Below are 47,990 nucleotides of genomic sequence, written 5' to 3' on the forward strand. Positions count from 1 at the left end.
GTTTTGTCTTTAAGAGCCTTTATTAAAGACATTTTTCTACTACTTACTAGGAAGTTTTGTCTTTAATAGGCCTTTTTAATGACATTTTCCTAAATCCCTTCACCCGTTTGTCCTTCATGGGCTTTATGAAGGACTTTTCTTCCTCATTCCTACGAAGATTTGGCCTTCATCAGCTTTATGAAGGACAGTCATCCTGCTTTCTTACTGAGTTTTGTCCCTAATCGTCTTTTAGAAAGTGAATTCACTCTTCTCCACCCTAAAAACTTCTCTTCGTAATGCTGAACAACGACAAAACCACATCCCCTTCGAAACTCATTTGATTCAATTCGCCGTCGCCTCTTCCAAATAATCCATTTTTAACCTTTTATTCATACTCCATTCACAATTGACTCATAAGATAAAGGCAAATGTTGATAAGGGGTTGAAAAAGATGTTTAATCCATTACAAAGGTTAGTGAAATTTTCGAGTAGTAAACGCGGAGCCAAAGTGGTCTTTCTTCTTTGGATTGCTGCTGTCATTCTATTAAGTGTTTTTGCACCTTCCTCAAAAGACTATTCAGTAAGCAGCAAAGAAGGAAGCGTGAAAAACGATACACCTTCCGCCATCGCTAATCAAGTAATAAAAGAGCAGTTTCCCTCTAAGGAGGGCTTGACAGGATTACTTGTTTTTCACCGTGATGGTAAATTAACTGATAAAGACCGTGAGAAGATTACCGAAGTCAGCCAGTGGCTTAGTTCTGAAGAAAAACCGAAATATGTAGAAAGTTCGCTTCCATTCCACCAGTTTCCTAAACCGGTGCAGGATCAAATGTATTCAAAAGACGGGACTACATTGCTTCTCAATTTTACTTTAAAAGAGGGCTCAGATTCTCATGATGCCAATGCAACGATAAAGATAATGAACGATAAACTAAAACAATTAAAATTAGGAACATTGCAGGCTGAAATTACAGGACCTGCAGGTATTTCATCTGATACCATTTCTATTTTTCAAAATGCTGACTTTGTATTAATGTTAGCTACGATTGTATTGATATTTGTTTTACTATTAGTCATTTACCGTTCTCCATTATTAGCTGTTATTCCATTAGTCATTGCGGCGATTGTGTACCAAGTCGTTGACCGAGTATTAGGACTAGGAGGTAAAAATGATTGGTTTGTCCTCGATAGTTCAGCAATATCGATTATGCTTGTTCTATTGTTTGCCGTGTTAACGGATTATAGTTTGTTTATTTTCTCCCGCTATCGTGAGGAGTTAAAAAACTTCTCGTCTAAATATAGTGCCATGGGAGAAGCAATCCACCATGTATCGGAGCCAATTTTGTTCAGTGGCGGCACAGTCCTTTTATCTGTGTTAACCCTATTTACAACCGTATTTATGCCATATAACCATTTTGCTCCTGTTTTTTCAGTAGCGGTTGTCTTTATTCTTATTGCCGGATTAACGTTAATACCAAGTATTTTTGCCTTAATGGGACGAAAAGCCTTTTGGCCATTTATTCCGCAGGCTGATGAAAAGCCGAAAGAGAAAGTTGGCTTTTGGACTAAGGTTAGCAAGCAGGTTATGAAACATCCTGCAGTTATAGCTGGGATTCTTTTAATTACCTTGCTTGCAGGTGCCTTCAACACGACTTCGATTCAATATTCCTTTAACATTATGAAGTCGTTCCCGGAGGATCTTTCTTCACGTCAGGGCTTTGAATTACTAGAAAAACACTATCCTGCAGGGCAATTAGCTCCAGTTACAGTTATTTTAACATCGGATGAGAAAATTGCTTTAGATGAGAAATTTTTAACAAACGTTAAATCACTTGAGGACCATTTGAAAAATATTGATGGGGTCGATTCAATTAGCCAAGGCCTTACAGAAGAAATGATTAAAGACCCGAAAAAGCTTCCACGCGGATTTATTGGAGAGGATAAAAAAACTGTTAAGATGCAATTAGTTTTAAAAGAAAATCCGTATGATTCTAGTGCGCTTAAAACTGTACAAAAGCTTCGCGAACAAGAAGGAAATATTCTTAGCAAAAGCGGCTTTTCATCAAGCAGCTATCATTTACAATATGCTGGTCAAACAGCCGAACAATTGGATATTCGCGCCATGAATCAACGAGATATGGTCATTTTATTTTCACTAGTTACAGTGTTAATTACGATCATGTTAGCGTTACAAACCCGCTCCATACTGATGCCGCTGATTATGATGGCCACGATCCTATTGTCATATGTGGCAACCCTAGGATTCGGCTGGATTATTTTCCACAATATCATGGGTTATGATTCCATCAGTTACCGATTGCCGGTCTACACATTTGTATTCATGGTGGCGCTCGGAGTGGATTACAACATCATGCTGGTGTCACGAATTAAAGAAGAAGCACAAAAGTTTTCATGGAAAGAAGCAGTCGGCAGCGGTGTAGCCTTAACCGGCGGCGTAATTTCATCAGCCGGAATCATTCTCGCCGCAACCTTTGCAGTGTTAATAACACAGCCATTACAAGAGCTCTTCTTATTCGGGATGATAATGGCTCTAGGTGTCTTAATGGATACATTTTTAGTACGCGGCATGCTGTTACCTTCCATTTTGATATTAGTTAAGAAAAAAGAAAAATCACAATCAGCTACACATACATTTAATTAATAAACAAAACCAAAACGAACAGCACAATGCCGCTGTTCGTTTTTTCCTCTTTTTCAAGATTCTATTTCTCTCTATCTTACCAATTTTAGTCATCAAGAACCTTTAAACTAGATTCATGGAAGCCCTTCAAGAAAACATTTCTGTGTCTTGATATGGTTGTTCTTATTATTAAAACCGTTATTACAAAAAATAAGATCAAAATTGCGCCACTAACAATAAAGACTAAATCTGGTCTATGTCCGTATTGATGAAAAAGAAAACAAGAAACCCCAAACAATACCATCAAAAACAACTCACACAAAAAAGCGGTAAAAACATATAGTAAATATGGTACAACAATTTTTGGGTGGGTGACATGTTTCAAGGTAAGCCCTTCCCAACAAAGCTTTGTGATTTTCCCCAACTTCATCACCTCAATGGACTAGCTTTATTACACAGTATGTCCATATTGGCAGATTCTTTAATGTAAATTATAAAAAAAAAGGCAGCTCCCGGCCGCCTTATTTTTATGGTTTATAATTAATACTCAATGAGGATACCACCATTAAAAGGGTAAAAATTAAAAGAAAGATGCAAAGGGAGAGTCCCCAAATGGCATATAGTCTAGATCTTCTCTGGGTAAATAGTCCAATCACCCCAAGGAAAAAGCCTAAAATCGGAAGCTGAACGATAAAGACTCCGGGAAACACCTTTTCTTTAATCAAAAGAGCAACATTTAAACCGGCTAATGAAATAAGCGCAATCAGAAAGGATAAAAATCCTGATATTGTTGGAAGGTGTCTGTTCCCTCCTTTTTTGTTTATTCCCAGTTCCATAGTTTCACTTCCCCCACCTTCATCGCACGAATTTCTTTTACATTTTGCAGTTTTCTCAATTCTTCCGTCGGGCCGGTGATAACGGCACCATAAACCTTTATACCGTGTTCCTTAATATAGGCAAGTCGGCTCTCTAAGGATAATGATTTGGCACGAGCAACTTTTTCAGCAACTGCTTCATTTTTCTCAAGCAATGATAAAATATCAAGAAACACTTCTTCATTGGATTCAGTATCGGTCTTGAACGGGGACCAGGTAGTTGAATCATACTGCGCTGGGTAGCCAAGAGGTGTAATCGGTACGCCTTCAGCGTCTTCTTGGGTGACCTCCATTCCCGTATCCACTGCCAGCCAGCGAAGCTCCATATTTTCAGGCAAGCTATTTTTCAAATCCTCTGGTTTCATTAACTCGTTTAGCGAGACGTATACCTCGGCAACGGTACCATCTGGAATCTTATTTAATATGTCCCATTGATCCGTTTCAATAAAAGGAATTCTTGCTTTAGGGTGTACCATGAACTCGCTTTCCTTGCTAGGGATCTCTGACAGCGGGCGGTCTAACAGCATATTCTTCTTTGGGAAACTAGGCTGATCCAACAAAAAATCGATATCATAGTTTCCTGCCCTATAATCTTCTTTCCCAATACGTTTAAAAACATCAAACTTGATATTCATTGAAAAAAAGCCAATATCATCTTCTACTTTCAACTTTTCTAAGCTCATATTGGGCTCGGTTACATAAATCGTTTTCGTCACGACATCGATTAGATGATCTGCCCGCCCCCCAATTGCATAGTACATATAAGTAGTCAGAGTCATGACAGGCACAATCAATAACAGAATGGCAAGACTGATCATGATATTCGTTTTTCGTGCCATATTTTTACCGATTGTGACAATCTCTGTTTGGCCTTCTTTTGAGTATGGATGAATTTCGTTCACTTCGTTTAGCGATTCTTTTAAATATTTTTGATAATCCTCCTCGAAATGGTTCTTTTCATCACTCATCTGCCTTCATCCTTTCCTTCACTCTATCCATAACCTTCCTCCGGCCCCTATGTAAGTGGCTTTTCAGTGTATTTAATTTCATATCCACAATTTCTGCAGCTTCATTATATGTCAGCTGATGCAAATCACATAGCAGCAAAACATGTCTTTCCTGTTCTTTCAACGAATGAATGTCATTTAATAATAACTGAAAGCTTTCTTTTTCTAACAGCCTTTTTTCCGGAGTTTCCTTGGAAGAGGAACTCCCCTCTTCAATTTGCTCTTGAATAATTAGGCGTTTATTTTTTCTTTGAAAATCAATAAAAGCATTATAGGCTACCTTAAATAACCATGCTCGAATATTGGAGATTTCATAATCCTCAAGATGCAAGTATGCCCGGTAAAAAGCCTCCTGAACCAAATCCTCAGCGATAAAATGATCCTTTGAAAGGGAAAAAAGATAGCGATATAAATCGTTTACATATTCTTGATAGGCTTTATCAAGCTCCACTGCTGTTCCCCCTTTCAACCTAACCACGTATAACGATAGCAAAAGGTTGCAGTTTTGGAAATTTTTTATTAAGAAAAGCGCAAGCGCCGATGGGCTCTCCTCGAAAAAGATAAAGCTTTTCCTTCGTGCGAGGTGCCGCTTCCGAAGCTTATTCTTTTGGAGCTAGACAATTCTCAAATTAGAAATTTACACTTTCTTATTTCAAAAAAAACACCGTTCAGAAAATTTGAACGGTGGTCGAATTATTTATGAACAACTAAATGAGCAAAATGGAAGTGGTCGAATGCGTGTAAACCATCTTCTTTGTCCGCAAAATACAACTCTTCAATATTTGCCGGCGAAAGATTTTCATAGAGTAACATATTGCAATCTTGCAGCTCTTGGTCAAGTTCGAAGGGATCGAAGCTGGTAACCATCGGTTCACCAGTATGGGCAGTAAGTTGCCGCATCTGTATAAGTTTCTTTGAAGCGAGCAGATCATTAAAAGCCATATCGTCGAGATAATCAAATACGAAAGAGCTTCCGTTTATAGACATATCCGAAATGTCAGTAAGAAGTTTGAAGAAATCCGGTTTCTCTAGGTACATTACTACACCTAACAAACTAAAATAAGCAAACAGTTTATTATTAAAGCCGTTTTTTTTCAGCTCATCAGGTAAGGAATCATGTTTAAAATCTACGGGAACGAATTTTACGTTTGCAGGAATTTCAAAACCCATTTCTTGAAGGCGGTTTAGTTTAAATGCTTGGGTTACGGGGTGGTCGACTTCATAGATGATAAAATCTTCTGGTAATTGTTCTTGTCTCAAAGCAAATGTATCGAAACCGGAGCCTAAAATGACATATTGCCTGACACCGCGTTCAATAGCAGACATGAGGCCATCCTCTGCGTATCTTGCCCGGCTGGCTAATTGAGGAATCGTCTGGTTGTTCATCACCCATTCTAATTTCTCTTCAAATGTCTTCAAAGATTCACTCTTTTCCGGGTCAAAAAAGGCAATGGCATTAGCCCAATTGGTGGAGATTAACTGTTTTTCCTCATCCCGTAAAAGTGAATGAGCAACCCGATCATTAAAAATGGGCTGACTGCTATTCAATGCATGATATCCCCTGGCAAAGCAGCTTACTAACGCCGTTAAACTTTCCTTTTTAGCTTCCAAAAATACTCCCCCTTTAAAAAAAGAAAAACCCCTAGCATAATTCTGCTAGGAGTTTATTGTATGATAGAATAGTTAAAGTGTCAATAAAATTTATATTATAACACATAATAAGCAATAAGTCAACAGAAATTTATTCTGTGATAGAATATTTGTGCCTGACACCCTGTGTTAATAGAATCGACAAAGTTGTCTTACAATTTCCGCTTACATAAGAGAGTCTCTAGCGTTAAAATAAAATTGAATTATTACTTCGTTTCGCTATAAACAAACTAATATATATCATTAAATTTGCTACTTTAGATGGGGTGTGAATATGAATTTAAATAAACTTGAAGCGTTCATCTTGGTTGTTGAGAAAAAAAGTTTCTCGGAAGCAGCTGCCGCCCTGAAAAGTTCACAACCGACCACAAGCCTTAAAATAAAGAGCTTAGAAGAAGAGGTTGGGATGGAACTTCTGGAACGATACACATCGGGTATTCAGCCAACTGCAGCAGGGAAACTTGTATATCATGCCGCTAAAGAAATAACACGAAGATGGAGACATCTGGAGGATGAACTTCATGGATTTCAAGACACATTAACCGGAACCTTGACAATAGGTGCCAGCACTATCCCTGGAACGTATCTTGTACCAGGCTGGGTTAAAACATTTCGAAGTCTTTACCCTAAAGTAGATGTAACCATTGAAATCGGTGATTCTAAAAAAATCCTCGATAAGCTATTGGATCATCAAATTGATGTAGGAATTATTGGTCTCGAGCAAGATTCAAACAAACTTAAATTCAGGCCAATTGCCTCTGATTCACTAGTATTGATTACACCAAACGGGCACCCTATGGTCCATGCAAACGAACCTGAATTTAGTCAGATAAAACAATATGATTTTGTAGTAAGGGAAAAGGGTTCAGGCACCAGAAAGGTAATGGAGGATTACCTTTCCATTCATGGATATTCACTTTCCGATTTACACTCTGTTATCTCAATCGGCAGTACTGAAGCCGTGATCGCTGCTGTAGAAGCAGGTCTTGGCATCAGTTTTATTTCGAAACTGGCAGCAATACCCGCAGCAAAAGCAAATCGGATTCAAATCATTGAAAAATTTGACCCATTTCTAAGAAACTTTTATTTCACTTCTCTGACGGATACAGAAAATCGGCCAATCATTAAAGAATTTACGGAGCTTTTATTGAAAGGGTAATGTAAAGAAGCAAGTCATAATCTCTGGGTCTCTATATTTCCATAAATATTCTGTAAAAACAATCGTTACTTAACAACTAAATGAAAAGGTCAGTCCCCCACTTAACGCAGCGGGAGACTGACCCGAAATTCTAATTATTGGATAACTCCAATGTCTTATTAATATATTCATCCTCCGATTTTTTAACCCCTTCAAGTGTTCTCTCCACCACAACATCCATCTGAATACCTAAAATATGGATAATTGTCATAGGTTTTATCACTTTTACCATACTGTATCCCCACTTTATTCTATTTCCTCAAAAGATAGATTTATTGGCTCTTCTAAAATATCCTTTGAAAAATTGATATTGGTGGTTTGTACAGCTTCATCAACTTCTTCAAAATTCAGTTGGTCAATCCATACCTGGCCGCTTCCGGACAGCAGGACACCGAATGAGATGACGGAACTATTTTCCGGCACATCAAGGACAATAAAATAATGATTCCACTCAGTGTCTCCGCTGACAGGACGATCCCCCATATTATCAAACTGCAATACATCGCCTAAACTGTTATCAACTCTCATCCATAAACCGCAAAATCCTTCTACACTCTTGGATTTTAAAAAGCCGGATAATTTAATCCTTTTTCCAAGATACTTTTCCGCCTTAAACTCCTGCATCATTGTAGCAAATTTACCGATGGACTCGGTTGAGACAGCCTTCAAATAGCCCGAAGCTTTCCCTTTATGAAAGTTCTTACGGTCAATACCTATTTCATAATGAAACGGATGACTGCCGCTTAAAAACCAACCTTTAATTGCCTGCTCTTTTTTCAATTCAGTATCCTCCCTTTGTAAAGTAACAGTAGACATAATCCTTCGATAATGGCCTGGGGGCAACTTATAAATCTTTTTAAAAGCACGAGTATACGATTCCTGTGTCTCGAAATGATACTGGAAAGCAATGTCGATAATTTTTTGATCGGTATATAGGAGCTGGCTTGCTGAAACAGCGATTCTTCGAGTTCGAACATACTCCATTACCGTCATGCCAATTTCCTTTTGAAATACCCGATGGAAATGATATTTTGAAAAACCAGCGAAGTTTGCAACCATCTCCAGTGACAGTTCGTCCTCTAGATGTGTTTCAATATAGTCAATCGTGTTTTTAATAATCGGATAACGACTCACACTTTCAACCTCCCTGTAAATAAAATAACAAACTTCCCAAGGATTTTTTTGATATTTCTTGCTTTTTTTATAAAGACAAAAAAAAGACCCATTCCCATACTCATGGAATGAATCTTTAGAATAGTTGTATTAATAACCGGAAATCAGCTTTTTAGTATCGGCATAGAAAAAGATTTCTCGAACTTACTCTTTTTCCTATTGGTTTAATTGATTAATAAATTCCTTCATGAAACCCGGTAGATCTGGCCAGGCATGACCAGAAACAAGATTTCCTTGCACATGAAGAGGATTCTCAATATAAGTGGCACCGGCTGCTTCAACATCTGGTTTACAGGCGATATAGGCAGTCAACTCTCTGCCCTCCATGTATTGGCGAACCGTTGTTAATACGAGACTTGCGTGGCAAATAGCGGCAACAGGTTTATTCGCTTCAAAGAAATGGGCAACAATCCTAGGGACATTTTCATTTAACCGAATGTACTCTGGAGCTCTTCCACCTGGTATAATTAACCCGTCAAACTCTTCAGGATTTACATCTTCGAAGGCCATCTGTGCCTCAATTAAGTATCCTTTACTTTCGGTATAAGTATCCCAGCCAATAAAATCATGCACGACCGTTTGCAGCTTTTTCTTTGATGGGGCGGCAATTTTCACCTCGTAGCCTTCTTCTAGACAACGAAAATACGGGTAATAAATCTCCAAGGCCTCAACGGCATCTCCGGCAATAATAAGTACTTTTTTGGACAAAATTGATTCCTCCTCTCAAAAATAAGGCTTTACCTTTATTTAATATTCAACCTTTCCCGTTATATTACCGCTTTCCTTCTATTAATCTTAAAAATTTTTTAATTAATAACGATGTTAATTCTTACTTGCTTTAGCCTCTTTTAGGTTACATAGAAACCCTTGTACGTGACCGCTTCTCCGCTCCAGTCTCTTTTTGGCCACTTAGAACCCTTTAGATTACTTTTTTTTATGTTCCAGACGTTTTCGTAACTTCATTCTAATTTTTCTCAACATAGGTATGTAAAATTACTTAATTAAAAAATGAAGACTTCAAGTTCTTAATCTAACGCAATTTCACACTATAGTATCTCATAGCGATCAAACTGCCTTCTACATCGAAGACTTCTTTTTCTATTAGCTTTCTTAGGCGATATTCCAAAAATTCATCGCCAACATATTGGTCTAAATGCCCTAGCACCTCACCAATTAATCTGGCAGATTTCATAAAGTCTTTTGTTTTCTGCTCTCTATGTAACTTTTTAGCCTTTTGAATGATAAATGGGTCAAAATAGTCTTCAGGAACACTCACAATCCTTCCGTTTCTCCAAATTCTTAAAGTTTCCCGATTATCTGATATAGAAAGCCATTCTTTCTCATAATCTTCTTTATCATGGTCAGTAAGGACTTTTCCCTGTCCTCGATCATATATTATTTGGAGTTTATCAGGAGAAATTTCGCCTGAATGCAATACAGTATATTGGACATTTCTTTTTTTTAAAAGTTCGCTAAAAGCCTTTGTCGTATTGATAAGAATAATATCATTATTTCTTTCTTTCAAAAGATGCAAACCAAATCGCAGTCCGATCTGTTCATGAGCGTTGTCTGCAGTCCAAATCGTGATTGGTAACCCCTCTGGAATGGATAAAATTTGATCAATTGTCTTTTGAAAACTTTGTTTATATTCCTGAAATTCTCCATATTCATCATTAATCACATTTTTCATCCAATCAAACCGTGCTTCTTTCCCTGCTTCTTCATCTAATCGCCAGACTGGACCAATCGAGAACCTATCCCAAAAGGAAATGATTTGTTCATTTTTATCTATTCCATTCTCCTTAAAGGCTGCTCTTAAACTGCCCGCAGGAGATGGGCCGAATAGAATATGTATCAATATCTCTTTTCTCCCTTCAAGCTTCAATTTATTGAAAAATTATCCTACCTACAATTCCTAATATATCCAAAATCCTACTATTAAAGAAGAAGAGTTTATTCTCCATGTAACTTTAACGCATTGTGGAATGACACAAGATTTCAATTATTAATATTAAATTACAACGTTAACACATAAACACGAATATATTTGAGTATTTTTGAAAAAGAGGAGGTGCCAACTTTTTGAAAAATGCCTGGCTTGTTTCATTTATCCGGTTTCCTATGTTAATCACGGTGCTGTTACTTCTCTTTTTATTGCTAAAAATATTTGGTTTATCATTTCAGTTTCCCTATCTGCCGGAATTCTCAAATGTTTACTTTACTGTCGTTAATGTACTTTGTTTTTTTCTATTACATCGCCTGTTAAAAAAAGAAGGTCGTTCCATAAAAGATTTAATCGATTTTCGCATAGATCGATTAATAAAAGATATTTTGTTCGGTCTGTTATGGCTATTGTTCTTGTATATTCCGTTCGCGCTAACAACAATGGGAATCATGTTTGTCATGTATGGACCGGATTTATTCGAACACTTCCAGACTGTTTTTGCCGGAAATGAAGAGATCTTTACATTTCCACGGCCCCATTGGCTATTATGGGCAACAGCCTGCATTTCTTTCGTTTTTCCGTTTTTAAATGCACCTATTGAAGAACTAATGTATCGGGGCTATGCGCAGCCATTATTTATCAACCATAATAAAAAAGTGTGGATTGGAATAATCATTCCTTCTATTGGCTTTGCTTTGCAACACATTATATTGGCAGTTAGCTTACAAGGAGCTATTGTCTATGCGGCAGCTTTTTTTGTGTGGGGAATTGGCAGCGGGATCATCTTTCACACGCAAAAAAGATTGTTTCCTCTCATCGTTTGTCATTTCTTTGTTAACATAGCATTCGCGATCTTACCGCTAATCTTTCTTATTTCAGGGCAACCTTAATAGAAGAAAAGGAGTCAGTCCCACGCCACTTAATTTTAGCGGGGACTGACTCCAAAATTCCAAGCCCTCAAAATTTTTTCTTTATCCCTATACGGTATACTCGTTCTAACAAACTTTATTTCTTTTTATCCAAAGGAACCACCAATTCTAATTCCTTTATTTCTTCGCTAAAACCTTCACTATTTTGTCGACTTGGCTTAAGTGTAAATGATTTTGGTATTGTATCCATTGGAGGTAAAGTCAGTACCATATGATGACCATAGTTCCCAAAAACCATGCCTGCTTGTAGTTTCAGTTTATCATATACCTGACCATTATCATCCACTACAGAGAAATCAAACCATGGCCAAGTATCGTTTTTATCCATTTCAGCAGGGTAATCAATCGTTAGGTCTATTCTGGTTGATAGAGGTGAAAAGGTTACTTTGTCCGCTGTTAACTTATAAACATCATCAACCGTTTTAGTTGTAACCTTTGGATAAAACTCAAACACATCGCCTTTTATTTTTTTAAGTGGGAAAGCCACCTTCAACTTGCCCTCATAGCCAAATAAGTTTTCTCCATGGACCTCAATCTCAATGTTATCGCCAAATTCATTATATTTAGAGAAGGTAAATTGATGATGTTCAATTATTGTTTTCGAGTTTATGTCGTCCTGACCTGTTGAACCAATTGCTGGTTTAATTTCTTGTTGTCCATTAATTGTTATATAGCTAAAGCCGGCCTTTTCTTCTTTCATCGAAAGTTCTTTTTGACCTGTGTAAACTACTGTTACGATTACCCGGTTGCCATCATATGCTGCTTCTTTTACAGTCATTGTTAAGCCGTTTTTACTATCTTGTTTATCAATTACTGTCGTAAGTTGATCGTGTTCAATTTTCTCTGAGGCAATGTCTCTAAAATCCTTATAAATTGGACCAATTAGGGGAATATTTGATAATGCTTCTGCCATGCCTGTTGAAACAAATCCAGAACCAAGCAACGATAGACATAACCCACATGCAACCAAGATTGACCGTTTTGTGGTTCTTCCGGCTTTTCTTTTTTTCTTGGCTTGAAAGATAGCCGCCTTCTCCCTTGCCATTACCTTTTCAATTGGTACATTTATGTTGTCGATAGATCGATTGAATTTGTCTTTATTCATAAAGATAGCCCTCCTTTAAAATCGGCCTCAACTCTTTTTGCACTCGATGTAAGTGTGATTTTACTGTTCCTTCCGGGTAATTCATAATGGCCGCAATTTCCTTAATGGAAAAATCGTGATAATACCTCAATAAAATAATTGTCTTGTATTTGGGATCCAAAAATTTAAAGGCTTCGGATAAATCCATTGAATGGGCTATGTAATCAACGCTTTCTTTAGAAATTAGTTCAGCAAATATCTCCTCATTATCTGTTGAAAAATGTCTCGATTCTTTTCGAATAAAATCAATACACTTTGAAACAAGAATCCTTGTAATCCAGCTTTGAAAACTCTCAGGTTTTTTTAATTTTTTTAGAGAAATGTAGGCTTTGTAAATAGTTTCTTGATAAATATCAAGAGCATCTTGTTCATTTCTAACATATGAATAGGCAATCCGGTACAATTTAGCGCGAACAGAACTAATCAGTTGTTCAAACGCTTCATCATTACCCTTCTTCGCCATGTCTACTAATTTTGCTATATCCATTTTCACCTTCCCCCTCTTTTTCATCATTAAGTCGAACGAGAAAGTGGAAACGTTGCACAATAATGAAAATAATTATATTTTTGGGGATTCACTGCCTGTAAAAGCTCTTTATCCCGGCAAGTAATAAAGTAGTCCTATCTGTTCAATTAAAAAAAATAGTCCAGTAACAATAGGCAGCATACGTAAGCGTTGAAAATAATTTGCAGGCAAAATGATAAATAACAAAACGGCTAAAATTATATCAAATCCTCTTGGGATTGATAAAGTATAGAAAAAACTATAACCTTCTACCAAGAGCAAACTAATGGGAAAGGCCGCACAAAGTGCAGCAATCCAGCCATTTCCTTTTGCGTACCAAACCGCATAACCACCGATCGGTGAAATCAGCGCAATGCTGCCCCAAGCGATAAAATAATATTTTGGAAAAAATCCAAACAACAGCATTGAATAGATATAATAAACAAGCAACATAGCGATTAGAAAAACAAATGCGTGTAATGCCGCTGCTTTAGGCGAACGACTTCGAACGGCAATTATTGTTGTTACCGTTATCCAAAATCCTAGGTAAGTACCTATTAATCCTACAACTAAACCATCTGTGTATTTTGCCAAGAAGCCTAATAAAGCTCCTAGCATAAATACAAACAATACTCTTACCAATCTCTGTTGTAACGGAGGCACTTTTTCTGACTTAGCTCTTATGTAAACCAGCTTTTCTTTCATACTTTTTCAGTTAAAAAAACTGCGTATAAAATGGATCCTGATGTAAGTGTTTTATAAAATAGATTATTTCCTTCAACTAACTGTTTCTCGTTCATTAACTCTCACCCCCAATTACATAGTTTTACCATAATTAATTAATAGATTTTTATCAAGATTTCTATTGTTAGACCTCGTTTGGTGTTTTACATCATTTATTTTCAGAAATTTAGGTCAAATTGTGCTAGTATAATATGGTAGTTAGAAATACACTATTGGGGGTAAAAAAATGGTACTGCCAAATTTTGATGAGAATTTGCAAAAATATGCGAAACTTTTAGTTGCGAAAGGAATTAATGTTCAACCTGGTGATTGGGTAAAAATGGTCATTACCGTTGATCAAGCTCCTTTAGCTCGTTTTATTACTAAAGAGGCTTATGCTTTAGGTGCTGAAAAAGTAATCGTAAAATGGTCCGATGACGAAATTAGCAAGCTTCATTACTTACATCAACCAGTAGAAGTACTGACCAACATTCCTGAATACGAAATTCAAGAATCTGAAGACCATGTATTAAACCATCGCGTGAGCCGTCTTTCGATTGTATCAAGTGATCCAGGATTACTAAATGAAGTCGATCCAGCTAAAATTGCGGCCTATCAAAATGTGTATGGAAAAGCGTTCAGTGCCCAGCGCATTGCAACACAAAATGATGATTTGAAATGGACCGTTGCCGCTGCTGCTGGAGCAGGCTGGGCTGCCAAAGTATTCCCAGACTTAGCAACTTCCGAAGAACAAGTCGATGCCTTATGGGATCAAATCTTCAAAACCTGTCGTGTCTATGCAGAGGATCCAATTGCTGCCTGGGATGACCATAAAAAAACAGTGAATGAAAAAGCAGTGAAATTAAATGAAATCCAGTTTGATGCTTTGCACTACACAGCACCTGGTACAGATTTAACTTTAGGCTTACCAAAGAATCATATTTGGGCATGTGCCGAAAGTTATAATCCAAAAGGGGAAGAATTTATTGCCAACATGCCTACGGAAGAGGTCTTCACTGCTCCTGACACACATCGTATGGAAGGTGTGGTCCGCAGCACAAAGCCGTTGAGCTATGCTGGTACATTAATTGAAGGTATTGAAGTGCACTTTAAAGATGGAAAAATTGTGGACATTTCTGCTAAAAAAGGAGATGAAACCATTAAGAAATTGGTTTTTGACAACGATGGTGGAACTGGCTTGGGTGAAGTTGCCCTAGTACCAAACCCCTCACCCATTTCCCAATCTGGTATTACCTTCTTTACAACACTATTTGATGAGAATGCATCCAATCACTTAGCAATCGGTGCCGCCTACCCTACTACAATTCAAGGTGGGACGAAAATGAGCCAAGAAGAATTATTAAAACATGGCATGAATACTTCCACTGTACACGTTGACTTCATGATTGGTTCTGACAAGATGGATATTGATGGCATTAAACACGATGGCACCATTGTTCCTATTTTCCGTAATGGAGACTGGGCATTTTAGACTTTTCTTAATGACAATGTTTGATTCCAGTTCCTTACGAACAGTTTCTGTACTGTTCGTAAGGATCTAACCCTATTTAATCAAACGATTGATTAGTTTTTTGAAAAAAGGGGCCAGTCCCTGCTACTTAATGCAACAGGGACTGACGCCAAAACTTACTTTATCTCTGATAAAGCAACTTCCTGATAGGCTTTAAAGAAGGAACCACAAAACGCATCCCACTCCAGCGCAGCCTCCATAGATCCTTCACTTACTTCTCCGAGAACAGGCCTTTGCAGCAGGTCTTCCAACTGCTCTGAAAAAGCTTGAATGGTTTCCTGAGAAGCTCCATCAAGAACATTACTAACAAAATCTGACGGAGAATACCAATCAGCTACTCTACTGATATCACGATAAATTTGGGTTAATAGAAGATTACGTGGGCCTTCCCATTGTTCGTTTACCACGACATCGCGGAATATCCGCGGAAGTGAGGAGAACTCTTCCATTACCCCGTGACCGGCAAACACCGAGATTGCCTCTCGTAATACTTCCACTCCCTCTTTCGTAGCGCCAATTTTCTGTAATAAAATAAGTTCACGTAGATTAAATAGTTGTTTTCTAATATCAAGTGGATGATCTGATTTGAGCCCTGGATTAAGCGGCTTTTCAAGACGTAAGAAAAGATCATAAATTTTAAATGCACCTGCCGTTGCTCGTTCAGCTGCATTTTCTATTAGCTTTAACTTGCTAGCTGCAAGGGGATAGTCTTTTATTCTTTTTCCAAATACCGTCCGGAATTCACTATAAAGATTCGCTTCCCTTGATGCACGCAGCATAAATCCGGCACAGGCAATTCCGATTTCAAGACGGGATAGCGTCAGAACAATTCCCACTGCTACGGCAATGCCTTTATCTTTTGGACCAATTGGATAGGCTAGGGCACCATTATATTGAAATTCGCCTGTTGGAACCTCAGCAGTACCCATCTTCCATTTAATCCGGTTAATTTGATAACCATTTCTCTTTTCCTTCTCTTTATCTCCTGGAAGCCATGAAGGAACAATAAAGGTTGATACCTTGTTTGAACCTGAAATTTTGGCAGTGACAACGGAATAATCGGCATGTGCGACCGAGCAAAAGAATTTATTCCCATATAATCGATAGTTTTTTCCATCCGGAACGGCTTCCAATAGATTGGCAGGCAAATCAGAGCCGCCCTGAATCTCCGACATAAACTGGGCGCCAATGGCAAAATCACCGTTAACCCCTTCTTTTGTATGCATCAAAATCTCTTGGAGTTCTGGATGGGTCTCATCCGGAAATTCTTCAATTAGGGCAATTAATCCATGGGTACATGTTAAAGGACATGTAACCCCGCCTTCTCCTATTTGATGAACTAACATGCGTTTGACAAAACTTTCCCAAGATGTCATTTGACTAGAAAAAAGGCCTTCACCAAATACTCCCTTTTCTAACAGGAGTGTTTCAAAAGGCCGTACAACTCTGTCTATCCTGTGGTTAAATGCATCATAGTGAAGTAAGTAAGGACGGACTTCCGGCCTCGCACTTTGTGCGGCTAAGCGGTTCCATTGAGAAGATACCGTTGGAGAAAAGGAAAGAATTTTTTCATGAACTTGCTCAGACTCTGAACCAGTAAATTTTTTCACTGCTTTTTGTAAAAAAGGTTCATCACGGTACCAATCGAGATTTTCACGCTTTTCAACGAATTCGTCGAAGCTATATGAATTTTTCCCTCTAGCTTCTGTATTTTGGGAAGTCATGCTCATCAAATAATCACTCCTTATTTTCCATTGACAAATTGGATTATTCAGAATTATTATAATATTAAGTTTACGAAAACGTCAACTTGGAGGATAAATGAATGTCAGAGGAAGGTCTTTTTTCAATAAGCGAACTAGCAACAATGTTTGATATCAGCTCTAGAACGATTCGATATTATGAAGAAGTCGGAATGCTAACGCCTGAAACGCGTGATCGGTTAAGCAAGCAGCGAAGCTATACAAATCAAGAACGGAGACGGTTAAAAATGATTCTTCGTGGTAAAAAGCTGGGTTTTAGCTTGCAAGAAATAAAGGAAATGATCGAGATGTACGAAGCTAACCCTGAAGGAGCTGAAGAGAAACAGGCAATCATCAGGCATGCAGACCGTAAGATTCAAGATATTAATGAACAAATCTTACAACTGCAAATATTAAGAGATGAAATAGTCGCTCACAAAGAACGGTATATCCAAAAAAGTGACTCAAATGAGATGGACAAAGATAAAAATAAGAATTTGTAACTTAATTGTTGATGATCCTATTCTTTCCTAAATAAATAAAACCGCTAAGGATGATTCCTGGCGGTTTTTGATTTACTAGTCGGCCTCTACATTCACCATTAGCATGAGATTTTTATCAAAAAGTTCGTGACCAATGACATTTTTTTCGTTAACGGCTCCTAAAATATCCTCTATCCCTGTGATACAAAATGAGGGCAATCACTAAAAGTCCCGATGGTATCCAAATAGATGTATTCCCTATATAAGTGGTAGTAAATGTCCCTGTCAGTGCACCAAATAGAAAAGAAAGAATGATAACAAAGAATTTTTTAAACTGTTTTTTTGATTCCTGATTATGTTCGATAAACGCCGAATAGGCTGCTTGCGTTGCTGTTCGAAGGTTCCCTGTTGTCACCGTTGAATTGTAAGACCACTTGTCGAGTTTATTGAAAGTAGAGATTTGCAATGATGATACAAACGAAATACATACGGTTACTACTTTATTAGGCACACTGCTTGGTAAAATACCTACAAAGATCAGAACCATGCACTCTAATATAAGAATCGAGCGTCTATAGCTATGTAATACTTGCCTTATAGGGGGAATCTTAACGACTTCGGATACCAAAACACCTAGTATAAAAGCGAATATTGGCAGAATATAGAGGATTGAACCTCCCCACTCCCCATTTGCTACTTTTACAGCTAATAATACTATATTTCCTGTTTGTGCATTAGCAAATACCCCATCTCTGCTAATGAAAGTATAAGCATCTAAAAAACCTCCTACTAAAGCTAACAATGCACCTAAACGAACAGAATTTGACGATAACGAAGGAATCTTTGTTTGTTTGTCTATCATAGGATGATCTCCCTTGTATCTCTGATAATGTATTATTTTGCACCATTATATGCTTTCTAAACTTCATCAAAAATTGCAAGATATAAGAAAATCGCCATGATAAATTAACCGTTAGAATGTACAAAAAATTAGCTATTCTTTTACTAGTTGCCCGTTTGGTGATTATTTGTTTTATTAAGTGACTTTAAGAGCAGGGCGGCCCTTCCTCTTTCTCCCTAACCATCAATCTAAGGTCTTGTAAAAAGGAACAATCGCCTACTGCTTCGAGATTGCCATATTGGTTGATGAATTGAGCAATTGGTATGTACGACGATTCAATCAAACGTTTGATTAGGTTTTGGCTTCAACTCGAAGGAAGTGCCCTCCCATCCTGTCCACTGGAGGCGGACAAAAACGCAAAATGTCCACGAACGGTGCCTGACACCATTACCATCATATCCATAGTCTTTTCATGTAGTCGTTTAGGAAGATGCCTTGTGGGTCTAATTCGTTTCTTATTGTTAGGAATTCTGGGAGTTTTGGATAGAGGGATAGTAATTCTTCTTTGCTTTGGTTGTGCATTTTCCCCCAATGCGGTCTTCCCTCGTATTTCTTCATTATTGATTCCATATCCTGAAAATACTCTTCATAGGGCATACCTTTGTACATATGGAAGGCGATATAAGCGGAATCCCTTTGGTAGGATGGACTGAGCCAAATGTCATCTGCCTTGACAGTCCTGCATTCTATTGGAAAATGTACTTGGTGCTGCTTTGCTTCAATGCATTTTCGAATCTCTTGAAGCGCCGACTTGAAATGATAAAGTGGAATACAGTATTCTATTTCCCTGAATTTAACTAATCTTGGAGTAGCAAAGAGCTCATAACTATTTGCTGCAATAGCTGTGCTTCCTACAGCCTTAGCGGATAGCCTGCTGATAGAGCGGCTGCTCTTTGGAAACAATCGGCAGATCTCTGAGAGGATGAAAAACAAATAGTTTTCTAAGAAAAGATTATTAAAATGGTGGAACGACAAACTCTGAGGCTTTCGATCTGAGATGTTCATTGTTTTAATTTGGACGATATCTGAAAAAGGAAATAAATAAAATTCGAAATGGCGGTTTGCTGCGATGTAGTGATCGAGCTGTTGTTCGAACTGCGAATAATTAACCTTCTCGCTTCTATATTCGTACACAAGACTTTTTATCATTTTTAGTTTGACTTTGACGATAATTCCGAGACCCCCTAGCGAAACGAGACAAGCTTTGAAATAGTGAGGGTTTTGTTTCTCAGAGATTGTGAGAATTTCCCCATATGCAGTTACAAGTGATAACTCCATTACCTGGGTTGAAAGATTACCAAACTCCAGTCCCGTGCCATGGGTTCCCGTCGAAATGGCTCCAGCTATGCTTTGGACATTTATATCCCCTAGGTTTTCTTGGGCATATCCGGCACGACCAAGTGCTTCTCCTAATTGAAATAACCTGGTACCTCCTAAAACAGTTACCATACTATTTTCTTCATCAAACTGTTCAATCCCGCTCAAAGAATCAAGCGAAACTAGCCACTCTTCTGTTTTCACTAAACTAGTAAATGAATGCCCAGCTCCGACTACTCTGATCGTCTTCTTTTGCTTAGAAGCTTCTTTTACGATCGAAGAAACCTCCTCTATAGAGGATGGATACAGGATTTTTTCTGGAGTACTCTCACATGTACGCGCCCAGTTTTTCCACGTTATTCCTTTTACTGTCTTGATCATAGAAAACATTTACCTTCCCCCCGGTAAGTATGATAACGGTCTACGATTTGCTGGTCAGCCAAACAAACGATTTCATTAAAACGCTCACAAATTTCTCCGGCTTTAGCAGCCCGGAAAATAATTGCATCTCCAATTTCAAGTGCTTCCTTTTCATAATAAACCGGTGTTTGCACTTCTCCTGCTCCCTCAAACGGCAACAGCTTGCCCCCTGATGGGTAAACGGGCTGAGGGACTTTCTCCTTACCATGTGGTCCGGATGAAACATAACCTCCGCCAAGACAAGTATATATATTTGGAGCTGGCTTTCTGACAACAGGAAGAGCGAAAAATAAGCTAGGTTTAAGCCGAAAGTTCCGATAGTAATCAAACAGCAGCGGGGAATAGAATCCTGACCCGGCTGTAAGCTCCGTGACAATTTCTTCTTTAGATGTTGAATCAAGGCTCCCGGTCCCGCCTCCATTCACAAATGCCAACTGCAGCCCTTCCCTCTCGAGGGCTTGAACAATTGTCTTCCTTCTCACTTTGATTTCAGTTATTGATTTCCTTTTCATAAAAGCGATAACAGGATTTTTTAGATGCTGTGCGGGCATCTTGTCACCTACTCCGGCAATTTGCGCTTCATAGCCCATGATTCCCAGAAGCTTTATCCTTGGAGACTGTTTTATTTTTAATGCAAGCTGGATAACATCCTCTTCATTTTTCAACGGAGAGCGTCTTACACCAAAATGCAGGCTGCCAAACTTTGTGCTCATATCAACATCAATGCAGAGATAGAACATTCCATTTACCTTTTCGGCTATCTCTTTTAGATGATCAATGTGTTCTGATGAATCGACCATACACGTGATTTGTGTTCCATTACCATTAAATTGGGCTATTTGAATGAGTGCTCCCTCATCCCAGCAAGGATAACCGAGCAAAATATCATCAAAGCCTTTTTCCGCAAGAAAGATGGCCTCATTCGGACTAAAGCACATTAAGCCTTTGAAAATGGAATTTGATTGAAAAACCCGTTTTAAAACAGGAACAGACCGAATTGATTTGGTTGCAATTCTAATACTTTTTCCATTTGCCATTTCAGCAATTTTCTTGCAGTTATCATCAAAAGCATGTACATCTAAAATTAAGGCTGGAAGAGATACATCTCTAGCTACGTTTTTTAACATCAATGACATCAACTCACATTTAGATTTTAGAAAAAGAGCTTTTACTAAATAATAAACCATAATGCAAAATAGATGAAAGTTATTTTTATAAAATTCAGAATTTTAACAAAGAACAAAAATGGTGCCTGGCGCTGTTCGTAAAAATAATTAAACTTAAAGTGTCAGTCCTCCATCACTTTAACGTAACGGGGGACCGACAGCTTTGCATGTTATTGGGACTTGTTTTCTCATGCTCCTTTTTTGTGATATCTTAAAAAATATAAAGGATGTGTAAATACAATGGATTTTTCTAATAAAACTGTGATCATAACAGGGGCTGGAAATGGAATTGGAAAAGGAATTGCATTACTTTATGCAGAAAAAGGTGCCAATGTCGTTTTAGCAGATATTGATGAAAATGCAGGCTCTCAAACAGCTAGTTCGATAAAAGAACAGGGCGGGAAAGCACTTTTCGTACAAACAGATGTAAGACTGGAAACGGATATCATCCGGTTAATGGAAACAGCATATCAAACATATGGTCAGATAAATATTTTAATCAATAATGCAGGAAAAGCATTATTCAAGTCTCCATACGAACTAACGGTAGATGAGTGGGATAACGTGATTAACACAAACTTAAGAAGTGTTTTCTTGGGGTCACGTGAAGCAGCAAAATATATGCGTCATAATGATGAAGGTGGATCGATTGTAAATATTGCCTCCACAAGAGCCATCATGTCTGAGCCCAGTTCAGAATCGTATGCTGCCACAAAAGGTGGAATCGTTGCCATTACACATGCGCTTGCAGCTTCATTAAGCAATGATAAGATTATGGTTAATGCCATTTCCCCCGGTTGGATTGAAACAGGTGATTATACCAAATTAGGCAAAATGGATCATGAACAGCATCTATCAAAACGAGTAGGCAAACCAGCGGATATTGCACGTGCCTGTCTATATTTAACAGCCAAAGAGAATGACTTTGTTACAGGCATTAACCTTGTCGTAGACGGTGGAATGACACGGAAAATGATCTATGAGGAGTAGAAGCAATAAACGGAGTACAAAGTACACGATAACAAATGGAGTACGAACAGGTTGACTCTAGTACAATTCTGGAGTCAACAAGACATATCTTAAACGGGACAAGGATCTTGCCTAATCAATCAGATTACCTTTTAATCAAACGTTTGATTAGTTCATGTATGCCAGTCATACCAATTGGTCCAGCTATTTAATCAAATGTTTGATTAGTTTTTGGAGATAATTCAGCGGCCTTTCCATAACCACAGACTTTTTTTTAAAAGAAATTGCGACGAGCCGTCACTATGCTTCCTCGCTGAAAGGGCACCTTCGTTAAATAAGAAGATGCCCTTTTCGTCCTCGTATTCTTTAAAATCTCTATTTATTCCCTTCCATCGCTCTCACTTTTAATGAGTTTTCAATAATCAAGTCAAGCAATTCACCATAAGGAATCCCGGCTGATTCAGCACTTTTCGGCAGCAAGCTATTCTTCGTCATCCCAGGCAATGAATTAACCTCCATGACATAGGGGATACCGTTTCTAATCATCATGTCGATCCGGGCATAAACACTACATTTCAGTGATTTATAGCAGGTCATTGCAGCAAAAGCAACTTTGTCATGTGTTTCAGGCGGAAGCTGGATTACCTCTTCAATCGTAGCCACATCATTATATTTGGACGTATAATCAAAAAACTCTCCCTTATGCCGAATGGAAACAATGGGTAAGAGCTTTCCATCTATAATAGGACAAGTGATTTCTTCACCTTTTACATACTTTTCAATGATTACTTCAGGATCCCATTTGAATACTTCAGCAATTGAAGACACTATCGTATCTTGATCATAAACAATTTTTACTCCTACACTTGACCCGCCCGAATTAGGTTTCACCACTACTGGGTAACCCATCTTGTCAATTTCATCCAAGTTAAGTTCTTCTATATTCGTAAGGTGAATCCAATTCGGTGTTTGCACTCCTTCATAACGGATAATTTTTTTTGAGATATTCTTATCCATGCACAAGCTGCTAGACAGTACCCCGCTCCCTGTATAAGGAATACCAAGGGTTTCAAGGGTACCTTGAATGGTGCCGTCTTCACCGTACTTCCCATGAAGCGCAAGTAATGCAACATCGAGATTTTTCACCTTATCTACCAGATCTTCTTTGTCATCTATTTGGATTGGTACAATTTCATATTTATCTTTATTTAAATTCGCAATCATTTCTTCACCTGTCATGAGCGAAACTTGTTTTTCGGAGGAAACGCCTCCCATAATTACGCCAACTTTCATTTTCTTAGCCTCCAAAATCAATTCTTAATATGTCACCTATGATTTTAATTCCCTGAGTAATCTCTCTTTCCTTCAGCCTGGAAAATCCTAACCGCAATGTGTCCTTTCCACTACCGTCCGTGTAAAAAACATCACCTGGCAAAAAAACAACACCCTTTTGATAGCATTTTTCTAAAAGACTTCGTGAATCGATGTTATTTTCTAGTTCTAAAAAAAGATGAAGTCCGCCGTCACCAGTCATTCGTTTATAAGGAATGGCTTGTTGGCAAGTATGAACAGCTAATTCATATTTTTTCTTATAAACTGATTTAGCTTTTTTTAGATATTTCTCAAAGCAGCCGTCATTTAAATATTGGAATAACACTGCTTGATCTAATGTAGACGTATGAATAGTACGAGCTCTTTTCATACTTTCCAAGTAATAAATCAAATCCTTGTCTGCTAAAATCCACCCAACTCGTAAGCCGGGAAAAAGAATTTTAGAGAAACTGCTAATATAAATTACATTGTTGCCGATTCCTGCAAAGGCAGCCAACGGTGCAAGATGTGATCCTGAATACCGTAATTCTTCATTAAATCCATCTTCAACGATAGGTAGTTGATAGGCAGAAAAAAGATCCATGATCTCCTTCCTTTTCTTTGAAGACGTAACGATTCCAGTTGGATTATGATAAGACGGGATTAAGTAGGCAAAATCATATTCCTTTTTTGATAAAAACGATTCAAGCTTAGAAACATCGATACCGTCATCATCCATCTCAATTCCATCAATATCAAAACCATGTAATCGAAACAGTTTTAACGCCGTATGATGGGTTGGATTTTCACAAATAATCCGTCCGTGCTTTTTATTTATAGAGGATAAAAGGAGATCTAAGCCTTCCGTGAATCCATTGGTAATCAAAATATCTTTATTTCTAATGTCAACACCTTTAATTTCCATATAATGAAGCAAGTATTTGATCAGTGGTTTATAGCCTTTGGCATATCCATAATTAAGAACAATGTCTCCTTCAATGGACATCCGATTTAAGAAAGCTCTTTTAAAATTCTCTACATCAAAAAGCTTTTCATCGGGGGCGATACTATTAAAGGAGATCATATCATGATTCCAACGTACTCCATGCTTCATTAGGTCCAATTCATCTGCCAAATAGGTCTGCTCATTGATTTTTTCTGTCCAATTCAATTGGATCGATGCGGATTTCAAGGTCTCCACATGACTGACAAAGTTTCCTTTTCCTTTTACCGCGTAGATAAGACCTTCCTGTTCCAAATCGGCATAAGCTGTTAGAACTGTATTTCGGCTTATCGATAGTAACGAGCTGAGTTCACGAGTGGATGGAAGCTTTTGATTCTCGAGCAAGTGCCCGTTTGTAATCATTCTTTTCAGATATTCCTTCAGTTGAATATAGACAGGACGGCCTTCTATAAGCTTAAAATCGTTAAACATTGCTTTTATCCCCTTTCTAACATTTTTACAGGTTTGGAATGATTCCAAAAGGTCCACGCCATATGTAATTTTCCGGTCTTGTGGTAGGGTGCCGAAGGATTTAATCAAACATTTAATTTAAATTAATTTTTGTACGTCAGGCATATTAACAGGTTCAGCCATTTGATCAAGCGTTTGGTTAGTTTTTGTATACCAATCATGCCAAGAGCCATAAGAATTAAAACAAACGTTTAATTAATTTTTAGAGAAGAGAAATTTGCATAAATAGAAAGACTCCAGTACAACACCGGAGTCAACTAGTAACAACTTAAAGCGGGACAAGGAGCCTGTCCCCCTGTCCCTAGAAAATGCTTAAATCCCAGCTATTGGATATTTGTTTTAGTAACATTAAACCGGCTACACTGCTCCCATAGTCATCAACGGCTGGACCATAAATTCCAATTCCACATCCCTCCATAAACGGGGATTCTTCGGTTCTAACACGATTGGGAACGCTTGCCATAATTCCACCGGATACTCCGCTCTTTGCTGGCAGGCCGATAAAGGCAGCAAATTTTCCTGAAGCATTATAAATACCACAGGTTAACATTAAACTTTTGGCTATCCTAGCTAATTCTTTAGGAAGAACTTGCTCTTTTCGGATTGGATGGTAGCCATCATAAGCAAGGACTAAGCCGATTAATGCAATGTCTTCGGTATTTACTTCGATTGAACAATGCTTCAAATAAACCTCTAATGCTAGTTCAACGTCCCCTTCTAAAAAACCCGTCTCTTTCAAATAATTAGCAATCGCTTTATTTCGATAGGCCGTTTGCCATTCTGACTGGAATACTTCCTCATTAAATGTTGGACGTTTTCCGATCATTTTCTCCATTAATAAATAGATCGGTTCTAATTTATCGTGCGCAGTATCTCCCGGAAGAAGTGAAGAAACTGTAATGGCTCCAGTATTAATCATGGGATTAAAAGGCTTTCCAGGTTTATGCATTTCCAAACGAACAATGGAATTAAAGGGATCACCAGTTGGTTCTAAGTCTACTCTTTCTAATACATAAGGAATTCCATAGTGCAAGCACACTGCGATAAAGCTAATCACTTTGGAAATACTTTGCAAGGTAAACGTAACATTCCAATCACCAGATTTAATCATTGTCCCATCTGGTCCTATGATACATATACCTAAATGTGATGAGTTCGCTTTTTCCAACGCAGGAATGTACGCCGCATTTCTTCCCTTCTTAGTAAATGAGCGATAATGCGATACCCATTCATCCACTAATTTTATATATTGGTCCTCGTTTCGAGCTTTAGTAGTTTTTGTTGTATTTTCCATCTTTCTCAACACCCCACCTTTTAGAAACCTAGATATATTTCCTCCTTCTAGCTTATAATCCTTTCTGCATGAAAAGCAAATGGATTATGATGACTCACAGGAATTCTAAAAAAAGCGTACAAAATAATTTATTTTTCAAAAACACTTTGACAATCATTTTTATGTCTGTTACAATTTATCCCAATAAAAGCATACAAATTCGTTGATGAGAAAAAGTATCGTTTCGTCTTGATCCACAGAGAGCTGACATTTTGGTGCAAGTCAGTGTTCGAGTGTTACGTGAAAATCCTCTCTGAGAAGTTAGGCTGAAACTTATAGTAAGTCTAACCGGGCGTCTACCGTTAAAAGGAACACGTATGATTGTACGTTGCTAAGTGCTATTGAGCGGATCAATAGAATTAGGGTGGTATCGCGGTTAACCCCGTCCCTTTACATGGGACGGGGTTTTTTGTATGTTTTTAAACCATTTTTGAATAGGAGCGATATCGATGAAAGTGAATGAAAGGAAGGAACCGGTTGTACAGCGGGAGGAGAATATCCGTCACTTTTGGACAGAAAATAATACATTTAAACAGTCTGTTCAATTAAGAAAAGATAAGACACCTTTTGTTCTTTACGAAGGACCGCCAACTGCAAATGGTCTTCCCCATGTAGGTCATGCCTTTGGGAGAACAATCAAAGATGTGGTCGCGCGTTACAAAACCATGCAGGGATTTCATGTAGAAAGAAAGGCTGGCTGGGATACACATGGTCTGCCGGTCGAGCTAGGTGTTGAAAAACAGCTAGGGATATCTGGAAAACAAGAGATAGAACGGTTTGGTGTGGAGCCTTTTATCAATAAATGTAAGGAGAGTGTGTTTACCTATGAGAAGAAATGGCGCTCCTTTACGGAAGAGTTAGGTTATTGGGTAGATATGGACAGTCCTTATATGACATTAAGCAATGAGTATATCGAAAGTGTATGGAATATATTAAGCAAAGTTCATAAAGATGGTCTGTTGTATAAAGGGCATCGTGTATCGCCATACTGCCCGAGCTGCCAAACTTCTTTAAGTTCCCACGAGGTCGCACAAGGCTATAAAGATGTGAAGGATTTATCGGCTACCGTAAAATTTAAACGGCTTGATGCGGACGAAGAATATTTCTTAGGGTGGACAACAACACCTTGGACATTGCCAGCAAACGTTGCACTAGCGATGAATCCAACATTGACATATGTCCGTGCCCAAAAAGAGAATGTAGTGTATATTGTTGCCAAATCATTAGTAGAAAAAGTCCTCGGTGACCAGGTCATGGTGTTAAGTGAACATAGTGGCAGCGAATTTGCAGGAATACAGTATGATGCCCCATTCCATTATGTGGCTGTCGAGAAAGGACATCATGTCGTTTTGGCAGATTACGTCACTGAAGCGAGTGGAACAGGGATTGTTCACATTGCCCCAGCTTACGGTGAAGATGATTATAAAACAGTTAAGCAACATGATTTATCTTTTATCAATGTTGTTGATCAACAAGGACGTTACACAGCAGACGTTTCTGATCTAACAGGGAGATTTGTCAAGGACTGTGACGTCGAGATTATTAAAATGCTTTCAGAAAAAGGAACGCTTTTTCATAAAGAAAAATATGAGCACAGCTACCCGCACTGCTGGAGATGTGACTCGCCATTACTTTATTACGCAACGGATAGCTGGTTTATCAGGATGTCAGCCCTAAAGGAGCAAATGCTGGCGAATAATGCCACCGTTACTTGGTATCCAGACCATATAAAAGAGGGACGGTTCGGGAATTTTCTTGAAAATCTCGTTGATTGGAATATAAGCAGAAATCGCTACTGGGGAACACCTTTAAATGTTTGGATATGTACTGATTGTCATCATGAAGTGTCTCCCGGCAGTATCAAGGAACTACAAACCCTAGCAGCAACGCCAGTATCAAATGAGATCGAGCTGCATAAGCCCTATATTGATGACGTACAGTGCAGCTGTCCGAAATGTAACGGGGTCATGCAACGAACGCCCGAAGTCATTGATGTGTGGTTTGATAGCGGCTCGATGCCATTTGCTCAGTATCACTATCCATTTGGAGATAAAGAAACATTTTCATCACAATTCCCTGCCGATGTCGTTATTGAAGGGATTGACCAGACGAGAGGATTTTTCTACAGTCTGCTTGCTGTTTCTACCCTATTTACCGGTAAATCACCGTACAAAAACGTTTTATCACTTGGACACGTACTTGATGAGCATGGTCACAAAATGTCTAAAAGCAAAGGCAATGCGTTAGATCCCGATGAACTCATAAGGGAATACGGTGCGGATGCACTGCGCTGGGCCTTCTTAATCGATAGCTCGCCATGGAATCCAAAACGCTTTTCGAAAAAGATAGTCCAGGATGCAAAATCAAAATTGGTGGATACGCTGGATAATACGTATAAGTTTTATGCCATGTACGCGAAAATAGATGGTTTTGTCTATGATCCAAAGCAGACTGGTACGAAAACAATCTTGGATGATTGGATCCTCTCACGACTAAATAGCACAGTCAAGCTGGTTGTAGACTTTATGGATCGTTATCAATTTACACAAGCAACACGTGAGATTGCAGCGTTAGTCCATGAATTGAGCAATTGGTATGTCCGACGCTCAAGAAACCGATTTTGGGCATCCGGACTTTCGGACGATAAACGAGGTGCTTATTCAACATTATTTGAAACACTTTCGACAATCAGCCGTTTGCTGGCTCCATTTGTTCCATATGTGGCAGAAGATATCCATTTGATGCTGCATCAAGATAGTGTTCATTTACAGGACTATCCCAAAGCTAACGACTCCATGATTCATCCTGATTTAGAAGAAGACATGCAAACAATCCTAAAAATAGTGGAGCTTGGCCGCAGTATTCGCAATGCTTCAGGCATGAAGGTTAAGCAGCCTTTGCAGCAAATGATTGTATGGTGCAATGATGGAAAACGGCTTTTACAGGCCTATACTAACATTATGAAAGAAGAGCTAAATGTTAAAAATGTTATTTTTACAAAGGATTTATCACAATACGAAGCGACTGTCTTTAAATTAAACTTCAAAACGGCAGGAGCGGCGTTTGGCAAGCTGGTTAATGCTGCGAAAGACTATGTCGATCAAATGCCAGATAGTGAGAAAAAGTCATTATTAGAAGATGGTCAACTTGAAATCGCTGTAAATGGACAAAAGGTAACATTATTGAAAGAGCATATAAATGTCGAATATATCGTTTCATCTGGCTTCGAGATGGCGGGAGATCAGCAGTTAAAAGTACTATTAGATTTAAAACTCACACCATTATTGGTGGAGGAAGGTCAAGTTAGAGAATTAATCAGGGCGGTTCAAGATACTCGAAAAAAATTAGATTTACCTGTTGAGATGTATATATCACTCGATATTTCAACAACGGAAGAGAGTAAAGAAATCATTCAACGCTTTGAGGAACTGATCAAGGAAAATGTGCTTGTTCACCAGATTAGCCTTGGCAAGTTAAATGATGGCGAACAGTTTTTTGAAGTAAAATTTGGAGATGAGATAGTAAAGGTCTCTTTGAGGTATTAATTTATCGCATAAAAAAGAGGCACTGCAAACAGTTATATGTTGTGAACTGTTCGCAGTGCTTTTTTAACTCAAAAAACTTTGTACTTGATTAGGTACATCTTTATTTGGTTCCAGTAATTTAAACAATCGTTTGTTTAGTGTTGATCTGACAGTCATGGCAACTCTTCTAGCATTTTAATCAAACGTTTGATTTGTTTTTTTAACCAGACACTGCTATGGCTCTAAAGATTTAATCAATCGTTTGGTTAGTTTTAGAATGCCAGATATACCAACGCCTTCAGTGATTTAATTAAACGTTTGGTTAGTTTTTTGGGGCGGTTCTTATGCCTCTTATAGTGAAGCAGGAGAACCGTCCCCTTGCTTCTTAAAAAATGAAGGCTGTCCTCAAAAATCGATTTTCATCAACTTTTGGGACAGCCCCTATATTCTTATTTATTCAAATAAAAATGAAGTGGATATGTACGATAGCTTGCTGTCGGCATTTTTTCAGTTGTGTAGAAGCCTGGAGCAGCTTGAATTAAATCAGGGATCCGGTTAACAATTGTTGCACATGTTAATTCTACCGTTGCCGGATTAGAGATTTTCACTAATGTTTCCGGCTCGCCTTGAATCACCCAATCATTACAATCCTTCTCACCTTCAGCATACACCTTACCGATACATTCACTTACAATTACCGGCCCTTGATGAGTTACAGTCGTTACCACAGCTGACATTCCTGTCGCATGACCAGCAGGAATTGTTTTCCCTAATGTTTCTGAATATAAATCTGTATCATGTGTCATTGGCACCAATTTCTGATCCTGAGATTTAATGGTCCAGCCAAATTGTGAGCATAACCATTCATTTGAATTTCTCATAAAGGATGGGAGATCATTATTGCTAGCAATTTGTTCTTCAAACTCTGCTAATGATAAGCCTGCTCCATGCACCTCGGCGAGAGCAATTCCGTAATGTTCGACATTATAGCTAGATTCACCCTCGATACGAACAATATTATGTGTAGCACCAGCTAAAGTTGTGATTAAGTTGCCCCAGAAAACATCCTGATAGCCAGATCCTGTTAACGTACAATTATGCTCTTTGGCTAATCGGTCTAAACGATTCGTAATTTCAGGAGAAGTTGTCCATGGATAAAAGGCTTCTTCGCAAGTAGTAATGGCATTTACTCCATGACGAGCAGCTAATTCAAAAGCATCTAGCGTATCTGTCATTAAACTTTTCGTCATAATGATACATACATCTGCATCCGTTTCATTGAATACTTGCTCAGCATCACTTCTAACAGGGATATTTAGCTTAACACCTAATCCAGCTACCTCACCAATATCCTTACCAATAAGAGCCGGATTTGCATCAATAGCTCCAACAATTTCTGCACCCTTTTCATACAGATAACGCAAGCTAACCATACCCATTTTTCCACAACCATATTGAATAACACGAACTTTTTCTAGCATCATTAATCCCTCCATTGTTTGCTCGGTATTTCACATGATAATATGCTTTATAGAATTCTATAGTTATATCGTAAACCCTATTGTAACAATAGGGTCAAGCGTTGTTAGAGATTTTTTTTACGGGAATTTGCAGCTTCATAATCATATGGCGTTCTGCATGTGTCCACTCAGGCAGTTCAATAATAACCTCACAAATATAATCTCCTGCAATTTCTAGTTTGTGCTCCTCTATATAATCGATTAATTTAAATGCATAATCCTGCTCATTCGAAAATTGATCGCAGTAAATCGTTACGTATTCTTGAGCGGGAAGAATCTCAATCCCTTGTATTTCGGAAAAATGAGCATCAACAAGCATAAAAATTTCTGTAGATGTAAGCTTCCTCTGCTTAATCGTTTCCATACGTGTAATGGAGCCAACATTGCAAAAATACGAAGTTGGAAACTGATGAATAAGTGCCTGATTCCTTAACTCTCTTAAAATATATTCATAGGTTTCTAAATGGTCTTCATAAATATTTTTTTTACCGTCATAGCAATATATTTTTCTTTCAGGAAGAACTATTCGCTCAATTATGCCCATATTTTGAATTTGCATATATGTTTTATAGTTTTTAGATGCTACCTCTAGTGTTCTTTTCATTTGCGTCAGATCATTCATCTTTTGACCAATCAAATGAATTTGTTCATCTAGTAGCTTAGAAATAGACTTAGCATCCTCTTTGGTAAAAAACTCCAACATTTCTTGCAGTGTAAAACCCATATACTTTAGATACTTTATAAAATCAAGACTTGCACACTGCTTAATACTGTAATATCGATAGTTTGTTATTGGATCAGTGTAGCTTGGTGATAGAAGCCCTATTTTATCATAATGATGTAAGGTTTGAACCGAAACATTATTCAGTTTCGCCATTTTCCCAATTGAAATCTTTTCTAGCATATTTAGGACCTCTTTTTATTGTTTTATCAAAACAAATACAAAGACTCTGGTAAGTAAATTTCATGATGTATTAAACATGTACAGCTTTATTTTAATCCCTAAAACTGGCTTAGTCGAATAATATTTCCATCTATTTGAATGTTACTATTTTCAAACACTTTAAAGCATCTACAAGTAATAATGTAGGTGCTCTTATCACGATAATACTTCTTCATTTAGTTCCTGTAATTTTAAGCAATCGTTTGTTTAGTTTTGAAATGCCAGATATACCAACGCCTCCAGCGGTTTAATCAATCGTTTGATTTGTTTTTATGGGGAAGTTCAGCCGGCGTGGATATTAATTCTCATTTAGATGAATTAACCAAATGATTATATTCTTCTTCAATCAAATGAATATCTAAGCGATCAAACAATGGTAAAACGGACTCAATTTTACATGGCAGTTGTGATTGTTCATGCCATTCAACCGTTAAGATGCCTAACATTTTTCGAATTTTTTCTGAGGAAAAGGGCAAAAACGGCTGCAGTAATTGGGCTAAATTCGAAATGATATACGTACACGTTGCTAACGTAACATCGCCCTTAATAGGATTATCCTTTATTTGAATCCAAGGTTGTTGTTCATCAAAATAACGGTTTACACCACGAATATATTGGAAAATTCCCTCTATCGCTTTTTTAAAATGCCCATTTTCAATTAAGTCTCCTGAAGTGTTGAAAAGTTCGATTGTATTTTCCTTAATCTGCGTTTCTACTTCAACTTGCGGTATTCTGCCACCAAACGATTTTTCAATAAACTTTAACGTGCGATTAACGAAATTTCCATATGCCCCAAGCAGCTCACCATTGTGACTATAAATAAATTCACGCCATGAGAAATCGGTATCGCGATTTTCTGGAGCATTGATTGTTAAGAAGTAGCGAATAGAATCCGGATCATATTTGCTTAACATGTATGGGACCCAGACCGCCCAATTTTGGCTCGTTGATAACTTTCTTTTCTCCAGTGTCAAATATTCATTCGAAATAATATGTGTCGGTAAAGCATTGCTTTTAATCCCCATTAGGATAGCGGGCCAAATAACCGTATGGAATGGGATATTATCCTTCCCGTGTACATAATAAGAAACTGTATCTTCATTCCATAACTGTTCAATACTTTCACCATTTTGTTTAGCCCATTCTAAACTGGCCGTCAAATATCCCGAAACTGCTTCGATCCAAACATAAATTTTCTTCCCTTTAAATCCTGCAACTGGAACATCCACACCATTTGGCAAGTCTCGTGTAACGGCTCTATCTGGAACGCCTTCTTGCAAGTATCTTTTCGTTAACGCCACAGCATTTTCCCGCCAGCGATGATCCTCATCCGCTTTATTGATGAAGTCTTCTAACTCCTTTTGAAATTGGCTAAAGGCAAAATAAAAATGCTCCGTTTCCTTAATAATTGGCTCATTTCCGCAAATTTTACAGCGTTTTTCAAGTAAATCAAGCGGGTCGAGAATTTTTGAACAATTATCACATTGATCTCCTCTCGCCTTTGCCCCACAATTAGGACAAATCCCCTCTACAAAACGATCCGGCAGAAACTGCTTGTCGTGATCACAATACGCTTGCTCAATCTTTTTCGGATATAAATAACCATTTTCCAATAGTTTTAAAAAGATGTTTTGCACGGATTCATGATGATGCTTGGCATCCGTTCTTGTGTAAAGATTATAGGTAAATCCTAACTTTCTAAAACACTCAGTAAACTCCTCATGGTAACGGTTGGCGATTTTCTCTGTTGTGGTATGTTCTTGATTAGCCCGAATCGAGATCGGTGTGCCATTACAGTCACTTCCTGAAACGTAAAGAACTTTTTCACCTTTTTGTCTGTAATACCTTGCTAAAATATCTCCTGGCAATAATGCCGCAATATGACCCAGATGTAACGATCCATTGGCATATGGCCATGCCCCTCCGATTACAATTGTCATTTTGTATTCCTCTCAAAAATAAAATAAAAAAACGCCCTAATCATTACGATTAGGGCGAGGTTACTCGCGTTACCACCTACATTTACAAATAGCTCACACTATCTGCCTCCATCAGTACGTCTTTTTAAGAGATACTGTTGCTGTAATAACGAGTGCCATTCCCGTCGCAGCCTACTTGCTCTTAGCGTTCGGTACGAAGCTCAAAGGTCATTTTCAAAAGGGTTCATTTACTTCATTTCCACCATCAGAAGCTCTCTATCAAATACCACCCAATTTACTTTTCCTTATCAAAGCCTTTAATTTCAAAATTATATGAACAATTATATAGTATATGCAAAGGGGAAGCAACGGGACGGTTCTTATGCTTCGATTATTTAATCCTTTTCATCTTAAGTATTCCAAAAACTATTGGAATAACAGTGCCAATAATCGTGATCGGTAAAAACCATATTCCAAACCTGAAACCCCAGCCTAAAGCAATGGAAATAGATTCAATTAAGATGAGCGAAAAAAGTATGAGACAGATATTTTTTATCTGATTAACAAGTTTTCGGCTATTTAAATAAAACTGTTCCGCGTTCGATTCATTAAATCGTTTAGGATAATTATGTACATCAGGGAATTTTTCTAAAACAGTCATAAAAAGAGCAATGAATACCCCCACAACAGGTAATATAAAAAGTTCCCCTTTTGATCCCAAACGATCCACCTCACCTGCAGCATTGTAATGGGCAGGCACTTCATCCGGAAGTGTTCTCCAAACATAAAGTAAAACAATGATCGATCCAAAATAACATAAATATCCGATAAAATCCCATATCCATTCACTCTTTGACTTTGGAATTTTTAATTTAGGCCTACCCCAATAATTTGACATAATCATTTTCCTTCCTTAAACAGTTTTCAAGAACTAAATATTTCTTTCGTTATGGATTTACCCAATTATGAATATAATTCCATTATAAATTATTTTTTACAGTTATGGTTGATCCTTTCATTAATCTATACCTATCTAAAATATACTGTGTTTCTCATATAGACGTACAACGATTCAAATATCCCAGGAGCATTTAGATGGTGTAACGGTGTACTGATTGTTAATAAAAAAACGCCAACTTCCAAGAAGATTGACGTTTTTTCATTTTATTATTTTTATATTGCCTCTTTTAATCTTTTTTCGAATAGAATTAATCATTAGGAATTTAAATAGTCGTCTTGTTGGGGGGAAAAGCAATAAAAAGCCGCTAATGTCGGTAATAAAACCCGGTAATAGCAAAAGGATTCCGCCAATTAATATACATATGCCATCTAATACAGCCTCACCTGGAATTTCACCATTTCTTAGCTGCTCCTGAGCCTTCCGAATCGTTTGCAAGCCTTCTCTTTTCGCTAAATATGCTCCAATTACGCCAGTCAAAATAATGAGAAGTATTGTCGGCCAAACTCCAATTGTTTTTCCGGAAAAGAGGAGTAAACCTATTTCTGCTGCAGGAATAGCAATAAACAAGATAATTAAATACCGCATAGAGAGATCTCCTTCTAATCAGTTTGATTTCATTATACAGGTATAACTGTTTTATTGAAAATTCCTTGATTATTAATTAATATTCCCTATTCTCATGGTTATCCAATTATTCGATACAGTTCATCAAGCTGGTGGATTTGATACGTTGGAACAATCTCCGTGTCATTTGTTTTTTTATCGGGGTTGAACCAACATGTGTCTAGCCCCGCTTGGTGCCCGCCTTTAATATCCGAGCTTAAGGAATCTCCAATAATTAATGTTTGCTTCGCAGAAAAGTTAGGAATTCGGGCAAAGACATAATCAAAATACTCCTTCATTGGCTTTTGATAGCCTGTATCCTCGGATACAAAAATACCTTTAAAGATTGGATGTAATCCTGACGCACGCAAGCGCTTATCTTGTGTCTTGGAAACCCCATTTGTCACAATATATAAGTCATATTGATGTTGCAGGTCTGTTATTAATTCAAATGCTCCATTCACAAGCTGATGTCCATCTTCTAAGTAACTGCGATAGCTTTTTTCCAATAATGCCCCATCCACTACTTGACCGTATTCCTTAAATAATAGTGAAAAACGCGTATTCACTACCTCATCACGACCAATTTTTCCTTCTTCAAAAGACTTCCAGAGGCCATGATTGATCTTTTTATAATGGGATTCCATTTCAGTAGTTAAGGGCATACCTTTCTCCTCAAAAAGCATGCGCAGCGCTTCCTTTTCTGCTGCAGTAAAATCCAATAATGTATCATCTACATCAAATAATAAAGTCCGATATTTCTTCATAATGCTCTCCCCATACTCTGCTTTTGTATTACGATATGAAACCGTGAAAACTATTTTAGATCGTCTTAGCCGGCACCTGGTTCTCACTTTTACCGCCTATTTTAAATACAATAATACCGCCGACTATGACCAGTACACCGATCAATTGCTTGGAAGTAAACGGAACTTTATCAAGCCCTAGCCACCCTAGCGAATCCAACAATAGGGCAAAACCTAGTTGTGATGTCAAAACAATGGAAATGGCATAGGTTGGACCAAGATGCCTTATCCCCTGCACCACACAGGTTACTACGCCTACTCCGATTATACCGGCGAACCAGTACCAAGGCTTCATGTTTTCCAAGATAAATAAATATTTTCCTTCAAAAATTAAGCCTATAATCAGTGAAGATAGAAAACCCAAGCCTAATACTAATGAAGTCGTTGTCCAAGTTCCTTCATGTTCATTGACCTTACTGTTAAAAATATTTTGCATACTTACAAGCGAACCTGCGATAATCGCGAATACTATTCCTAGAATCATAATCTTTACTCCCTTTATCTAGTGCTTACTAGCATAGTGCAATGAATGAGTTTATTCGTAGATATTATGACCTGCAATTGCACTTAATCCTTCCCTGTCCTTAACAAGGATAAAACCATTGTTCCGCTCAACCAGACCCTCTTTACAGAACTGTGCGATGACGCGATTTAGATGCCGATAACTGGTTCCAATTAAATTTGCTGCATCTTTTATACTAATACTTAGTTGACCATTACATAATGAATCAGATTCATCAAAGGAGACAGACAAAAGATAACTAGCCAATCGCACTTCCACCGGATACATCAAATTGAAGCTCAAAGAAGTAGATTTAATGGTAAACTTTTTTGTAATGATGTCTAGCAAAAATTGCAGCAGCGGCGAATGGTCCTTTCCGTAATTTTCCAACCAACGATAGTGTATACCGATCATCATGACAGACGATACGGCCTCAACCGTATTGATAAAATCAATACCCCGTACGTATTCAACATCCCCAATCACTTCAAGAGGTGTTTTAAATGAGAGGATAAGTGTTTTGCCTTCTGGAGAGGTGGTAGAGATTTTAATTTTTCCTTTAACAAGTACATATAGATACTGTGAAGGGTCACCTTGGGAACAAATAAGTTCCCCTTGCTCAAAGCTGTACAGCTCTAAATATGGCAGTAACGGTTCATTGAATATCGATTCAATTTGATAGGCCTGTATATATTGATCTATTTGCTCCTGATCTTTCATTTTTTTCATTACCAATTTCTCCTCCAGCCTGGCACAGTCTCAATCTAGAATATTCGTACTCTTAGAACTTTAGGATTACCACACCAGCAATCATCATTCCGATCCCGATGAACTGTGGCAGTCTCATCTTCTGTTTCACAACTCCAAACCATCCGGTACTATCAATAATAAATGTCAGACACAACTGGGCTATTAACATAGCAGATACGGTCAGTGTAACACCTGTATGCTGAATAGCGGTAACATTACTAAAAATAATAACCGCCCCTAAGGCCCCGCCAGTCAAATATAACGGTTTCACTTGCTTAAGCCTTTGCCAATTTCCGTCCCGAACAAACATTAGAATAAATAAAGCCAATAGGAATCCGGTTAAATGGGTAATCACCGCCGCCTGCCAAGTACCAATATCTTGGCTAATCCTGGTAATCACTACACCTTGCAGGGTAATAAAAGCCCCGCCTAAAAATGCAAATAAACTCCCTTTCACAGTTTCTCCTCCTAGTTTAGATCTCTCTTTTATTAAAAGATATAAACATAGTTTAAGGAAGGACATATGTCCTTCACGCAAAAAAAGGTCAGCCCCCCGCCACTTTCATGCAGCAGAGGACTGACTACGAAATTCGCAATTTTTGTCAATCGATTAGTTAGTTAACACTTTCTCGTGTATACCATTGGTAGACAAAATGGTTACCATTTTTATTCAATTTCAATTTCCTTTCTGCGTCCTATATACCACTTGTAAAACAATCCAGCAAATTCTACTGGCACATCCTTAATCCCATTATGCTGTATCGGTTTTGCTCGATTAATCGTCTCTATTGAGGCAAGGCCTATCCACTTTTGAAAAATATTCCGGGTTACTTTTACTTCAATCACTTTATCTCGTTTGGAAACAAATAAAGATGTGGTCAGACTGCCTGTTTTGAGTTGAATAAAACGATCATTCAAAATATATTGGGTATGTAAGAAATCTAACCATCTTGCTGCAACGATCACCATTAACAGAGCAGCCGATATAATCCACCATGCTTGCTCTATTCCTAAAACAGCTGGCTTAAAATAATACAGAGCAGCAGATGCTATCATCCATATCCAACTTGGGCTAAACACGCGAACCCATAATGATTTTTTAGGGAGGCGCTTCATCTTTTGTGTAACTTCATAAGCAGGTAAAATTTCCGATACCATATCATAGGCACGCCCGACCGGAAGGAAAGGATACAGTGAATTAATTTCATGTGTCTCTTCCCCTAAACTTAAGCTCCCAGCACTAGTCAGTTTCACTTCAGCAAAGCCTAGCAATCTTTTCAGAATGGACTGTTTTATTTCAATTGCTTGCACTTTTTCTTTTGCAATGGAAAAGGCCGTTTCATCGAGGACGCCTTTTGTAATGTAAATGCGATCTTGGTCGGAGGAAATTTCATACTTTCCATATTTTAAAAATGTCCGCGCGATTCCGAAACCCACAGAAGCTATGATGAGAACAATTACGATGGTTGTAACAATCCACCAAGAACCGATGATAGAGAAAAAAATCCCCTTTGTTTGTTCCACCACATGAAAGATATCATCCACTTTGGAATAAAAAGAAAGCAGTAAAGGGATGAAGAGGAGAAAGCTTAAAGAAGTAAAGCTGGCTTTTAAGATATCCTTTTTCATTGGCTTAAAATGAATGGTTCGGTTGGAATCTTCCTTTTCCACAGCCATTTCCGAAGGATTCAGATTCATAGCATCTTCGCGTACGACACTTGCTATATATTCTTCCATTCGCTCTGCTTCTTTTTTGGAAACTACTTCGTATTTAACAGCGGCTTCTTCACCTGGCATTCCTGTTTCAAAGCTGATGGAAGTCACATTAAACATCCGATGAAATAGAGAGGTATGACTGTTAACATTTTGAATTTTTGAAAATGGAATAGTCCGCTCCGATTTGCTGAAAATTCCTTTGTAAAGATAAAAACACCGATCATCGAGCGCATATTTATGGGTGAACCATTTTAAAGTAATGTAAATAAACGATAGTCCACAAACTATAAAAAAAAGCAGCCTGCCATATGTAATAAAGAGTGATTGTGAACCTGCCTTGATTACAAACAAAAAAATAAAAATGAAAAAAATGTTCTTTAGTAGCTGCCATAGATCAAAAAGCATAAGAAGTGGGTGGTACCGTTTTACTTTTGTCATGACTCCACTTCCTTAATTTTTGCATAATGAGCAATTTGGTTCCTTAACTCAATGGCAATCTCTTTCGGAAGGGCAGGTATTGTGTGAGAGGAGCCCATCGTTTCAATGGAAACAGAGCAAAGCCTATATTTTCTGAGCAGCGGCCCTTGTTTGGTTGCTACTGATTGTATTTTGGTCATTGGGACAAGTTGATGCGTTTCATTTACTACACCTGATTTTAATTGCAAAAACTCTTCATCGACATCATAACGCCAATTTTTATAAAGTAAAAACGGACTAATCCATGACCAGACTGCACCTAACACAGCGATTGGGAGCAGTCCCTTTATAATCCAGCCAATCCATTCTTTCCATGAAAAACGATAGTCCAGATAGAGTAAAATCCCAAGGATAATGAATCCAATTACATTCAAAATCGTTTCACTTATAATCCATACTTTCACCGCATCCTTAGATAATCGTTTTTGAGGTTCATTCATTTGAGGATACATAAAAATCACCTTCTGTCTTTAGATGACGAAATGCTAAGTTAGACATTTAGCTATTCATCTAGAAATATGTCTTCGAGCGATGGTTCTTCCACTTCAACACGAAGAACATCTGCCCTGCATTGCTGAAACGCTCGAATTATTTCAGCAATTCTTTTCTCATCTTTTACCGTGATAGTTAAATAAGGATCGTTCATTTCTATATCTGTTCCAGCTGACTCGAGCCACTGATGTAAGTTCATTTGTTCCGATTTCGGCACTGGTGAATGCTTGATCTTAACCTTGATGGTCGACCGATAGAAGGATCTAAGTTCATCCATTGTGCCGCTATTGACTATCTCTCCTTCTTTCATAATCGCAATTCGGGTACACAGCTTCTCTACTTCAGCCAGATTATGGGATGTCATAAATATCGTCTTCCCTCTTTTTTGCAGCCCGCGAATTAGCTTATGGATATGAATCGCAGATTCTGCATCTAAACCGGAAGTGGGTTCATCAAGGAAAATGAGCTCAGGATCATGGATGATGGCTAGGGCAATCCCTAATTTCTTTTTCATTCCAAATGAGAATTTAGCTACTTTTTTTCGAGCATCCGATTCCAGCCCCACTAACTTTAGAACCTCCAAACACCATTCCTTTCCGGCCGCCTTTCCTGACAAAGCCGAAAGATATTTTAAATGCTCCATTGCGGTTAAAGAAGTATATAAAGTGGAGTAATCCGGCATTACCCCAACTCGTTTCTTTACTTGATCATTGGGACCTTTAACACTTAACAGTGAGTATGTGCCAGAACTTGGTTGAATAATGCCGGTCAACATGTTAATAAAAGTGGATTTACCTGCTCCGTTACGACCTAAGAATCCAAAGATTTCTCCTTTTTCTACGATAAGATCAATTCCTTTTACGATTGGCACTGATCCATACGATTTCTTCAGTTGTGTTGTTTCGATGGCGATCATCAGCATTCCCTCCTTTTAAAAATGAAATTGGCGAAAAAGAGCATGATACCTGACAATATAAAAATCACTAAAAAAGAAAAGTCTTCTCGCTCCAAATAATAAAAGGGGGTAAAAAACTTCGTCCAGCTTACCCAGACATTTGATGTAAGCACAACCCAGAATCCCAAAATCGGAAAAGCCAATCCAAACACAATTCCCAAAAACATCGTAAACCCAGGCTTAGGAATTAGGACAGAAAGCAGGATAGTGAAGGATATTTGAATGGTTACTAAACTTATAGTCTGAGAGAAAATGAAAAAATCGATCTTCTGTGCAAAAATACTGATAAGCAAGAAGGAAACCGTCAAACAAATAAACCAAAACATCCAAATACCGAAAAACTTCCCAAGTAAAATGGAGGTTCTTGACGTTCTTGTTACTAAAAATCGCATCGTGCGTTCGTGTGTCTCTTGGTTAATTGTATCATGGGAGAGTCCTGCTATAAATAATTGGCCTAGGAGTAACAACAATCCCAAAAGACCAACCGTATGAATATTTTCAGCTTCTTTTGCTGAAAGATTAATCCCCGACATTAAAAAATCAGCGAACTTTGCTGAATAATAGGAAGTTAACAATAAAATCGCAATGACTATACACGATTTAACCCCTTTGAATAGGCTTATAAATTCCCTTTTACCGATTACATACATATTTGAATTCCCCTTTCTACTTTCATTCTACTATTAATCTCTTTTATCGATTTACCATCATTATATTTTTTCTTTCTTAAGCCACTCGAAAATCCACCTTAATTTTTCCTTAATTCCTAGATTTTTTACAGCTGAATGATATGATAATTTATAGATTGAAATAGGATAGGAGTTTCTTTATGCACGAACCACAATTATTAATTGTCGATGATGAGAAAGCCATTTTACATATGTTAACAACGATTTTAAAAAAAGAAGCATTTAACTTTATTGATACGGCAGGTACAGCTGAGGAGGCGCTTACCTTATGTCAAGCCAAACGATATGACTTAATTCTTTTGGATGTGATGCTTCCAAATCGCAGCGGTTTTGAAATTTGCCCCCTCATTAGGGAAACGACCGATGCCCCTATATTCTTTCTGACAGCTCGGTCTACAGATTTAGATAAACTTTCAGGCTTTGCATTAGGCGCAGATGATTATATCACAAAACCCTTCAATCCCCTTGAAGTCGTTGCAAGGATTAAAGCCCATTTACGTCGTCACACTGGAAAAATCACAAATACTTCTAAACCGTTTTACCAATTTGGACCCCTCCATGTAAACACACTCTCTGGGGAAGTGAGCGTAAATGGAAGGACAGTAGAATTTCCAGCACAAGTCTATCAGCTCCTTCTTTTCTTCTGTAAACATCCAAATCAGCTATTTAGTAAAAACCAGCTTTATGAGAAAGTGTGGGGCGAAGAATTTCTAGGTGAGGATAATACTGTTATGGTCCATATTAGAAAGCTTCGGGAAAAAATCGAGGACAATCCTAGTAAGCCGCGTCATATTGTTACCGTAAGAGGGCTTGGCTATAAATTTGTACCTGATGGTGGCAGCCATGAACATCCATAAACGTTTTATTGTTCAATTTTTTATCCAGTTAATCCTTGTTTTTATCCTATTTTTCTTTCTATTAATCTTCATTTGGGGAATCATTGGCCTATCGATTATGAATAATGAGGTTACCCAGGATCTATCTAAGGCAGATGACTCTTTTTTTTCTAATAGGATTACGATTCATGAAAATAAAGCAACATTTGATAATGAATTAAAACAGCTCGTAGCGAACCAAAACGGATGGCTCCTTGTCCTAACTCAAAAAGGCGATGTCATCGGATCCTACCATGCACCTGAACAAGTCCCGACCCAGTTTACACAAAGTGAGGTGGCTGCTTTACTGCTGCAAGATAGCTCCGCCTCTGAAGAATACACGCATTGGCTGTTAAAAGAAAAATATCCTCAGCCATACTTGATTTTATTCGGAAGAAAGATTACGGAAACTAGATTATTAAACGAAATTAAGTCAAATATCGATTGGAAAAATCATCAGCTTCATCTTACCTCTGCCACTCTTCAACAATTGAATGAAGAAAATGGCTGGGCACAATTGATTGATCCAAATGGTAAAGTAGTAGATCAATACGGTACACATAAGGAACCCATTACATACTCGATTCAGGAGCTTCACAGCATTTCAAAGAAAAAACAAGACTCCATTGACGCTTACTTTGATGAAAAGTCAGAACAAACAATCATTGTTGGCTTAGATGATACTAGTTCAATCCAAAATCTTGAAGTAAGCTTGGCTAAAACGATGAATAAAGGTTTCGTCGTCATTCCTATTTTATTATTTCTGCTATTGTTGATGGGTACATTTTGGTATGCACGGAAATTCGGGGTTCCATTGATCATGATGATGAAATGGATTCAAAATCTTGGTAATGGTTTATTTGAACAGCCGCATGATCTCCATCAACGCCCGATGATGTTAAATAAAAAGGGAAAACTAAAAAGGAAGTATCGTTTGTACAAGGATCTTATTGCAACCCTTTCACAATTAACAGAGATACTAAAACAAAACGAAGCACAACGGCGGAAAATGAAACAAACCCGGGAAGAATGGATTAGCGGTCTTTCCCATGACTTGAAAACGCCGCTTTCCTCCATTTCCGGTTATGCGCAAATGCTTGAATCCGAAAATTATTCTTGGACAGAGGCGGAGACAAGGGAATTCGCGGGAATTATAACGGAAAAATCAGCATATATGATGAACTTACTTGAGGACTTAACATTAACCTATCGCTTAAAAAATCAGGCTTTGCCAATTGCAAAAGAACAGGTAGACATGAATGAATTCATCCGTCTAACTATTATTCATTTCATCAATGATCCAACTAATAATGATAAAGAATTTCTCTTCAAACCGTATAATGGGACTATTATGGCATCGATTGATCCCAAATGGTTTCAACGAATTATTGATAACCTGCTAGCGAATGCCATCAAATATAATCCTTCTGGTACGAAGATTACGGTAACGATTTCATCTATTGAACAACATCTTATGATGATTACCATTGAGGATGATGGCATCGGCATGGACAATGAAACACTCAATAAACTCTTCCACCGCTACTACCGGGGCACCAATACAAGCGACTCCGGCAGCGGAACTGGACTTGGAATGGCCATCACCAAACAATTGGTACATCTACACGGAGGCTCCATTAATGTAAAAAGCGCGCCTCAAAAAGGCACAACCGTTCGAATTATCCTTCCCCTATTAATAGAGGAAAATATTAAAAACCCGGGGATATAATCAAGAGACGGCTCTTATGCTTCTAAAAAATAAAGCATAAGAACCGTCCTCTTGCTTCTCCTCTCTCCCTTTTAATCACCCCTTACTATAAAACTTTATTTAATCATCCCACACGATTTGTAAAACAAACAAGATACACTATTTTGAAATTCAACAATATATTAATCACCAAATGCAAAGATCAGTTCAAGCTCGCAAACCAATTCGCCGTCAACAGTAGCAATACCTTTCCCTTTTCCGATAGGACCTTTTAGACGAGTGATTTCAACCTCAAGATGAAGTTCGTCTCCTGGTCTTACTTGCTGTTTAAAACGACAATTATCTATACCTGCTAAAAGCCCTAATCGTCCTTGGTTTCCTTCTTTAGTTAGCATCACAACTGCACTTACTTGAGCTAACGCTTCTACAATTAATGCACCTGGCATAACTGGGAAATTAGGAAAGTGTCCATTAAAAAAACCTTCATTTGCTGTTACATTTTTAATACCAACTGCTCTTTTTCCCTCTTCTAATTCCAGAATCCTATCTACTAAAAGAAATGGATAGCGATGTCTAATTATATCTTTAATTTTTTGAGTATCATACAAAATTAAAGCCTCCATTACCAATACTATATTTTAATAATTTATATTCCAAGTTAAAACAAGCCCTAAATGTGTAAGTCCTCCTCCGAAGCCATAGAGCAATAAAGTATCTCCATTTTGAACTTTTCCTTCTTCAATTCCTAGATTTAGTGCTAGTGGAATAGAAGCAGATGAGGTATTCCCAAAATACTTCATACTAGTTAAAGTTTTTTCAATAGAAAAACCTGATTTTTCACAAATGGATTCAATCATCCTTAGATTCGCGCTATGTGGTATAAACCAGTTAATATCCTCGATGTCTAATTCTGTCTTAAGTAATAATTCTTGTATTCCTATTGGTAAAGTACGGGCTGCCCATTTGTATACTTCCCTTCCATTCTGAACCATCTTTCCAGATTTATTTAATGGTTTATCTTCCATAGTAGTTGCAAACGTTGTTCTATATACATGAATACCACCTTCTCCATTCGTTCCCATATGGCTAGCCAAGAAACTAGGATTTTCCTTATCATATTCGACTAGCATAGCGCCAGCACCATCTCCGAATAAAATACAGGTTGTTCTATCTTTATAATCAGTTACTTTTGATAAAGTCTCGGATGCAATAACTAAAATCTTTTTATGTGCTCCGGAAGTAATTAAATTGTTAGCTAAGTGTAAAGCATATGTGAAACCTGCACAGGTAGCATTTAAGTCAAAAGCTCCTGTACAAGGGATATTAAAGTGACTCTGAATTTGGCATGCCACACTAGGAAATGCATAGTCAGGAGTTGTCGTTGCAACTATAATACAATCAACATCCTGTATATCTTTATTATATTTTTCAATCAAATTTTCAATAGCATTGATAGCTAAATGAGAAGCAAATTCTTCATCTCCTGCTATTCTTCTTTCCTTCATGCCAGTCCTCTGAACAATCCATTCATCATTAGTATCTACCATCTTTTCTAAGTCTTCATTTAATAATTTTTTTTGAGGAACATGGGTACCAATAGCTGTAATACGGGCTTTTGATTTAATCATTATATTTCACCTCATTTTTCTTTTATTATATCACCTAGTATTAGTACCTAGTATAAATTTAATGATAAAAATTGTAAATTGACAATAAAAAGTTGGTTGATTTATAAATACACATAACCCCGTTCTGAGGAAGAACGGGGTTAAATAATAATTGTATAGTCACCAAGGGGGATAAGAAAAAATAACCTGGGTAGAAAATTCACTAACCAGGTTACTTAATCAAAACTGAGTTGTATGAGTCAAATCAAAACATGCTCTTAAGAATCTTGTAACATCGAAATCTTTCATGAAGAAGGAATAATAATAGAAAACCGTGTTCCTTTTCCTTTTTCGCTTTTTATTTCGATATCTCCGTTTAGTTCTTTAATAATACCGTATGAAATCATAGTGCCTAGTCCGGTTCCCTTTTCTTTTGTAGAATAAAACGGCATAGCGATTCGCTTGATTTCCTCAGGCGACATTCCAATTCCTGAATCAATAATATCAATTACAATATTTTTCTTTATCTTTTTCACATTAATTCTTAGTATCCCTCCATTAGTCATGGCTTCAATCCCATTTTTTGCAATGTTAGTTAAACACCGTTTTATATTAACGACGTTGGCATTGATATAAAGAGAACTAATAATATCGCTTTCAACTTTAACATTATGAAGGCTTGCCATCGGTAAAATAGTATCAATTACTTGATGGACAATTGGTCTAATATCTAATATTTCTTTCACAACAACTTGTGGTTTTATAAGGGATAAATAATCGTTAATAACGAGTTGTGCTTTTTCTAACTCCATGAGCATAACTTGGATATACTCAGGCTTATGTGTTTCGGAGATTTCGTTTTTACTAAACATTTGCATAAATCCATATACCGATGTCAGCGGGTTTCTTATTTCATGAGCTATAGATGCAGCTAATTCACTAGTCACAATAAATTTTTCTGCACGGTGAATTTTTTCTTTCATCTTAAACCTTTCGATCATTCCTTCAATTAAGTAAAGAGATAACAAAACAGTAAGAATATTGATTACTATATAATTGGTTAAAAAGTGAATAAAATCAGGTTGAACTTTAGCGCTTAATCGTATTTGGCTCATTATAGCGAAGATGGAAAAGGAAATAGTACAAATAGTAAGAAGCAATGTGCTGAACAATATTATTCTTTTTTTAAAATAATCAGCCAGAAAATATTGTAATGCCATAGTTATAGAAGTAATCATAAAATATATTATAACTGCAGGGAAAAATCCGTTTCCACCCAAATAAAAACGGTAAGAAAGAAATACAAAGGTAATAAAAATAAAGCTCCTAAAACCACCATAGAGCACGGCTAAAAGGATTGGGATAAGCCGTAAATCATAAATGTAACCGGAATTAAACTTAAAGGGGAACGTCATACAAAGAACGATCGCAATAGATGCAAGAAAGGAAATTAATACATCATTACGTGCTTCTTTTCCATCTTTATCTAACCAAAATATTTGGTAGAAAAATATACAAAGGATAATAA

General features: G+C 37.6%; 44 protein-coding genes and 2 other annotated features. Of the genes, 9 read left to right on the forward strand and 35 right to left on the reverse strand.

The genetic code is table 11. From position 1 onward, the window contains the following. Positions 1-454: 454 nt before the first annotated feature. Positions 455-2,641 carry an MMPL family transporter gene (locus V7150_RS05155; protein ID WP_335514407.1) on the forward strand — a complete coding sequence of 729 codons (2,187 nt, stop codon included), beginning with the start codon at positions 455-457 and terminating at the stop codon, positions 2,639-2,641. Positions 2,642-2,726: 85 nt separating this feature from the next. Here V7150_RS05155 and V7150_RS05160 read toward each other — a convergent pair whose 3' ends face one another. The 5 genes from V7150_RS05160 to V7150_RS05180 form a co-directional block, all read right to left on the reverse strand. Then, complete coding sequence (locus V7150_RS05160; RefSeq protein WP_335514410.1) at positions 2,727-3,044, reverse strand: hypothetical protein; 318 nt, start codon at positions 3,042-3,044, stop codon at positions 2,727-2,729. Between the two features lie 103 nt (positions 3,045-3,147). Next, on the reverse strand, positions 3,148-3,456 hold the full coding sequence (locus V7150_RS05165) for a hypothetical protein (RefSeq protein ID WP_335514413.1): 309 nt from the start codon (positions 3,454-3,456) through the stop codon (positions 3,148-3,150). Next, positions 3,441-4,463 (reverse strand): anti-sigma factor, encoded by a 1,023-nt coding sequence (locus V7150_RS05170; protein WP_335514416.1) that lies wholly within the window; start codon positions 4,461-4,463, stop codon positions 3,441-3,443. The genes V7150_RS05165 and V7150_RS05170 overlap by 16 nt, the downstream gene beginning before the upstream one ends. Further along, entirely contained in the window at positions 4,456-4,953 is a 498-nt protein-coding gene (locus tag V7150_RS05175) for a sigma-70 family RNA polymerase sigma factor (protein ID WP_335514420.1), read from the reverse strand. Before V7150_RS05175 ends, V7150_RS05170 begins: the two co-directional genes overlap by 8 nt. A 242-nt stretch (positions 4,954-5,195) precedes the next feature. Beyond that, complete coding sequence (locus V7150_RS05180) at positions 5,196-6,113, reverse strand: class I SAM-dependent methyltransferase (RefSeq protein WP_335514424.1); 918 nt, start codon at positions 6,111-6,113, stop codon at positions 5,196-5,198. A gap of 313 nt (positions 6,114-6,426) precedes the next feature. On the opposite strand from V7150_RS05180, the gene V7150_RS05185 reads away from it, so the two are divergent. Beyond that, positions 6,427-7,311: a selenium metabolism-associated LysR family transcriptional regulator gene (locus tag V7150_RS05185; RefSeq protein WP_335514427.1), complete on the forward strand. Its 885-nt coding sequence runs from the start codon at positions 6,427-6,429 to the stop codon at positions 7,309-7,311. Between the two features lie 130 nt (positions 7,312-7,441). Here V7150_RS05185 and V7150_RS05190 read toward each other — a convergent pair whose 3' ends face one another. The 4 genes from V7150_RS05190 to V7150_RS05205 all read right to left on the reverse strand — a co-directional run bounded on the left by V7150_RS05190 (position 7,442) and on the right by V7150_RS05205 (position 10,381). Then, a complete protein-coding gene (locus V7150_RS05190) occupies positions 7,442-7,582 on the reverse strand; it encodes a hypothetical protein (RefSeq protein ID WP_335514429.1) in 141 nt (46 codons plus the stop codon). Positions 7,583-7,596: 14 nt separating this feature from the next. Continuing rightward, entirely contained in the window at positions 7,597-8,484 is an 888-nt protein-coding gene (locus tag V7150_RS05195) for a helix-turn-helix transcriptional regulator (protein WP_335514430.1), read from the reverse strand. Positions 8,485-8,679: 195 nt separating this feature from the next. Beyond that, entirely contained in the window at positions 8,680-9,231 is a 552-nt protein-coding gene (locus V7150_RS05200; protein ID WP_335514432.1) for a DJ-1/PfpI family protein, read from the reverse strand. Between the two features lie 322 nt (positions 9,232-9,553). Beyond that, on the reverse strand, positions 9,554-10,381 hold the full coding sequence (locus tag V7150_RS05205) for a DUF1835 domain-containing protein (RefSeq protein ID WP_335514434.1): 828 nt from the start codon (positions 10,379-10,381) through the stop codon (positions 9,554-9,556). 224 nt (positions 10,382-10,605) lie between these two features. Between V7150_RS05205 and V7150_RS05210 the strand changes: the two genes are divergently transcribed. Further along, positions 10,606-11,358: a CPBP family intramembrane glutamic endopeptidase gene (locus V7150_RS05210; protein ID WP_335514436.1), complete on the forward strand. Its 753-nt coding sequence runs from the start codon at positions 10,606-10,608 to the stop codon at positions 11,356-11,358. A 115-nt stretch (positions 11,359-11,473) separates the two neighbouring features. On the opposite strand, the gene V7150_RS05215 is transcribed toward V7150_RS05210, so the two are convergent. The 3 genes from V7150_RS05215 to V7150_RS05225 all read right to left on the reverse strand — a co-directional run bounded on the left by V7150_RS05215 (position 11,474) and on the right by V7150_RS05225 (position 13,751). Beyond that, the gene (locus V7150_RS05215) at positions 11,474-12,502 is read right to left on the reverse strand and encodes a DUF4179 domain-containing protein (RefSeq protein ID WP_335514439.1); all 1,029 of its coding nucleotides are present in this window, start codon (positions 12,500-12,502) and stop codon (positions 11,474-11,476) included. Next, positions 12,495-13,028 carry a sigma-70 family RNA polymerase sigma factor gene (locus V7150_RS05220; protein ID WP_335514442.1) on the reverse strand — a complete coding sequence of 178 codons (534 nt, stop codon included), beginning with the start codon at positions 13,026-13,028 and terminating at the stop codon, positions 12,495-12,497. Before V7150_RS05220 ends, V7150_RS05215 begins: the two co-directional genes overlap by 8 nt. A 108-nt stretch (positions 13,029-13,136) precedes the next feature. Continuing rightward, complete coding sequence (locus V7150_RS05225) at positions 13,137-13,751, reverse strand: DUF6518 family protein (protein WP_335514445.1); 615 nt, start codon at positions 13,749-13,751, stop codon at positions 13,137-13,139. Between the two features lie 265 nt (positions 13,752-14,016). Here V7150_RS05225 and V7150_RS05230 point away from each other — a divergent pair, with 265 nt between their 5' ends. Further along, on the forward strand, positions 14,017-15,261 hold the full coding sequence (locus V7150_RS05230; RefSeq protein ID WP_335514447.1) for an aminopeptidase: 1,245 nt from the start codon (positions 14,017-14,019) through the stop codon (positions 15,259-15,261). A 155-nt stretch (positions 15,262-15,416) separates the two neighbouring features. Here V7150_RS05230 and V7150_RS05235 read toward each other — a convergent pair whose 3' ends face one another. Next, entirely contained in the window at positions 15,417-17,030 is a 1,614-nt protein-coding gene (locus V7150_RS05235) for an acyl-CoA dehydrogenase family protein (RefSeq protein ID WP_335514449.1), read from the reverse strand. Positions 17,031-17,125: 95 nt separating this feature from the next. Here V7150_RS05235 and V7150_RS05240 point away from each other — a divergent pair, with 95 nt between their 5' ends. Further along, complete coding sequence (locus V7150_RS05240; protein WP_335514453.1) at positions 17,126-17,545, forward strand: MerR family DNA-binding protein; 420 nt, start codon at positions 17,126-17,128, stop codon at positions 17,543-17,545. Positions 17,546-17,693: 148 nt separating this feature from the next. Here V7150_RS05240 and V7150_RS05245 read toward each other — a convergent pair whose 3' ends face one another. From V7150_RS05245 to V7150_RS05255, 3 genes are all read right to left on the reverse strand, one after another. Continuing rightward, entirely contained in the window at positions 17,694-18,386 is a 693-nt protein-coding gene (locus V7150_RS05245; protein WP_335514456.1) for a YoaK family protein, read from the reverse strand. 432 nt (positions 18,387-18,818) lie between these two features. After that, entirely contained in the window at positions 18,819-20,120 is a 1,302-nt protein-coding gene (locus V7150_RS05250) for a D-arabinono-1,4-lactone oxidase (protein WP_420490255.1), read from the reverse strand. Next, positions 20,120-21,289 carry an amino acid deaminase/aldolase gene (locus V7150_RS05255; RefSeq protein ID WP_335514461.1) on the reverse strand — a complete coding sequence of 390 codons (1,170 nt, stop codon included), beginning with the start codon at positions 21,287-21,289 and terminating at the stop codon, positions 20,120-20,122. Before V7150_RS05255 ends, V7150_RS05250 begins: the two co-directional genes overlap by 1 nt. Positions 21,290-21,568: 279 nt before the next feature. Here V7150_RS05255 and V7150_RS05260 point away from each other — a divergent pair, with 279 nt between their 5' ends. Further along, the gene (locus V7150_RS05260; protein WP_335514463.1) at positions 21,569-22,318 is read left to right on the forward strand and encodes a glucose 1-dehydrogenase; all 750 of its coding nucleotides are present in this window, start codon (positions 21,569-21,571) and stop codon (positions 22,316-22,318) included. 354 nt (positions 22,319-22,672) lie between these two features. On the opposite strand, the gene V7150_RS05265 is transcribed toward V7150_RS05260, so the two are convergent. The 3 genes from V7150_RS05265 to V7150_RS05275 all read right to left on the reverse strand — a co-directional run bounded on the left by V7150_RS05265 (position 22,673) and on the right by V7150_RS05275 (position 26,376). Continuing rightward, positions 22,673-23,590 carry a D-alanine--D-alanine ligase gene (locus V7150_RS05265; protein WP_335514465.1) on the reverse strand — a complete coding sequence of 306 codons (918 nt, stop codon included), beginning with the start codon at positions 23,588-23,590 and terminating at the stop codon, positions 22,673-22,675. A 4-nt stretch (positions 23,591-23,594) separates the two neighbouring features. After that, positions 23,595-25,043 (reverse strand): PLP-dependent aminotransferase family protein, encoded by a 1,449-nt coding sequence (locus V7150_RS05270; RefSeq protein WP_335514467.1) that lies wholly within the window; start codon positions 25,041-25,043, stop codon positions 23,595-23,597. A 340-nt stretch (positions 25,044-25,383) separates the two neighbouring features. Next, a complete protein-coding gene (locus V7150_RS05275) occupies positions 25,384-26,376 on the reverse strand; it encodes a glutaminase (RefSeq protein WP_335514470.1) in 993 nt (330 codons plus the stop codon). A gap of 193 nt (positions 26,377-26,569) precedes the next feature. Continuing rightward, positions 26,570-26,808: a binding site (T-box leader), on the forward strand. Between the two features lie 56 nt (positions 26,809-26,864). Here V7150_RS05275 and ileS point away from each other — a divergent pair. Next, the gene (gene ileS / locus V7150_RS05280) at positions 26,865-29,960 is read left to right on the forward strand and encodes an isoleucine--tRNA ligase (RefSeq protein WP_335514473.1); all 3,096 of its coding nucleotides are present in this window, start codon (positions 26,865-26,867) and stop codon (positions 29,958-29,960) included. A gap of 428 nt (positions 29,961-30,388) precedes the next feature. Here the strand turns inward: ileS and V7150_RS05285 are convergent, their stop codons facing one another. The 13 genes from V7150_RS05285 to V7150_RS05345 all read right to left on the reverse strand — a co-directional run bounded on the left by V7150_RS05285 (position 30,389) and on the right by V7150_RS05345 (position 42,233). Further along, entirely contained in the window at positions 30,389-31,420 is a 1,032-nt protein-coding gene (locus tag V7150_RS05285) for an NAD(P)H-dependent amine dehydrogenase family protein (RefSeq protein ID WP_335514476.1), read from the reverse strand. Between the two features lie 94 nt (positions 31,421-31,514). Next, entirely contained in the window at positions 31,515-32,363 is an 849-nt protein-coding gene (locus V7150_RS05290; protein WP_335514480.1) for a MerR family transcriptional regulator, read from the reverse strand. A gap of 344 nt (positions 32,364-32,707) precedes the next feature. After that, positions 32,708-34,342, reverse strand: coding sequence for a methionine--tRNA ligase (gene metG, locus V7150_RS05295; protein WP_335514482.1), 1,635 nt, complete (start codon positions 34,340-34,342; stop codon positions 32,708-32,710). A 47-nt stretch (positions 34,343-34,389) separates the two neighbouring features. Then, positions 34,390-34,642, reverse strand: a binding site (T-box leader). Positions 34,643-34,712: 70 nt separating this feature from the next. Further along, positions 34,713-35,219 carry a DUF1648 domain-containing protein gene (locus V7150_RS05300; RefSeq protein WP_335514487.1) on the reverse strand — a complete coding sequence of 169 codons (507 nt, stop codon included), beginning with the start codon at positions 35,217-35,219 and terminating at the stop codon, positions 34,713-34,715. Positions 35,220-35,480: 261 nt separating this feature from the next. Further along, positions 35,481-35,867: an FxsA family protein gene (locus V7150_RS05305; RefSeq protein WP_335514489.1), complete on the reverse strand. Its 387-nt coding sequence runs from the start codon at positions 35,865-35,867 to the stop codon at positions 35,481-35,483. A 98-nt stretch (positions 35,868-35,965) separates the two neighbouring features. Beyond that, positions 35,966-36,652, reverse strand: coding sequence for a YjjG family noncanonical pyrimidine nucleotidase (locus tag V7150_RS05310; protein WP_335514492.1), 687 nt, complete (start codon positions 36,650-36,652; stop codon positions 35,966-35,968). A 55-nt stretch (positions 36,653-36,707) separates the two neighbouring features. Then, on the reverse strand, positions 36,708-37,175 hold the full coding sequence (locus V7150_RS05315; RefSeq protein WP_335514495.1) for a DMT family transporter: 468 nt from the start codon (positions 37,173-37,175) through the stop codon (positions 36,708-36,710). 51 nt (positions 37,176-37,226) lie between these two features. Beyond that, entirely contained in the window at positions 37,227-37,922 is a 696-nt protein-coding gene (locus V7150_RS05320; RefSeq protein ID WP_335514498.1) for a Crp/Fnr family transcriptional regulator, read from the reverse strand. A 52-nt stretch (positions 37,923-37,974) separates the two neighbouring features. Beyond that, entirely contained in the window at positions 37,975-38,400 is a 426-nt protein-coding gene (locus V7150_RS05325) for a DMT family transporter (RefSeq protein WP_335514501.1), read from the reverse strand. Between the two features lie 209 nt (positions 38,401-38,609). Next, a complete protein-coding gene (locus tag V7150_RS05330; RefSeq protein ID WP_335514504.1) occupies positions 38,610-40,097 on the reverse strand; it encodes a PH domain-containing protein in 1,488 nt (495 codons plus the stop codon). After that, entirely contained in the window at positions 40,094-40,588 is a 495-nt protein-coding gene (locus V7150_RS05335; RefSeq protein WP_335514508.1) for a PH domain-containing protein, read from the reverse strand. The genes V7150_RS05330 and V7150_RS05335 overlap by 4 nt, the downstream gene beginning before the upstream one ends. Positions 40,589-40,638: 50 nt before the next feature. Continuing rightward, positions 40,639-41,544 (reverse strand): ABC transporter ATP-binding protein, encoded by a 906-nt coding sequence (locus tag V7150_RS05340; protein ID WP_335514511.1) that lies wholly within the window; start codon positions 41,542-41,544, stop codon positions 40,639-40,641. After that, the gene (locus V7150_RS05345; protein ID WP_335514515.1) at positions 41,544-42,233 is read right to left on the reverse strand and encodes a hypothetical protein; all 690 of its coding nucleotides are present in this window, start codon (positions 42,231-42,233) and stop codon (positions 41,544-41,546) included. Before V7150_RS05345 ends, V7150_RS05340 begins: the two co-directional genes overlap by 1 nt. A gap of 179 nt (positions 42,234-42,412) precedes the next feature. On the opposite strand from V7150_RS05345, the gene V7150_RS05350 reads away from it, so the two are divergent. After that, complete coding sequence (locus V7150_RS05350; protein ID WP_335514518.1) at positions 42,413-43,129, forward strand: response regulator transcription factor; 717 nt, start codon at positions 42,413-42,415, stop codon at positions 43,127-43,129. After that, entirely contained in the window at positions 43,116-44,876 is a 1,761-nt protein-coding gene (locus V7150_RS05355) for a sensor histidine kinase (RefSeq protein WP_335514521.1), read from the forward strand. Before V7150_RS05350 ends, V7150_RS05355 begins: the two co-directional genes overlap by 14 nt. A gap of 161 nt (positions 44,877-45,037) precedes the next feature. Here V7150_RS05355 and fabZ read toward each other — a convergent pair whose 3' ends face one another. From fabZ to V7150_RS05370, 3 genes are all read right to left on the reverse strand, one after another. Continuing rightward, positions 45,038-45,463, reverse strand: a complete 426-nt coding sequence (gene fabZ, locus V7150_RS05360) for a 3-hydroxyacyl-ACP dehydratase FabZ (protein ID WP_335514528.1) — start codon at positions 45,461-45,463, stop codon at positions 45,038-45,040. Between the two features lie 30 nt (positions 45,464-45,493). Further along, a complete protein-coding gene (locus tag V7150_RS05365; protein WP_335514532.1) occupies positions 45,494-46,480 on the reverse strand; it encodes a ketoacyl-ACP synthase III in 987 nt (328 codons plus the stop codon). A 287-nt stretch (positions 46,481-46,767) separates the two neighbouring features. Beyond that, the gene (locus V7150_RS05370; RefSeq protein ID WP_335514523.1) at positions 46,768-47,988 is read right to left on the reverse strand and encodes an ATP-binding protein; all 1,221 of its coding nucleotides are present in this window, start codon (positions 47,986-47,988) and stop codon (positions 46,768-46,770) included. Positions 47,989-47,990 lie beyond the last annotated feature (2 nt).

It is taken from the genome of Neobacillus drentensis (assembly GCF_036965245.1).
GTDB lineage: Bacteria > Bacillota > Bacilli > Bacillales > Cytobacillaceae > Neobacillus > Neobacillus drentensis_G.

What these genes read in the sequence shown, in the direction of transcription:
- V7150_RS05185 (WP_335514427.1), top strand. Translation starts at nt 6,427, where the DNA reads ATGAATTTAAATAAACTTGAAGCGTTCATCTTGGTTGTTGAGAAAAAA.
- V7150_RS05165 (WP_335514413.1), bottom strand. Translation starts at nt 3,456, where the DNA reads ATGGAACTGGGAATAAACAAAAAAGGAGGGAACAGACACCTTCCAACA.
- V7150_RS05315 (WP_335514495.1), bottom strand. Translation starts at nt 37,175, where the DNA reads ATGATTCTAGGAATAGTATTCGCGATTATCGCAGGTTCGCTTGTAAGT.
- ileS (WP_335514473.1), top strand. Translation starts at nt 26,865, where the DNA reads ATGAAAGTGAATGAAAGGAAGGAACCGGTTGTACAGCGGGAGGAGAAT.
- V7150_RS05170 (WP_335514416.1), bottom strand. Translation starts at nt 4,463, where the DNA reads ATGAGTGATGAAAAGAACCATTTCGAGGAGGATTATCAAAAATATTTA.
- V7150_RS05190 (WP_335514429.1), bottom strand. Translation starts at nt 7,582, where the DNA reads ATGGTAAAAGTGATAAAACCTATGACAATTATCCATATTTTAGGTATT.
- V7150_RS05310 (WP_335514492.1), bottom strand. Translation starts at nt 36,652, where the DNA reads ATGAAGAAATATCGGACTTTATTATTTGATGTAGATGATACATTATTG.
- V7150_RS05330 (WP_335514504.1), bottom strand. Translation starts at nt 40,097, where the DNA reads ATGACAAAAGTAAAACGGTACCACCCACTTCTTATGCTTTTTGATCTA.
- V7150_RS05320 (WP_335514498.1), bottom strand. Translation starts at nt 37,922, where the DNA reads ATGAAAAAAATGAAAGATCAGGAGCAAATAGATCAATATATACAGGCC.
- metG (WP_335514482.1), bottom strand. Translation starts at nt 34,342, where the DNA reads ATGACAATTGTAATCGGAGGGGCATGGCCATATGCCAATGGATCGTTA.
- V7150_RS05225 (WP_335514445.1), bottom strand. Translation starts at nt 13,751, where the DNA reads ATGAAAGAAAAGCTGGTTTACATAAGAGCTAAGTCAGAAAAAGTGCCT.
- V7150_RS05340 (WP_335514511.1), bottom strand. Translation starts at nt 41,544, where the DNA reads ATGATCGCCATCGAAACAACACAACTGAAGAAATCGTATGGATCAGTG.
- V7150_RS05220 (WP_335514442.1), bottom strand. Translation starts at nt 13,028, where the DNA reads ATGGATATAGCAAAATTAGTAGACATGGCGAAGAAGGGTAATGATGAA.
- V7150_RS05285 (WP_335514476.1), bottom strand. Translation starts at nt 31,420, where the DNA reads ATGCTAGAAAAAGTTCGTGTTATTCAATATGGTTGTGGAAAAATGGGT.
- V7150_RS05255 (WP_335514461.1), bottom strand. Translation starts at nt 21,289, where the DNA reads ATGTTAAAAAACGTAGCTAGAGATGTATCTCTTCCAGCCTTAATTTTA.
- V7150_RS05215 (WP_335514439.1), bottom strand. Translation starts at nt 12,502, where the DNA reads ATGAATAAAGACAAATTCAATCGATCTATCGACAACATAAATGTACCA.
- V7150_RS05235 (WP_335514449.1), bottom strand. Translation starts at nt 17,030, where the DNA reads ATGAGCATGACTTCCCAAAATACAGAAGCTAGAGGGAAAAATTCATAT.
- V7150_RS05275 (WP_335514470.1), bottom strand. Translation starts at nt 26,376, where the DNA reads ATGGAAAATACAACAAAAACTACTAAAGCTCGAAACGAGGACCAATAT.
- V7150_RS05300 (WP_335514487.1), bottom strand. Translation starts at nt 35,219, where the DNA reads ATGTCAAATTATTGGGGTAGGCCTAAATTAAAAATTCCAAAGTCAAAG.
- V7150_RS05245 (WP_335514456.1), bottom strand. Translation starts at nt 18,386, where the DNA reads ATGATAGACAAACAAACAAAGATTCCTTCGTTATCGTCAAATTCTGTT.
- V7150_RS05265 (WP_335514465.1), bottom strand. Translation starts at nt 23,590, where the DNA reads ATGAAAGTTGGCGTAATTATGGGAGGCGTTTCCTCCGAAAAACAAGTT.
- V7150_RS05260 (WP_335514463.1), top strand. Translation starts at nt 21,569, where the DNA reads ATGGATTTTTCTAATAAAACTGTGATCATAACAGGGGCTGGAAATGGA.
- V7150_RS05335 (WP_335514508.1), bottom strand. Translation starts at nt 40,588, where the DNA reads ATGTATCCTCAAATGAATGAACCTCAAAAACGATTATCTAAGGATGCG.
- V7150_RS05355 (WP_335514521.1), top strand. Translation starts at nt 43,116, where the DNA reads ATGAACATCCATAAACGTTTTATTGTTCAATTTTTTATCCAGTTAATC.
- V7150_RS05240 (WP_335514453.1), top strand. Translation starts at nt 17,126, where the DNA reads ATGTCAGAGGAAGGTCTTTTTTCAATAAGCGAACTAGCAACAATGTTT.
- V7150_RS05345 (WP_335514515.1), bottom strand. Translation starts at nt 42,233, where the DNA reads ATGTATGTAATCGGTAAAAGGGAATTTATAAGCCTATTCAAAGGGGTT.
- V7150_RS05290 (WP_335514480.1), bottom strand. Translation starts at nt 32,363, where the DNA reads ATGCTAGAAAAGATTTCAATTGGGAAAATGGCGAAACTGAATAATGTT.
- V7150_RS05270 (WP_335514467.1), bottom strand. Translation starts at nt 25,043, where the DNA reads ATGTTTAACGATTTTAAGCTTATAGAAGGCCGTCCTGTCTATATTCAA.
- V7150_RS05305 (WP_335514489.1), bottom strand. Translation starts at nt 35,867, where the DNA reads ATGCGGTATTTAATTATCTTGTTTATTGCTATTCCTGCAGCAGAAATA.
- V7150_RS05230 (WP_335514447.1), top strand. Translation starts at nt 14,017, where the DNA reads ATGGTACTGCCAAATTTTGATGAGAATTTGCAAAAATATGCGAAACTT.
- V7150_RS05350 (WP_335514518.1), top strand. Translation starts at nt 42,413, where the DNA reads ATGCACGAACCACAATTATTAATTGTCGATGATGAGAAAGCCATTTTA.